Here is a 57,671-nt window from a genome sequence, read left to right on the forward strand (position 1 = left end):
GTCGAGCTCGCCGGCATCGACAACCTCGAACTGACCAAGCAGCGCAGTCAGGGCTTCGCGGACGCCCTGAAGAACTACTCCAACATCAAGCTGGTGGCCCGTCAGGCCGCCGATTTCACCGTGGAGTCGGGCCAGGCCAAGATGGCGCAACTCCTCCAGGCGCAGAAGCAGTTCGACGCCCTGTGGAACCACGACGACGACCAGGGCGTGGGCGCGCTGCGGGCCATCGAGCAGGCCGGCCGCGACGAGTTCATCATGGTCGGCGGTGCGGGGGCCAAGTCCGCCATGGACGCGATCAAGGCCGGTGACAGCGTCCTGAAGGCCACCGTCCTCTACCCGCCGACCATGGCGGCCTCCGCGATCGACCTGGCCCGCGCGCTCGGCCAGAGCAAGGGCGTCTCCGGTCTCGCCGAGATGGAGATCCCCACCTCCGTGACCCTGTACTCGGCCGTGGTCAGCAAGGACAACATCGACCAGTACCTGCCGACCGGCTTCAGCTGACCGGGCCCCACCGCCGCCACCGAACCACCGACGAGGAGGAAGTCCGCATGGCCCGTAGGGAAGAGACGGAGCAGGAGGCCGGGGTGTCGCCACCGGCACCCCGGCCGACGCCGGTGATCGGCGTCGGCATGGTCGGATACGCGTTCATGGGCGCCGCCCACTCACAGGGCTGGCGTACCGCGGGACACGTCTTCGACCTGCCGGTGAGACCGGCTCTCGCAGCGATCTGCGGACGCGACCGGAGCGCGGTCGAGGCCGCGGCCGCCCGCCACGGGTGGGCCGCGGCGGAGACCGACTGGCGTGCGCTGATCGCCCGGGACGACGTGGACCTGGTCGACATCTGCACCCCGGGCGACAGCCACGCGGAGATCGCCGTCGCCGCCCTGGAGGCGGGCAAGCACGTGCTGTGCGAGAAGCCGCTCGCCAACACCGTCGCCGAGGCGGAGGCCATGGCGGCGGCAGCCGAACGCGCGGCGGCCCGGGGGCAGGTGGCGATCGCGGGCTTCAACTACCGTAAGGTGCCCGCCCTCACCTACGCCCGTTCGCTGATCGCCGAGGGCCGGCTCGGCGCGCTGCGGCACGTGCGGGCCACCTACCTCCAGGACTGGCTCGTCGATCCGCTGTCGCCGCTGACCTGGCGGCTGAAGCGCGAGCACGCCGGATCGGGCGCGCTGGGCGACCTCGGGGCCCACATCGTGGACCTCGCCCAGTACCTCGCCGGTGAACCGCTGGTGGGGGTGTCCGCGGTCAGCGAGACGTTCGTACGGCAACGCCCCGTCCTCGCCGGTCCCGCGACCGGGCTCTCCGGGGCCTCGGACGGTGCCGCGCGGGGGGCGGTCACCGTCGACGACGCGGTCCTGTTCACGGGACGGCTGGCCTCCGGCGCGCTGGCCTCCTTCGAGGCGACCCGGATGGCCGCCGGCCGGAAGAACGCCCTGCGCCTGGAGATCAACGGGCAGCTCGGGTCGATCGCCTTCGACCTGGAACGGCTCAACGAGCTGTCCTTCCACGACCACACCGAGCCCGCGACCTCCGCCGGTTTCCGGCGGATCCTCGTCACCGAGCCCGAACACCCCTACCTGGAGGCGTGGTGGCCGCCGGGCCACGGGCTCGGCTACGAGCACACCTTCGTCCACCAGGCGCGCGACGTGGTGCGCACGATCAGCGAAGGGAGGCCCCCCGTACCGTCGTTCGCCGACGGGCTCCAGGTGCAACGGGTGCTGGCCGCCGTCGAGGAGAGCGCCGCCAAGAACTCCGTGCACACCCCGGTCCCCTTCTAGGAGGTTCGCAGCATGCCCCGTCCCTTCACGCTCTTCACCGGCCAGTGGGCCGACCTGCCCCTCGAAGAGGTCTGCCGGCTCGCCCGGGACTTCGGTTACGACGGCCTCGAACTCGCCTGCTGGGGTGACCACTTCGAGGTGGACAAGGCGCTCGCCGACCCGGCGTACCTCGACGGGCGGCGGCGGCTGCTCGACTCGTACGGCCTGAAGTGCTGGGCGGTCTCCAACCACCTGGTGGGCCAGGCGGTCTGCGACAGCCCGATCGACGAACGCCACCAGGGGATCCTGCCGGCCCGGATCTGGGGGGACGGGGAACCCGAGGGCGTACGCCGGCGGGCCGCCGAGGAGATGAAGGACACCGCGCGGGCCGCCGCCGCCTTCGGGGTGGACACGGTCATCGGCTTCACGGGGTCCTCGATCTGGCACCTCGTCGCCATGTTCCCACCGGTGCCCCCGCACATGATCGAACGCGGCTACCAGGACTTCGCCGACCGGTGGAACCCGATCCTGGACGTCTTCGACCAGGAGGGGGTGCGCTTCGCCCACGAGGTCCACCCCAGCGAGATCGCGTACGACTACTGGACGACGCACCGCGCCCTGGAGGCCGTCGGCCACCGGCCCGCGTTCGGCCTGAACTTCGACCCGAGCCACTTCGTGTGGCAGGACCTCGACCCGGTCTCCTTCCTGTACGACTTCCGGGAGCGGATCTACCACGTGGACTGCAAGGAGGCCCGCAAACGCCTCGACGGCCGCAACGGCCGGCTGGGCTCCCACCTGCCGTGGGGCGATCCGCGGCGCGGCTGGGACTTCGTCTCCGCCGGGCACGGGGACGTGCCCTGGGAGGACGTGTTCCGGATGCTGCGGTCCATCGGGTACGAGGGGCCGGTCTCGGTGGAGTGGGAGGACGCCGGAATGGACCGGCTCGCGGGCGCCCCGGAGGCACTGGCCTCCCTGAAGCGGTTCGACTTCGACCCGCCGAGCGCCTCGTTCGACGCGGCGTTCGGCGGCGGCTGACACGGATCCGGACGAAGTACACCGGACCGGGAGTGCCGTCCGCCGCACCGGAAGTGCCGTCCGCCGGACCGGAAGTGCCGTCCGCCGGATTCGGAGGACGTCCGCCGGGCCGGAGCGCCGCCCGCAGGGCCGGAGCGCCGCCCGCCGGACCGCCGGGGCCACACCGTCACGGGGTGGCACCGGCGGTCCGGCGGTACGCGGCGACGGGTCCGGTGGTGCCGACCCCGCCCCCGGAAGGGCGGGCCGCGGCAGCGCCCCCCGGGCACGGCCGACGGCACCCGAGCCCGCCGACGCGGGGCGCCTCGGCCTGCCCGCATCCGCTTTGTCCTGGCAAGGGAAAAAGGCTGACCCAACTCCTGCGCAAGCCCTTTCCGTCCCGGACGAACGAGGCTACCGTCCCTTCCATGTACACGACATGATCGTGTCCATGGCATAACTCGCGTAACCCGGGCCCCCTGGCGCCCCGGGCCACGAGCGCGGCAGTCCCCGCGCGCAACGGATACGGCTCCACCCGCCCGTACAACCGGCACTCTCCGGAGGACGCACGTGCACAGAAGCAGCAGACGGCTCCGCGCCCGTAAGACACTCGCACTCCTGACCGGCGGACTGCTCGCCGCCGCCACCCTCACCCTCGGCTCCCCGGCCGCCGCCGCCCCCGCCGGACCGGCCGACGCCACCCCGGCGGCCGACGCCGCCGAGGACTTCCAGCAGGTCACCCTCGCCAAGGGCGCGGCCGAGACCGGCGAACCCATGTCGCTGGCGGTACTCCCCGACCGCAGCGTGCTGCACACCGCGCGCAGCGGCGAGCTGCGCATCACCGACAGCGCCGGCAACACCCGGATATCCGGCACCCTCCCCGTCTACTCGCACGACGAGGAAGGACTCCAGGGCGTCGGCATCGACCCCGACTTCGCCGAGAACCGGGCGATCTACCTCTACTACGCGCCGCCGCTGGACACCCCGGGCGGAGACGCCCCGGAGAACGGCACCGCCGAGGACTTCGCGAAGTACGACGGCGTCAACCGGCTCTCCCGCTTCACGCTGCACGAGGACGGCACCCTCGACACCGCCAGCGAGAAGAAGGTCCTGGACATCCCCACCACCCGCGGCATGTGCTGCCACGTGGGCGGTGACATCGACTTCGACGCCGAGGGCAACCTCTACCTCTCCACGGGCGACGACTCCAACCCGTTCGCCTCCGACGGCTACTCGCCGCTGGACGACCGGGCGGACCGCAACCCGGCCTTCGACGCCCGCCGCACCTCCGGCAACACCAACGACCTCCGCGGCAAGATCCTGCGCATCAAGGTCGCCGACGACGGCTCGTACACCGTGCCCGAGGACAACCTGTTCGCGCCGGGTACGGACAAGACCCGCCCCGAGATCTACGCGATGGGCTTCCGCAACCCGTTCCGCTTCAGCGTGGACAAGAAGACCGGCATCCTCTACGTCGGTGACTACGGGCCCGACGCCGGCTCCGCCGACCCGAACCGGGGCCCGGCCGGCCAGGTCGAGTTCGCCCGCGTGACCAAGCCGGGCAACTTCGGCTGGCCGTACTGCACCGGCGACAACGACGCGTACAACCGCTACGACTTCGCCACCGGCACCTCCGGCGCGAAGTTCGACTGCGCCGCCCCGAAGAACGAGTCCCGGTACAACACCGGCCTGGTCGACCTGCCGCCGTCCGAGGCCGCGTGGATCCCGTACGACGGCCCCTCGCTGCCCGAGTTCGGCTCCGGCTCCGAGTCCCCGATGGGCGGCCCGGTCTACCGCTACGACGCGGACCTCGACTCGCCCGTGAAGTTCCCCGAGGAGTACGACGGGGACTTCTTCGCCGGGGAGTTCGGCCGGCAGTGGATCAAGCGCATCGAGCAGGACGACGACGGCACGGTCCGCTCGATCAACGACGTCCCGTGGACCGGCACCCAGATCATGGACATGGCCTTCGGCCCGGACGGCGCGCTCTACGTCCTGGACTACGGCCTGTCCTGGTTCGGCGGCGACGAGCACTCCGCGCTCTACCGCATCGAGAACGCCACCGGCGGCCGCTCGCCCATCGCCGAGGCCTCCTCGAACAAGACCTCCGGCGTCGCGCCCCTGAAGGTGAAGTTCTCCTCCGAGGGCACCACCGACGGCGACGGCGACCCCCTCACGTACGCCTGGGACTTCGGCGACGGCGGTACCTCGACGGCCGCCAACCCCACGTACACGTACAAGAAGAACGGCACCTACACCGCCACCGTCACCGCCGAGGACCCCACCGGCCGCACCGGTTCGGCCAGCGTGCACATCACGGTCGGCAACACCGCGCCCGTCGTCGAGATGCACTTCCCGTCCGACGGCCAGCTGTTCGAGTTCGGTGACGCGGTGCCCTTCAAGGTCACCGTCACCGACCCGGAGGACGGCGCCGTCGACTGCTCCAAGGTCGAGGTCAAGTTCACCCTGGGCCACGACAGCCACGGGCACGACATGACCTCCGAGCACGGCTGCGAAGGGACCATCAAGACCGCCATGGAGGGCGGCCACGACCCCAACGCCAACATCTACGGCGGCATCTCGGCCTCCTACACCGACGGCGGGGGCGGCGGCCAGGCCGCGCTGACCGGCAGTGACCAGGCCAAGCTCCAGCCGCGCCACCGGCAGGCCGAGCACTTCGACCGGTCCTCCGGCATCACCACCCCGAGCAAGACCAGCGCCCACGGCGGCCGGACCGTCGGGGACATCCACAACGACGACTGGATCTCGTTCACCCCGTACATCCTCGACGGCGCCACCAAGCTCACCGCCCGTACGTCCTCGGCCGGCGCGGGAGGCTTCCTGGAGGTACGGACCGGATCGCCCACCGGCAAGATCCTCGGCTCCGCGCCCGTCCCGGTGACCGGCAGCTGGGACACCTTCCAGGACATCGACGTGCCGCTGCGCGGAGCGCCCAAGAAGGCCACCGAACTCTTCCTGGTCTTCAAGGGCGGTGACGGGGCGCTCTACGACGTGGACGACTTCGAACTGTCCAACAGCCCCGTGGACAAGACCGCCAAGCGCGTCCTCGTCTTCTCCAAGACCGGCGGCTTCCGCCACGACTCGATCCCGGAGGGCATCGCCGCGCTGAAGGAGCTCGGCAAGGAGTCCAACATCACCGTCGACTCCACCGAGGAGGCGGGCCAGTTCACCACCAGCAACCTCGCCCGCTACGACGCCGTCGCCTTCCTGTCCACCACCGGTGACATCCTGAACGCCGACCAGAAGAAGGCGTTCGAGAACTTCGTCTCCACCGGCGGCGGTTACATGGGCATCCACGCGGCCGCCGACACCGAGTACGACTGGGAGTTCTACGGCGGACTCGTCGGCGCCTACTTCTCCTCCCACCCGCAGATCCAGTCCGCGACCGTCCGCGTGGAGAACCACGACCACCCGGCCACCGCCCACATGGACGACGCGTGGGAGCACACCGACGAGTGGTACAACTACCGCACCAACCCCCGGGACAAGGCCCAGATCCTGGCCACCGTGGACGAGACCACCTACGAGGGCGGCACCATGAAGGGCGATCACCCCATCGCCTGGTGCCAGACCTACCAGGGCGGCCGCTCCTTCTACACCGGCCTCGGCCACACCAAGGAGTCCTACGCCGAACCGGAGTTCCGCGGACACCTGCTGGGCGGACTGCGCTACGCCGCCGGACAGGTCAAGGCCAACTGCAAGCCCGACACCGGCTACCGGTCCATCTTCAACGGCAAGACGCTGGAAGGCTGGAAGCAGGCCGGCCCCGGGAAGTTCGACATCGTGGACGGCGAACTCCGCTCCGAGGGCGGCATGGGTCTGCTGACCTACCAGGCCAAGGAACTGTCGTCCTACTCGCTCACGCTCGACTGGAAGATGACGGGCGACGACAACTCCGGTGTCTTCGTCGGCTTCCCGATGTCGGACGACCCGTGGTCCGCGGTGGACAACGGGTACGAGGTCCAGATCGACGCCACCGACACGGCGGACCGCACCACCGGCGCGATCTACACCTTCAAGTCGGCGAACATCAAGGCCCGCGACCGGGTCCTGAGGCCGCCGGGCCAGTGGAACAGCTACGAGATCAAGGTCAAGGGTGAGCGGCTCCAGGTCTTCCTCAACGGGACGAAGATCAACGACTTCACCAACACCGACCCGGCCCGCAGCCTGAAGGACGGCTACATCGGCCTCCAGAACCACGGAGCCGACGACCATGTGTCCTTCCGCAACATCCAGTTGAAGGAACTGCCGGCCGGTTAGGTCGCCGGCTCCGCGGGCAGCCCCGCCGACGGCGGGCGAGGACGCCCGGTCTCCCCGCCCGCATGTCCGTTCCGTCCGTCGTCGGGCGGGGGGAAGCACCTTCCTCCCGCCCGACGACGGAGACGGGGAGCACCGCCGTCCCGCCCCCGTCACCACATCCCACCCCGTCCCACCCCTGGGAGGCCGCCCGTGTCCGCACAGGCCGTTCGTACCGGAATCTGGTTCATCGGAGCACGCGGCTCCGTCGCCACCACCGCCACCGCGGGATGCGCCGCCATCGCGGCGGGACTCCACCCGGCGACCGGCATGGTCACCGAGACCCCGCCCTTCGCCGGCACCGGACTGCCACCCCTGACCTCCCTCGTCTTCGGCGGCCACGACACCCTCGACTGCCCCCTGCCCAAACGCGCCGAGGCCCTGGAGGCCGGCGGAGTGCTCCCGCACGGACTGTCCGCCGCCGTCACCGCCGAACTCGCGGCCGCGGAGGCCGAGATACGCCCCGGCGGGCCCCTGCCCGGCGACAGCCGTACCGACGACGAACTGATCGCGGCCTTCGCCGCCGACCTCACCGGCTTCACCCGCCGCCACGCGCTCGCCCGCACCGTCGTCGTCAACGTGGCCTCCACCGAACCCGCCCCCGGCGAGGACGACACCCGCCTCCCCGCCAGCTCCCTCTACGCGGCCGCCGCGCTGCGGGCCGGCTGCCCGTACGTCAACTTCACCCCCTCCACCGGACTGCACAGCCCGCGCCTGCGGGAGGTCGCCGCCGCGGGCGGCCCGCCCCACGCCGGACGCGACGGCAAGACCGGCCAGACCCTGCTCCGCTCCGTGCTCGCGCCGATGTTCGTCCAGCGCGCCCTGCCGGTACGCGCCTGGTCGGGGACGAACCTGCTGGGCGGCGGCGACGGTGCGGCCCTCGCCGACCCGGCCGCCGCCGCCGCGAAGAACGCGGGCAAGGAACGCGTACTCGCCGACACGCTCGGCACCGCGCCCGAGGGCGAGGTCCACATCGACGACGTACCGGCGATGGGGGACTGGAAGACGGCCTGGGACCACATCGCGTTCGACGGCTTCCTCGGCTCGCGGATGATCCTCCAGACCATCTGGCAGGGTTGCGACTCCGCCCTGGCGGCCCCGCTGGTCCTGGACCTCGCCCGGCTGCTGGCCCGCGCCCACGAAGCGGGCCTGAGCGGACCCCGGCCCGAGCTGGGCTTCTACTTCAAGGACCCCGACGGAGGCCCCGCCGCGCTCGGCGAGCAGTACGCGGCCCTGCTGGACTTCGCCGGCCGGCTGCGGGCGGCCAAATGAGGCCGCCGCGTCTGCTCCTGGCGCTGACGGGCGCGGCGGCCGTCGGTCTGGTCGGCGTCCGCGCCGCCCGCTCGGCGGCGCCCTCGGTCCGCCTGTCCGGTGCGGGCGGGACTGCGCCCGCACCGGACAGGCCCCGCACCCGGCACACCCCGCGGGCCTGGGCGGAACTGCTCAGGGTCTCCGCGCTGTTCACCGTCCCGGGCGACGCGCTGGCCGGTGCCGCCGCCACGGGCCGGAACCCGGGCCGGGGCACGGCGCTCGCCGTCGGCGCCTCGCTGTGCCTGTACGAGGCGGGGATGGCGCTCAACGACTGGGCGGACCGCGACGAGGACGCCGTGGACCGCCCGCACCGCCCGATCCCCTCCGGTCGTATCGCCCCCGGGGCCGCCCTCGCGGCGGCGGGCGCGCTGACGGCGGCGGGCCTGGCCCTGGCGGCCCGCGCCGGACGGCCCGCCCTGACAGTGGCCACCGGGCTGGCGGCCACCGTCTGGGCGTACGACCTGCGCCTGAAACACACCCCGGCGGGCCCGGCGGCCATGGCCACCGCCCGCGCCCTGGACCTGCTGCTCGGCGCGGTGGCCACGGGGGACCAGTCGGCGCGCGGCGCGGTGGCGAGGGGGGACCGGCCGGCGCGCGGCGCGGTCCGGTGGTCCGCCGCCTTCTCCGCCGGTCGCGCTTCTGCCCCCACGCCCGGCTCCCGGCCCGTCGCCGTCTCCGGCTCCCGCTCTGTCGCCGTCTCCGGTTCCCGGCCCGTCGCCGTTTCCGGTTCGAGTGTCGCGCTCGGATCCGGTTCGGGTTCCGGTTCGGGTGTCGCGCTCGGTTCCGGTGCGCGCGGGCGGAGGGGCGTGGGTGCGGTCGCCTCCAGGAAACGGTCGGTCGCGGGGCACGGTTCGGCCGTCCCCGCCGCGCTGCTGCTCGGCGCGCACACCTACGCGGTCACCGCCGTCTCCCGCCACGAGGCGCAGGGCGGCTCCACCGCCGTGCCCCTCGCCTCCCTCGCGGCGACGGCGGCCCTCGGCGCCGCCGTCGTACGCGGACACGTGAGACCGCCCGGAGCACCGTCCGGACCGGGGGCGCGTGGGGCGGCGGACCCCCGCCGGGGGCTCGTCCTCACCGCGCTGACCGGCGCCTACCTGCGTACCGCCGGGCCACCGCTCCTGCACGCCGCCCTCAACCCGTCCCCGCCCCTCACCCAACGCGCCGTCGGCGGCGGCATCCGCGCCATGATCCCGCTCCAGGCGGCACTGGCGGCCAGGGCCGGAGCGCCGCTGACCGGGCTCGCCGTCATGGGTCTCGCCCCTCTCGCCCGCACCCTCGCACGGAAGGTGAGCCCGACATGACCCTGCGCCTCGGCTACGGCACCAACGGCCTGACCGACCTCCGACTGGACGACGCCCTCGGGCTCCTGGCCGACCTCGGGTACGACGGCGTGGGGCTGACGCTCGACCACATGCATCTGGACCCCCTCGCCCCGGACCTCGCCGCCCGCACCCGGCACGTGGCCCGCAGACTCGGCACGCTGGGCCTCGGGGTCACGGTGGAGACGGGCGCCCGTTACGTCCTCGACCCGCGCCGCAAGCACGGCCCCTCCCTCCTCGACCCGGACCCCGAAGCCCGTGCGGCCCGCACCGCCCTGCTCGTCCGGGCCGTGGACATCGCCGCCGAGCTGGGCGCACACGCCGTGCACTGCTTCAGCGGCATCGCCCCACCCGGCACCGGCCAAGGCCCGGACACCGGCGTGGGCTCGGGGGCGGCCGCACGCGCTGACGCGGCCACCGGCACCGCTGCCGCCGCGGCGACCGCCACCGCCACCGCCTGGCACCGGCTGACCGACGCCCTCGCTCCCGTCCTGGAGGCCGCCACCCGCGCCGGAATCCCCCTCGCCATCGAGCCGGAGCCCGGCCACCTTCTCGCCACACTCGCCGACTTCCACCATCTGCGCACCCTCCTCGGAGACCCGGACGCACTCGGGCTCACCCTCGACATCGGCCACTGCCAGTGCCTGGAACCCGCCCCGCCCACGACCTGCGTCGAGGAGGCCGCGCCCTGGCTGCGGCACGTCCAGATCGAGGACATGCGGCGCGGCGTCCACGAACACCTCCCCTTCGGTGACGGCGAGATCGACTTCCCGCCCGTCCTCGAAGCCCTCGCCGCCACCGGCTACGACGGCCTCACGGTCGTCGAGCTGCCCCGCCACTCCCACGCGGGCCCCGACCTCGCCCGCAGCTCCCTCGGCTTCCTGCGCGACGCCGCGGCCCGCACGACGCGGAGTGAGGTGACCGCCCCGTGCTGACCAGCCGCGAGGAACTCGACGGCCGCCTCCCCGGAGCGGCGAGAGCCTGGCTCGACGAGGCGCTCGCCGAAGCCGCGCACGCCGCCGACCGCGCCGACACCCGTGCCCCCGGCCGCCCAGACACCGCCACCGGGAACCCGCCCTGGGAGCTGCGGTTCGCCTCGGCAGGACGCCACTGCGGGCCGGAGCACGCCGACGCCGTACGCGCCCTGCTGCTCGTCGAGGCCCGGCCCGCGGCTCCCGACCTGGTTCGGCTCTACGCACAGGGCACCGCGGCCGAACGCCGGGCCGTCCTCCTCACCCTGCACCGGCTCGACCCCGGATCCGCCGCCCTCCCCCTGGTCGAGGACGCCCTGCGCACCAACGACACCCGGCTCGTGGCCGCCGCCGTCGGCCCGTACGCCGCCGCCCACCTCGACGCGCACGCCTGGCGGCACGCCGTCCTGAAGTGCCTCTTCACCGAGGTGCCCGTCGAGGCCGTCGCCGCGCTCGCCGACCGCGCCCGGGGCGACACCGAACTCGCCCGCATGCTGGAGGACTTCGCCGCCGAACGTACCGCCGCCGGCCGCCCCGTACCGGCCGACCTGCGCACCGTCCTCGCCCTCACGGCCACCCCGGCCGCCGCCCCCACGGAGGAGTCCTGATGCGCATCTTCGACCCCCACATCCACATGACCTCCCGCACCACGGACGACTACCAGGCGATGTACGACTCCGGGGTCCGCGCCCTCGTCGAACCCGCCTTCTGGCTCGGCCAGCCCCGTACCTCGCCCGCCAGCTTCTTCGACTACTTCGACGCGCTCCTCGGCTGGGAGCCCTTCCGCGCCTCCCAGTACGGCATCGCCCACCACTGCACGCTCGCCCTCAACCCCAAGGAGGCGAACGACCCCCGCTGCGCCCCCGTCCTCGACGCCCTGCCCCGCTATCTTGTTAAGGACTCCGTCGTCGCCGTCGGTGAGATCGGCTACGACTCCATGACCCCCGCCGAGGACACCGCCCTCGCGGCACAGCTCCAGCTCGCCGCCGACCACGGGCTGCCCGCGCTCGTCCACACCCCGCACCGCGACAAGCTCGCCGGTCTGCGCCGCACCATCGACGCCGTCCGCGCATCCGCCCTCGCCCCGGAACGCGTCCTGCTCGACCACCTCAACGAGACGACCGTGCGGGACGCCCTCGACAGCGGGTGCTGGGCCGGCTTCTCCATCTACCCGGACACCAAGATGGACGAGGACCGCATGGTGACGGTCCTGCGGAACCACGGCACCGACCGCGTCCTCGTCAACTCCGCCGCCGACTGGGGGAGAAGCGACCCGCTGAAGACCCGCAAGGTCGCGGACGCCATGCTGAAGGCGGGCTTCGACGAGGACGAGGTGGACAAGGTCCTCTGGCGCAACCCCGTCGCCTTCTACGGTCAGAGCGGCCGCCTCCAGCTCGACATCGCCGCCCCCGACCCCCTCCACGAGGGCAACTCCATCCTCCGCGGCGGGGAGTGAGCGATGCGCTTCCGCCACCCCGACGGCACCACCGTCCACCTGGCGTACTGCACCAACGTGCACCCCGCCGAAACCCTCGACGGCGTCCGCGCCCAACTCCGCGACCACTGCGAACCCGTACGCAAGCGGCTCGGCCGGGACCGCCTCGGTATCGGCCTCTGGCTCGCCAAGGAAGCCGCCCGCACCCTGGTCAACGACCCCTCCGCCCTCCGCGCGCTGCGTGCCGAACTCGACCACCGGGGCCTGGAGGTCGTCACCCTCAACGGCTTCCCGTACGAAGGGTTCGGCGCCGAGGAGGTCAAGTACCGCGTCTATCAACCGGACTGGACGCACCCCGAGCGGCTCGCGCACACCACCGACCTGGCCCGGCTGCTGGCCGCGCTCCTGCCCGAGGACGTGACCCACGGCAGCGTCTCCACCCTGCCGATCGCCTGGCGCACCCCGTACGCCACCGACCCCGCCGCGGCCGCCACCGCCCGCAAGGCCCTCACCGCCCTCGCCCAACGCCTCGACGCCCTCGCCGAGCTGACCGGCAAATCCGTCACGATCGGCCTCGAACCGGAACCCGGCTGCACCGTCGAGACCACCGCCGACGCCATCGCCCCGCTCACCGCCGTCGGCCACGACCGCATCGGCGTCTGCGTCGACACCTGCCACCTCGCCACCTCCTTCGAGGACCCCGACACCGCACTGGACGCCCTGCACACCGCGGGCATCCCCGTGGCCAAAGCACAGCTCTCCGCCGCCCTGCACGCCGAACACCCCCACCTGCCCGAGGTACGCGAAGCCCTGGCCGCCTTCGCCGAACCCCGCTTCCTGCACCAGACCCGCACCCTCACCGCCGCCGGACTGCGCGGCACCGACGACCTCGACGAAGCCCTCGCCGGGGTGTCGCTGCCCGACAGCACCCCGTGGCGCTCCCACTTCCACGTCCCCCTGCACGCCCCTCCCGCACCCCCACTCACCTCCACGCTCCCCGTACTGGAGAGCGTCCTGACCCGGCTGGTCGGCGGGCCCGCGCCCCTCACCCGGCACCTCGAAGTCGAGACGTACACCTGGCAGGCCCTCCCCGCCGAACTGCGCCCCCGCACCCGCGCCCAGCTCGCCGACGGCATCGCCGCCGAACTCACCCTCGCCCGCGACCTCCTGACCGACCTCGGACTCAAGGAACTGCCGTGACCGCCCCCGCGACCGGGCCCCGCCCCACCCCCCTCCTCGTCCTGGACGTCGTCGGCCTCACCCCCCAACTGCTCGCCCACATGCCGAACCTGCGGGCGATGGCCTCCACCGGAGCACAGGCCCCGCTCTCCACCGTCCTGCCCGCCGTCACCTGCGCCGCCCAGTCCACCTTCCTCACCGGCACCACCCCCGCAGAACACGGCATCGTCGCCAACGGCTGGTACTTCCGCGAACTCGGTGACGTCCTCCTGTGGCGCCAGCACAACGGCCTCGTCCAGGGCGACCGGCTCTGGGACGCCGCCCGCCGCGCCCACCCCGGCTACACCGTCGCCAACGTCTGCTGGTGGTACGCGATGGGCGCCGACACCGACTGGACCGTCACCCCCCGCCCCGTCTACTACGCCGACGGCCGCAAGGAGCCCGACTGCTACACCCGGCCCCCCGCCCTGCACGACGAACTCACCCAGAAACTCGGCACCTTCCCCCTCTTCCACTTCTGGGGCCCCGGCGCCGACCTCGTCTCCTCCCGGTGGATCATCGACGCGACCCGGCACCTCCTCGCCACCCGCACCCCGGACCTGGCCCTGTGCTACCTCCCGCACCTCGACTACGACCTCCAGCGCTACGGCCCCGACGACCCCCGCTCCCACCGCGCGGCCGCCGACCTGGACCGTGCCATGGCGCCCCTGATCGAGGACGCGCGCGCCGAGGGCCGCACCGTCGTCGCGCTGTCCGAGTACGGGATCACCCGTGTGGACCGGCCCGTCGACATCAACCGCGCCCTGCGCCGCGCGGGCCTGCTGGAGGTCCACACCCAGGACGGCATGGAGTACCTGGACACGATGGCCTCCCGGGCGTTCGCCGTAGCCGACCACCAGATCGCCCACGTCTACGTACGCCGACCCGAAGACCTCGACGCCACCCGGGAAGCCCTCGCGGACCTGCCCGGCATCGACCTGCTCCTGGACGACGAGGGCAAGAAGGCCCACCATCTGGACCACCCCCGCTCCGGCGAACTGGTCGCACTCGCCGAGAAGGACGCCTGGTTCACGTACTACTACTGGCTCGACGACGCCCGCGCCCCCGACTTCGCGCAACTCGTCGAGATCCACCGCAAACCCGGCTACGACCCGGTCGAACTCTTCATGGACCCCCAGGACCCCTACGTCCGGGTCAGGGCGGCCACGGCGGTCGCCCGCAAGAAGGTGGGCCTGCGCTACCGGATGGCGGTCGTCCCCCTGGACCCCTCACCTATTCGGGGCAGCCACGGCCGTCTCCCCACGAGCGACGACGAAGGTCCGCTCATCCTCTGCTCCACCCCCCGAGTGTTCGACGCGTACGACGGCCGAGTCCAGGCCACCGAAGTGAAGTCCCTGCTGCTCCAGCTTGCCGGACTGCACTGACAATTCCTCCCGCCCGCACACCCCTCAGGAGACACGTCACCATGAGCCGCTTCTCGAAGGACGCCGAACTCGCACGCAGACTGAACCGCCGCAACGTCCTGGGCGTCGCCGCCGGAGTCACCGCCGCCGGCCTCCTCGGCGCCTCGTCCGCCCAGGCCACCACCCACCCGGGCAAGGGCCACGACCAGGGCAAGGGACACGACCACGGCAAGGGCCCCGGACACGACCACGGGCACGGCAAGGGCCGCGCCGTCCTGCCCCCCGGCCGCCTCGGCATCCAGCTCTACAGCCTCCGCGACAAGATCTCCACCCTCGGCTTCGCCCCCGTCTTCGCCGAGCTGGAGAAGTACGGCTACGACGAGATCGAGTTCGCCGGCTACACCCAGGGGTCGGCGGGCGAGATCACCCTGGCCCAGCTCAAGAGGCTTGCCAGGAACCACGGGCTCAACCCCATAGGCAGCCACGTCAACTACTACGACGACAACAACCCCGGCGCCTACTCCTTCGCCCAGAACCTCACCAAGGTCCTGGACGACGCCGAAGCCCTCGGCCTGAAGCACATCGGCACCGCCTCCGGGCCCTTCCGCTACGGCTCCACCGTGGACGGCTGGAAGCGTGCCGCGGAGGACTTCAACAAGTACGGCGCCGCCGCGCGGAAGCGGGGCATGAAGTTCTACCAGCACAACCACGCGGAGGAGTTCTCCTTCGCGACCGACAAGCCGAAGGTCCGCCTCTACGACGTCCTGCTCGCCGAGACCGACCCCAATCTGGTCTACCTGGAGATGGACATCTACTGGGCGCTGGCCGGCCGGTTCCGCTTCGGCAAGCGCGCCGACGGCACCCCGGCCCCCTTCAACCCCATCGACTACGTACTCAAGCAGCCGGACCGCTACCCGCTCTTCCACGTCAAGGACGGCACCCGCAACGACGCCGCCCGCGACGGCTACGACATGACGGACGTCGGCGACGGGGACATCGACTACACGACCTTCCTGAACCGCGTCACCGAGCGCACCCAGCGAGGCCGCACCTACCACCACTGGCAGACCGAGCACGACAACCCGGTCGACTCCCTCGCCTTCGCCCGCAAGTCCAGCGCCCACCTGCACGGGCTCCGCCAGAGCCGCTGCGGCGACTGATCCGGCCCGGGGGAGGGCAGGCCGTCCCTACGAGCGGCCGCCCTCCCCAGGAGTCAACCACCGTGCGTGCGCGCTCAGCGACGCTTGGTGACACGTCCGCCGCGGGAATCCGCCGCACCCCGCCCGCACCGCACTGACCACCGGAAACGCGGGTGAAAGGCACCTCGAACCCCTGGTATTGTTTTCTCTGTCGCCACGGGGAACACCCCGGAACGGCAGACACCTTGTCCGGGTGGCGGAATGGCAGACGCGCTAGCTTGAGGTGCTAGTGCCCTTTATCGGGCGTGGGGGTTCAAGTCCCCCCTCGGACACCAGTAACCAGCAGAGACCCCAGTTGATCTGGGGTTTTTCTGTTTCTCGGGCTGTGGCGTGACCAGCCGTGTGAGCAACGGCCGGAGGGATCCCCAGGTCAGCCCGGGGTGACAGCCCGAGCCGACCCGCGTGAAGGCTGACGGACCAACTCAGTCCTCGTCCTCGTCCTCCGCCATGTTCTCGTACCCGGAGTGGAACAGCGCGGAGAAGCTGGGGTACTTCGTCGGGTCGCCGTACTTCGGTGCGAACTCGTAGGCGGCCCACTCGCCGTCCGGCCCGACGTCGGTCGGGTCGAGCAGCCAGAAGTCCTCTCCCCGGGCGATCTCGACGGACCGGCGAAACAACTGGACGTCGTCCTCGTTGCCGGGTATCGAGTCATAGGTCTCGGTCACGCGCCCGCCTGCCTCGCTGTCCCGCATCCACAGGACGCGGTCACAGGAATGGACACCGTCCACGTAGGCATCGAGGCGTGTCCACCCGTCGCTCGCCAGGAAGAATCCCCGCAGGCTGGGCGGGAACCGCACTCCGAGCCGCGCCTCGGACGCGACCAGAGCCTCCTCCCGGGCGGGGACTTCACCCAACCACAGTTCGACCCGCCCCCCTCGGTCCAGAACCTCCAGCTGATCGTCATCCAGCAGATCGACCAACTCCTCGCCGTCGGCACGGACCTTCATGTACAGCTCGCCGTATCGCTTCAGAAAGGCACGCCACTCCTCCGGCGTGGTCATGACGCCGGCAACTTCATTGCCCTCAGGCTCAGTTGTCTCACTCATGGCGATCATGGTGCCAGGTGGCCATGACAACGCCGACGGCTGCCGGTCGTACCGGGTGCGAGGCCTCGTGCGAGGGCGGGGGCCCTCCAGTCGGTCCAGCGCCGTCGTCCGGAGGCTGTGGAGTCAGGCCTGCTGCGAGGAGTCCGTGCCGGCGTCCCGGGTGTGGCACGACGGCGCCGTCAGTCCGGCGACGAGGAACGCGATCACCGTATCGGCGTGGGGGAAGGGCGAGGGTTCCGCGGGCATCTTGACCAGTGGGCGCCCGTAGGACTCCATCACCAGGCTGAAGGCGAGCCGGCAGCGCTCCGTGACCTCCTGCGGCGACAACTCGGGCAGCGCGCGCCCGAGGAGCACCTCGAAGGGGGCGGGTGCGAACAGCGGTGACACGTTGAGGACCTGCCCCGTGGGCAGGGCCGTGCGCGCCAGCAGATGGCAGAGCACCCGGCCGTCCCGGGTGGTGACGAGTTCGGCGAACGGCGTGACGAGGGCGGTCACCAGGTCGCGTACCTCGGTCCGGGTGCCGGGCGGTCCCGACAGGGCGTGCAGCCGCCCGCTCCACAGAGGTCGCAACTCCCGTTCCAGCAGAGCCGACACCAGTCCTTCGCGGGAGCCGAAGTGGTAGTGGACCGCTCCCGGGTTCAGGCCGGCCGCCGTGTTGACCGCGCGGAGGGAGACCTGATCGGCCCCCTTCTCCAGGAACAGCTGCTTGGCGGCGTCGAGGAGGCGTTCGCGGCTGGGGGCCTCGGGCTGGCTCATGCGGCCCATTCCATCACAGGCGGAGGTGCTACTGGCAGTGTTCAATCACTGATTGAATTACGATGGAACTCGATCGGATGGACACGGGCCGTCGCCGAGGCCCGTCGAAGGAGACTGTTATGGGTACGTATGTCGTCACCGGTTCCGCCTCGGGCATGGGCGCCGCGAGCGCCGACCGGCTGCGGGCGGCAGGGCACCGGGTCATCGGGGTGGACCTCCGGGACGCCGACGTGATCGCCGACCTCGGGACCGAGGCCGGCCGCCGTCACGCCGTCGAGGAGGTCCTCCGGCTCACCGACGGAACCCTCGACGGGGTGGCCGCCGTCGCCGGTGTGGGCCCGAACATGCGCGACGCCTCGGCGGTCGTGTCGATCAACTACCACGGACCGGTCGCCCTGCTGGAGGGGCTGCGCCCCGCGCTGGAACGCTCGGGGGCCGGACGGGCCGTCGTGATCAGCTCGAACTCGGCCTCGACCGTCCCGCTGACCGACGACGTCTTGCTGAGCCTGCTGCTGGACGGTGAGGAGTCCGCCGCCCGCGACCAGGCGGCGAAGGCGCAGAGCGCCCTGCCCGCAGCGCTCGTGCGGACGGCGCCCAGCATCTCGGCCTACGCGACGTCCAAGCTGGCCCTCGCCCGCTGGGTCCGGCGAACGGCGGTGACCCCACAGTGGGCGCGCCGTGGCGTCCTCCTCAACGCGATCGCGCCCGGCGCGGTGATCACCCCTCTGATGACCGGCTCCACCGATGTGACGGCCGCCCCGGACCCCGACTCCTTCCCCACGCCGATGCCGCTGGGCATCTTCGGGCAGCCCGAGGACATCGCGTTCTGGGTGGAACAGTTCCTGCGCCCGGAGGCCCGCTTCACGACCGGTTCGATCCTCTACGTCGACGGCGGCACCGACGCCGCGATGCGCACCGACGCGCAGCCCGCAGCCATGGGGCGGTGACCGCCCGAGGGTGGGTACGCGCAGTCCGGTCCGGCCTCCGGGGGCGAGGTCGTACGTCCGCACCGGGGTCGGGCCGAGGGACTCGCGGTGATCGACTCCAGGGCGGACGGCGCGCGACGGCCGGGTGCCGGTCGGCGTGCGAAGCCCTGGTCGGGGCAGGATCGTCCCATGAGTGAACCCGAGGGCCGTGACTGGGCGGCCATGACACCGGAGGACTTCGACCCGGACGCCCCGGCCGCCCCCGACACGGGGACCGGCTCCGCCGTGCCCGCGGAGCCGGACGAGTACGGAACGCCTCCGCTCTTCGGCGAAGAGGAACTCGCCCGCCCCTCCATGTGAACGGAGGGGCGGGCGCCCCGCTGGTGGGCCGCCCTCGCCCTCACCGGCCCGCTCGAATCCGCCCCCGGTACGCCGGTTGAGGCCCGGCCGCCACCCGGCAGGCCCCATGCGCGGTCCCTGGTGCTCCGCGCCGTGCCGGCCTCGGTCATCGGCCCGCGCTGCGGCCCCTGCGCTGTGCGCCGTCCCGGCCCCGGCCGTCTCCGCCGCGCACAGCCCTGGACCGCGCCCGGCGCCGGCTGGCCCATGACACCGTGCCGCAGCCGCAGCCGCAGCCGCAGCCGCAGCCGCAGCCGCAGCCGCAACGGGCGTGTGCGGCGGGACGCACGCATCACGATCCGGTCTCGGCCCTCGGCCAGGGGGTTGTTTTCCGCCATGTAATCGTTTCCAATCGTCCGTGTAATCGATTCCACGGCCTCCGCCCTCTGGTGTCGAGACGCACCCGAAACCACAAGGAGGTGGTCCGGAAATGGCGAGCATCAAGGATGTCGCGGCCCAGGCGGGAGTCTCTGTCGCCACGGTCTCCCGTGTGCTGAACAGTCATCCCTCCGTCAGCCCGGACGCGCGCGGACGCGTCCTCGCCGCCGTCGAGGTCCTCGGTTACCGGCCCAACGCGGTGGCCCGCTCGCTGCGCACGGACCAGACCCGCACGCTCGGCCTGGTCATCAGCGACGTACTCAACCCGTACTTCACCGCGCTGGCCCGCTCCGTGGAGGAGGAGGCGCGCGGGCTCGGCTACAGCGTGATCATCGGCAACGCCGACGAGCGGCCCGAGCAGCAGGACCACCATGTCCGCACGCTGCTGGACCGCAGGATCGACGGGCTTCTCCTCTCGCCCGCGGACGGCGACTCGCCCCTGCTGACGGATGTGGCCCGCTCCGGTACGCCGATGGTCTTCGTGGACCGCTGGGTGCCCGGACTGGACGTCCCCGTGGTACGCGCCGACGGCCACCGGGCCGTCCAGGACCTGGTCGCCCACCTCCACGCCCTCGGCCACCGCAGGCTCGCCATCATCGCCGGGCCCGCGGCCACCACCACCGGCAACGAGCGTGTCGAGGCCTTCCGCGACGCGATGCGCGTTCACGGGCTCGCCCTGCCCGACGCCTACATCGGCCAGGGAGACTTCCAGGCCGACAGCGGCCGGCGCGTCACCGAGCAGTTCCTCGCGCTGCCCGACCCCCCCGAGATCGTCTTCGCCGCCGACAACCTGATGGCGCTCGGCGCGCTCGACGCCGTCCGCGCCCGAGGACTGCGCGTCCCCGAGGACATCGGGATCGCCGCGTTCGACGACATCCCGTGGTTCGTGCACACCGCCCCGCCGATCACCGCCGTCGCCCAGCCGACGGGCGACCTCGGCCGCGCGGCCGTACGCGCCCTGATCGACATCGTCGAGGGCCGCGCCCCCCAGTCCGTCACCCTGCCCGCCCGCCTCGTCGTACGCAGCTCCTGCGGCGAGGACACCGTCACCCCGAGGAGCACCGCGTGAGCCAGTCAGTGGAGTTGCTGCGCGTCGAAGGCGTACGCAAGACCTTCCCCGGCGTCGTCGCCCTGGACCGGGTCGACTTCGACCTGCGCAGCGGTGAGGTGCACGTCCTGCTCGGTGAGAACGGGGCCGGCAAGAGCACCCTCATCAAGGTGCTCTCCGGCGCCTACCGCCCCGACAGCGGCACCCTCTTCGCCCGCGGGGAGGAGGTCCGGATCAACGGTGCCGAGGACGCCGAACGGCTCGGGATCGCCACGATCTACCAGGAGTTCAACCTGGTCCCCGATCTGACGGTCGCCGAGAACATCTTCCTCGGCCGCCAGCCGCGCCGCTTCGGGATGATCGACCGGCGCCGCATGGAGGCCGACGCCGAGGTGCTGCTGCACCGCGTCGGCCTGCACGTCTCCCCGCGCACCCGGGTACGCGAACTGGGCATCGCCCGCCTCCAGATGGTGGAGATCGCCAAGGCCCTCAGCCTGGACGCCCGTGTCCTGATCATGGACGAGCCGACCGCCGTGCTGACCTCCGAGGAGGTCGACAAACTGTTCCGCATCGTGCGGCAGTTGCGTGAGGACGGCGTCGGGATCGTCTTCATCACCCACCACCTCGACGAGATCGCCGCCCTCGGCGACCGCGTCACCGTCCTGCGCGACGGCCGCAGTATCGACCAGGTGCCGGCCTCCACACCCGAGGCGGAGCTGGTCCAGCTCATGGTGGGCCGCAGCATCGACCAGCAGTACCCCCGTGAACGCCCCGACGCGGGCGAGCCGTTGCTCTCGGTGCGCGGACTCACCCGGGACGGCCTGTTCCACGACATCAGCTTCGACGTCCACGCCGGAGAGGTCGTCGGCCTCGCCGGACTCGTCGGCGCCGGGCGCACCGAGGTGGCCCGTGCCGTGTTCGGCGCCGACCCGTACGACACGGGCACCGTCGACGTACGCGGCGAACGGCTCGGCAAGCACGACGTGACCGCAGCGATGGCCGCCGGCCTCGGGCTCGTCCCCGAGGACCGCAAGGGCCAGGGCCTCGTGCTCGACGCCTCCGTGCAGGAGAACCTCGGCCTGGTCACGCTGCGTTCGGCCAGCCGCTCCGGCCTGGTCGACCTCAAGGCGCAGCGCACCGCGGCGGCCCGGATCGCCGAGCAGCTCGGCGTACGGATGGCGGGTCTCGGCCAGCACGTCCGCACCCTGTCCGGCGGCAACCAGCAGAAGGTCGTCATCGGCAAGTGGCTGCTCGCCGACACCCGGGTGCTGATCCTGGACGAACCCACCCGGGGCATCGACGTCGGTGCCAAGGTCGAGATCTACCAGCTCGTCAACGAACTGACGGCCTCCGGGCACGCGGTCCTGATGATCTCCAGCGACCTGCCGGAAGTCCTCGGCATGAGCGACCGGGTCCTCGTCATGGCCCAGGGCCGTATCGCCGGGGAACTCCCCGCCGACGAGGCCACCCAGGACGCCGTCATGGCCCTCGCGGTCGGCGCCGCCCCCACCACCACCCCCACAGACGACGCGGACACCGCGGAGACCGGTAAGGAGGGCCCCCGTGGCCACTGACACGCATCCCGGCAAGACGGGCTCCGGCGGCGGCGCGGGACACACGGTCCGCCGCCTCCTGCTCGACAACGGCGCCCTGAGCGCCCTGGTCGTGCTCCTGGTGGCGATGTCGCTGCTCTCCGGCGACTTCCTCACCACCCAGAACCTCCTGAACGTTGGTGTGCAGGCCGCGGTCACCGCCATCCTCGCGTTCGGTGTCACCTTCGTCATCGTCTCCGCGGGCATCGACCTCTCGGTCGGTTCGGTCGCGGCGCTCTCCGCGACCGTGCTCGCCTGGTCCGCCACCTCGGCGGGCGTCCCCGTCTGGCTGGCGGTGATACTCGCCGTCGCGACCGGCATCGCGTGCGGTTTCGTGAACGGCGCGCTCGTCGCGTACGGGAAGCTGCCGTCGTTCATCGCGACGCTGGCCATGCTCTCGGTGGCCCGCGGCCTGTCCCTGGTGATCTCCCAGGGCAGCCCGATCGCCTTCCCCGACTCCGTCTCCGTACTCGGCGACACGCTCGGCGGCTGGCTGCCCGTCCCGGTCCTCGTCATGATCGGTATGGGGCTGCTGACCGCGCTCATCCTGGCCCGCACCTACATCGGCCGCTCCATGTACGCCATCGGCGGCAACGAGGAGGCCGCGCGGCTCTCCGGACTGCGCGTCAACAAGCAGAAGCTCGCCATCTACGCACTGTCCGGCCTCTTCGCCGCCGTCGCGGGCATCGTCCTGGCCTCCCGGCTCGTGTCCGCCCAGCCGCAGGCCGCGCAGGGATACGAACTCGACGCGATCGCCGCGGTGGTCATCGGCGGTGCCAGCCTCGCTGGCGGCGTAGGCAAGGCGTCCGGCACCCTGATCGGCGCGCTGATCCTCGCCGTGCTCCGCAACGGCCTCAACCTCATGTCGGTCTCCGCGTTCTGGCAGCAGGTCGTCATCGGCGTCGTCATCGCGCTCGCCGTGCTGCTGGACACCCTGCGCCGCAAGGCCGGTACGGGAGCGGCCGCCTCGACCGGTTCCGGCGCGCCCGGGGCGCCCGGGTCCGGCCGTAAGGGAGCCATGAAGGCCGGGATCGCGGTGGTCGTCGTGGCCGCGGTCGTCGCCGCCGTGTCCTTCTTCAACTCCCACTCCACCGGTACCACCACCAAGGTGGGCATGTCGCTCTCCACCTTGAACAACCCGTTCTTCGTCCAGATGAAGGCGGGCGCCCAGGCCGAGGCGGAGAAGGCGGGCATCGACCTGACGGTCACCGACGCCCAGAACGACGCCTCCCAGCAGGCCAACCAGCTCCAGAACTTCACCAGTTCGGGGGTGAACTCCATCATCGTCAACCCGGTGGACTCCGACGCGGTGGGCCCCGGGGTCCGCAGCGCCAACAAGGCCGGCATCCCGGTGGTCGCCGCCGACCGCGGTGTCAACAAGGCGGACACCGCCACGCTGGTGGCCTCGGACAACGTGGCGGGCGGCAAGCTCGCCGCCAAGGCACTCGCCGACAAGCTCGGCGGCAAGGGTTCCATCGTCGTCCTCCAGGGCACCCCGGGCACCTCCGCCAGCCGTGAGCGCGGAGCCGGATTCAGCGAAGGCATCAAGGCCTATCCGGGGATCAAGGTCGTCGCCACCCAGCCGGCCGACTTCGACCGCACCAAGGGCCTGGACGTCATGACCAACCTGCTCCAGGGCCGCCCCGGCATCACCGGCGTCTTCGCCGAGAACGACGAGATGGCGCTCGGCGCGGTCAAGGCGCTCGGGAGCAAGGCCGGGAAGTCCGTCTCGGTGGTCGGCTTCGACGGCACCCCGGACGGCCTGAAGGCGGTCGAGGCGGGCACCCTGTACGCCTCCGTGGCCCAGCAGCCCAAGGAACTGGGCAAGATCGCCGTACAGAACGCGGTGAAGGCCGCGGACGGCGAGAAGGTCGCCGGCACGGTCAAGGTCCCGGTCAAGGTCGTCACCCGGGAGAACGTCGCGGACTTCTCCTAGGCCGGGGCACAGGACGGCCGCCGGCAGGTCGCCCTCGCGTCCATCCACCCCGCCCCGCCACCGCCCCCGGACGGCGGGGCCCGGCCCCGCAAACCCGCCCCGCTCACGGAAGGCAGCACAGCCCATGTACGAGAACGAGGACCCCGCACTCTCCCCGTACGACCTCGTGGTCGTCGGCTCGGCCAACGCGGACATGGTCGTCGGCGTCGAGCGCCGCCCGGCGCCGGGCGAGACGGTGCTCGGCTCCGACCTCGTCGTCCACCCCGGCGGCAAGGGGGCCAACCAGGCCGTCGCCGCCGCGCGCCTCGGTGCCCGTACGGCTCTGCTGGCGCGGGTCGGGGACGACGCCCACGGCCGGCTGCTGCTCGGCTCGCAGCGGGAGGCGGGCGTCGACACCGGCCCGGTCCTCGTGGGCGGGGCGCCCACCGGGGTCGCCCTCATCACCGTGGACCCCTCGGGCGACAACAGCATCGTCGTCTCCCCAGGGGCGAACGCCCGGCTGACGCCCCAGGACATCCGGGCGGCGGCACCGCTGTTCGCCGCCGCCCGGGTGGTCTCCGTGCAGCTGGAGATCCCCCTGGACACCGTCGCCGAGACGGCCCGCGCCCTGACCCCGGGCACCCGGCTGGTCCTCAACCCGTCCCCGCCCGCCCCGCTCCCCGCCGACGTCCTGGCGGCCTGCGACCCGCTGGTGGTCAACGAGCACGAGGCGCGGTACATCCTGGGCATCCTGGGACAGGAGGCGGGCGACACCCCGGAGGAGTGGGCGGGGGCCCTGCTCGGCCACGGTCCGCGCTCGGTGGTGGTCACCCTGGGCGCGGAGGGCGCGCTGATCGCGGACAGCCGCGGGGGCGGACGCGTCCGCGTACCGAGTCCGAAGGTGGAGGCCGTGGACACCACGGGCGCGGGCGACGCCTTCACCGCCGCCCTGGCCTGGCGGCTGGGACGGGGCGAACCCCTGGAGGAGGCCGCCGCGTTCGCCGTCCGCGTGGGGGCGGCGGCCGTCACACGGGAGGGCGCGCAGGCGTCGTACCCCACCGCCGAGGAGGTCGGCGCGCCGTGAAGCGGTCGGGCATCCTCAACAGCCGCCTGGCCGGCGAGCTGGCCGCGCTGGGGCACGGTGACACGGTCCTGATCTGCGACGTGGGCATGCCCGTCCCGCCCGGCCCCCGTGTCGTGGACCTGGCCTTCCGGGCGGGTGTCCCGTCGTTCGCCGAGGTGCTCGACGGGCTGCTGGAGGAGCTGGTGGTGGAGGCGGCGACGGCGGCCGAGGAGGTGGGCGCGGCCAATCCGGAGGCCGCCGCCCTGCTCGCCGCCCGGCTTCCGGAGCTGTGCCACGTGCCGCACGAGGAGCTGAAGCGGCGGACGGTGGACGCCCGTCTGGTGGTGCGGACGGGGGAGGCGCGGCCGTACGCCAATGTGCTGCTGCGGTGCGGGGTCTTCTTCTGAGAACCCCGGTGAGTGGTTCACCCGGCGGTGGGTGTGCTGTACAGGGAATCCGTTCGGGCGCCGTCCGAGTGGTCTAGTCCTGTCTTGGTCCAGACCATTGACACGCTCCTGGCGAAGTCGATATTCCGTACCCAACACCCCTGCGCAGCACCGCCGTTCGCGGTCCTGTGCCCTAGAGCTGGGACAGACATGAGACGATCGAGATCCGTCCGCGCGCTGGTGACCGCGGCTGTCACCACGGTGGCGGCAGCAGGCATGGCCGTGCTGGGCTCCGGCACCGCGCAGGCGGCGACCCCGCTCCCGGACCACGTCTTCGCCCCCTACTTCGAGTCCTGGACCGGTGAGAGCCCGGCGGCGATGGCCGCCGAGTCCGGCGCGAAGCACCTCACCATGGCGTTCCTCCAGACCGTGACCCGGGGCTCCTGCACCCCGTACTGGAACGGCGACGGCGACCTGCCCATCGCGCAGTCCTCCTTCGGCGCCGACATCGACACGATCCAGGCCCGGGGCGGCGACGTCATCCCGTCGTTCGGCGGCTACACCGCGGACACCACCGGCACGGAGATCGCCGACAGCTGCACCGACGTCGACCAGATCGCCGCCGCGTACCAGAAGGTCGTCACGACCTACGACGTCTCGCGGCTCGACATGGACATCGAGGTCGACGCCCTCGACAACTCCGCCGGTGTGGACCGGCGGAACAAGGCCATCAAGAAGCTCCAGGACTGGGCGGCCGCGAACGGCCGCGACCTGCAGATCTCCTACACCCTGCCGACGACCACCCGGGGACTGGCCTCCAGCGGGCTCGCCGTGCTGCGGAACGCGGTCACCAACGGGGCGCGGGTGGACGTCGTCAACCTCATGACGTTCGACTACTACGACAACGCCGCGCACAACATGGCCAACGACACCGAGACCGCGGCCCAGGGCCTCCACGACCAGCTGGCGAAGCTCTACCCGGCCAAGACCGACGCCCAGCTGTGGGGCATGATCGGCGTCACCGAGATGCCGGGCGTCGACGACTTCGGCCCGGCCGAGACCTTCACCCTGGCCAACGCCACCCAGGTGTACGACTGGGCCGTGGCCAAGGGCATCAACACCCTCTCGTTCTGGGCGCTCCAGCGGGACAACGGTGGCTGCCCGGGTGGTCCGGCCGCCGACGACTGCTCCGGCATCCAGCAGAACACCTGGGACTTCACCCGGATCTTCGCGCCCTTCACCAGCGGGACCACGGTCCCGGACAACGACTTCTCGGTGTCGGCCACCCCGGCGTCCGGCACGGTGGCGGCGGGCACTTCGGCCACCGCCACGGTGAAGACCGCGGTGACCAAGGGGCAGGCGGAGCAGGTGAACCTCACCGTCAGCGGGGCCCCCGCCGGTGTCACCGCGTCCCTGAGCCCCGCCTCCGTGACGGCGGGCGGCTCCTCGACGCTCACCCTGTCCACCACCCAGGCCGCCGCCTCGGGCACGTACCGGATCAGCGTCACCGGTACGAGCCCGTCGGGCAGCCACGCGACCGCCTACACGCTGACCGTCACCGGCGGCAGCGGCAGCCAGTGCACGAAGGCCGCGTGGGCGAGCGGGACGATCTACACCGGCGGCCAGGAGGTCTCGTACAAGGGGCACAACTGGAAGGCCAAGTGGTGGACGACCGGCGAGGAGCCCGGCACCACGGGTGAGTGGGGCGTCTGGCAGGACCTCGGCGCCTGCTGACACGGGCCCGCGCCCGTGCCGGTGTCGACCGGCCCCGTTGCCGGGCGGAGCGTCGTCGACCGGTCCCGCCGTGGACCGAAGCGCTCTGGATGGGCCGCTGTTGACCGGCCCTCGCTGACCGACCCGTCCGGATGACGGCGGCGGGACACCGAGGGTGAGAGCGGGACGAGGGGGCCCGGACCGGACGGTCCGGGACCCCTCGGCGTCCCCCGGCCCTCACTCCGGGGACGATGCCCGACGCCGCGGCGTCCGGCGGGAGTTCACCGGGCGGCGCCGTCCGGCACCGACGGCAGGTACCTCGGTGCCCGCCAGGCGTCCAGCCGGTGCTCCACCGCCGCCCCCAGCGACAGCAGCGCCGCGTCCTGCCGGTCACCCGCCATCAGCAGCAGTCCGACCGGCAGTTCGCCCACGGACCCGGCGGGCACGGACAGCGACGGATAGCCGGCCACGGCCGCCGGGGTGGACGACGGGATCACGTCGTTGTCGCCCCGGGCGCAGTCCGTCGTCCAGGCCGCCGGGTTGGCGGGGGAGGCGAGGGCGTCCAGGTCATGGGCGGCCATCGTCTCGTCGATGGACCGCCGGGCGAGGTCGCTCAACTCGGCCCGCATCGCCCGGTATCCGGGGTCGTCGGTCGACGGAGCGGCGAGCGCCGCCTCGAACAGCTCCTGACCGGCGAAGCAGGTCTGTTCATCGGGATGGGCACGGTTGAACTCGATCAGTCCGGCGAGGTCTCCCGGCCCGTCCTCGCGGGTGGCGAGGTAGGCGTCGATGTCCCGGTGGAACTCGCTCAGGAGCGCCGGGAACTCCAGCTCGGCCAGCCGCTCCTGGTACGGCGGGGTCACCTCCACGACCTTGGCCCCGGCGTCGCGCAGCCTCGTCGCCGTACGGGTCATCAGCGCGTCCACCCCGGCGCCGAGCGAGGGCAGCCGCCACAGGCCGATCCGCTTGCCGCGCAGCCCGCCGATCCGCTCGCCGCGCGGTCCGCCGGGGCGCGCGAGCGGGTCCGCCTGGCCGGGCCCGCCGTTCGCCGCCGACCGTACGTCCGTCAGGAGACCACCGTCCGCCATGAGTCCGGTGTCCGCCGCGATCCCGCTGTCCGGGGCCAGCACCGCCAGGGTGAGGGCGGTGTCGGTCACATTGCGTGCCATGGGGCCCGCCGTGTCCTGTTCGGCGGAGATCGGGACCACCCCGGACCGGCTGACCAGCCCGAGGCTCGGCTTGTGGCCCACCACTCCGTTCATCCCGGCCGGGCACACGATGGAGCCGTCCGTCTCCGTGCCGATCGCCACCTGCGCCAGCGACGCGGCGAGCGCGGCGGCGGAACCGGACGAGGAGCCGCACGGATTGCGGTCCAGTACGTACGGGTTGTGCGTCTGCCCGCCCACCGCCGACCACCCCGAAGTGGGCTTCTCGGCACGGAAGTTGGCCCACTCGGACATGTTCGCCTTGCCGAGGACCACCGCGCCCGCCTCGCGCAGCCGGGTCACCAGGGCGGCGTCCGTGGCAGGCGGCTTCCCCGCCAGCGCCAGCGATCCGGCCGTGGTCGGCATGTCACGGGTGTTCACGTTGTCCTTGAGCAACACGGGAATGCCGTCGAGCGGTCCCCGTACCGTGCCACGGCGGTGCCGGGCGTCACTGGCGGCGGCCTGGAGCCGGGCGGTCGGGCTGACGCGCAGCACCGCGTGGATCTTCGGGTCCACGTCCCTGATCCGCCGCAGGTACGCCTCGGTCAGCGCCGACGAGGTCAGGGAGCCCCGCTTCATCCGCGCCTGTAACTCGGGGATGGTCACCGTGTCGAGGTCCACGCCCAGGGTCCGGTGCGAACCGGTCGGGTGCGACAGCCGGCCGCCACCGGGTTCGTCGGCCTCCGCGCTCTGGTGGGGCGCGGCCGCCAGGAGGGGTGCCACGGTCAGGGCCGCTGCCAGTGCCGCGATGCGTCGTCTGTTCATGGGGGCCAGCGCACTACAGGACCGCCGCCGGGCGCAAGGACGCCACCGGGTGTGTCACACGGCTCCGGCGAACGACGTCTGCGTGATTCCCGGACGAATCGCCGGGGCGGCGAGGCCGGTTCATGGAGGCGGTTCGTGGACGCGGCTCGTGGAGGGCAACTTTCCTCCCCGCGTTGCGTGAACGACGCGGATTGGCCGGAACGCCCACCAAATCCGGCCGATCAGGCGGTCTAGACCAATTGCGGCCGAGGCTTCTATCGTCGGACCCGTGATCGCGCAGTTCGGCCGGGCCCCTCCCACACGGCCGGCGGCGGTCTCGCCCCGGCCGAACCCTTGCCTTGCCTCGTCATGTCTTGCCACGCCATGCCTTGCCTGCTGATGGGACCCGCTTGTGATCGACATCGTGGTGGTGCTCAGGGCCGAGGACGCCGTCCTCGACTTCCTCTCCGTGCTCACCCCGCCCACCGCACCACCCGCCACCACCGAATCGGCCCACCGCGAGGTGCACGTGCTGCTCGCCGACTCGGGTGAACACCTCGCCCTGCCCCCCGACCTCACCCTGTCCGGGCGGCTGGCCCTGCTCGCCACGCGGGTGCGGGAGGCCGACGAGTCCGCCGCCTCACCCGGAACCGAAGCGCTCGCCACCGCCCTCTCGCGGGTCGCGGAAGGGCGGCCCCTGTGCGTGTGGACGCACTCGCCCGCCGACAACCGACGCAGCAGAGGACGCCTCGGGCACGATGTCGCCGAGGCCCTGGACGCGGGGGAGGCGGCGGAGGGCACCACGGTCCGGCATGCCGTCGGATACTCGCCGTTCCTCCAGTTCGTCAGCGAACTGGACCACCCCCTCGGCCGCGAACTCGTCGCCGTCAAGCTCGACTTCGTCAACCGTCACGCCCGGCACCTGCTCGACAGCGAGTCCCCGCAGCACATGCTCTACACCGGCCGCGTGCCCGCAGCCGAGCGGTACTTCACCGCCGGACCCGACGAACGGCGACGCCTGTTCGCCCTGCTCGCGAGTCTGGACGAGGAGGCCGCGTCCGTACCCGACCCGTGGGAGTTCGCCACCTCTCCGTACGAGACGGAACGGCTGGACGCCACCACCGCGTGGATCGCCCGCACCTGCGACCCCGACACGGGCCCCCTGATCGAGGTCGGCGCCTGTGAGGGCGCCCTCACGGACCGGCTCGCCGGCAAGGGCTACCGCGTCGAGGCCACCGAGCCCAACCCCGTCTTCCGCGCCCGTCTCACCGCGGGACCCGGCGCCGGTGACGCCGTTCACGTACACCCGGACGGGCTCGAACCCCTCGCCGGGACACGGCGGTTGCCCGGCGAGGCGTACCTGCTGATCGAGATGCTCTACTACGGGCAGGACCTGGACCTGCTCACCGCGCTTCCCACCGGCCTCCTCTTCGTCGCCCTCGAACCCGAAGTGCTCGACACCTTGCTGCGCCCCTGGCTCACCGCGTCCCCGGACTGGGAGCAGATCGACGAGGTCGTTCTCGTCCGCCCCGCCCTGGAGACCGTCTGCGGCGGCCGGGCGCATCTGCGCAAGCGCGGCAGCACCGGTGTCCTCCTGCGGCGCCGCCCCACCCTCGACCAAAGGCCGGCCTTCTCGTGAGCACTGTCGTTTCCCTGGTCAACGCCTGCCTGATGGCCTCCTACGAAGGCCGCGTGCCACCCCCCTGGATCCGCCGCGCCGTGGAGAACGGTCTGGCCGGCGTCGGTGTGTTCGGCACCAACCTCGCCCCGCCCGACCCCGCGGCGCCGGGCGCCGCGCCCTACGGCACCCTCCGCGACGACATCGCCGCCCCGCTCCGCGCCGTGCGCCCCGACGTCCTGATCGCCCTCGACGAGGAGGGCGGCGACGTGACCCGCCTCGACTACCACCGCGGCAGCCCGTACCCCGGCAACCACGCCCTCGGAGCCGTCGACGACCTCGGTCTCACCCGGGAGGTCGCGCGGGCGATCGGCGCCGATCTGGCCGACGCCGGGATCAACCTGTGCCTGGGACCGTGCGCCGACGTCAACTCCCGGCCGAACAACCCGATCATCGGCGTACGGTCCTTCGGCGCCGACCCCCAGCGCGTCGCCCGGCACACCGAGGCGTTCGTCCGGGGACTCCAGGACAGGCGTGTCGCCGCCACGCTGAAGCACTTCCCCGGGCACGGTGACACGGGCACCGACTCCCATACCGCGCTCCCCGACATCGACCGCGACCTGCCCGCCGTGCGCGCCCTGGACCTGCCGCCGTTCGCCGCGGGCATCGCCGCCGGAGCCAAGGCCGTCATGACCGGCCACATCCGCCTGCCCCACCTGGCCGAACCGCCCGCCACACTCAGTCCGCGCATCGTCACCGGGCTGCTGCGCGAGGAACTCGGCTACGACGGCGTGGTCGTCAGCGACGCCCTGGAGATGGCCCCGGTCCTGGACCGGTGGGGCTTCGGCGGAGCCGCCGTGCTCGCCTGGTCCGCGGGCGTGGACCTCGTCCTGCTCGGAGCCAGCGGGGTGGAACACACCCTGCCCCAGGTGTACGAAGCCGTCGAGAGCGCCCTGAAGAAGGGTGAACTCACCGTCGAGCGACTGGAGGAGGCCGCCGCCCGTATCGCGGCGCTACGCGCCTGGGCCGACCCTGTCCCCACCGGCACCGGCCGCTCCGGCATCGGCCTCGTCGCCGCGCGGCGCGCCCTGGTGGCCGTCGGCGTGCCATCCCCCGGCCCGTCCGGTCCCGTCCACTGCGTACGGCTGTCGAGCGAGGCCAACATGGCGGTGGGCGTGGCCCCTTGGGGACTCGACGGCGCGCTGACCGGCCTCGGCCTCCTGGCCTCGACCCTCGACGTGGACCCCGGCACCGACCCGGCGGACATCCCGCTGCCCGCCGCCGGGCCCCTTGTCGTCGTCGTACGCGATGCCGTGCGCGACCCCTGGCAGCACGCCACCCTCGACGCGCTGCGCACCCGCCGGCCCGATCTCGTCACCGTGGACATGGGCCTCGAACCGGCTCCCGGCCGACTCGCCGCACCCCTTCTCCTGACGCGCGGAGCAGGTCTGGCCAACGCGGTCGCGGCCGCCGAACTCCTCACCGGCCGCACCTGGCCGGGCTTGCCCAGCGGCGGGTGAGCCGGCGCCGCCGTAACGGTTCCGGGCGGTAGCCGTCCCGAGCCGTTCCGGTCCTGAGCCGTTCCGGTCCCGAGCCGTTCCGGTCCCGAGCGGTTCCGGGTCTGAGCCGTTCCGGTCCGTAGCGGCCGGGCCGTGCACGGCCCGATCACCGCTTCGGCGTGCCCGGACGACCGGGCCCGGGACGGGGGAGGCGGGGACGCGGCCGTTCCCGGACCGGGGACCGGCCCCGTGACGGGCGCAGGACGGCCCCCGACCGGTCCGGAGGTCCCGCCCCGCCCCCGCCCTGGCCCCGGTCCCGCCTCGGCGCCCCGTTGACCACATCGCACGCCGCCGCCGTTCCCTCCCGTACCGCCCCCGACCGGACGACGTGCCCGGCCGCCGACCCTCGATGTGTCCCACCCGCACGCGACTGGAGCGACACGTGTACGACCTCTGTGTCGGACTCGGCTACCACTGCGAGTCGACCCATCAGATCCGCCGGATCACCGGCGAGACCCGCGCCCACTTCTTCGACTGGCTCGACCTCGAACTCGCCTCCGTCATCGAGGCGGTCGATGCCGACTTCCGCAACGTCCTGCGCCCCGGCCGGAGCGAACCGTTCGACAACGGCACCTGCGTACTCGACCGGGGCTCCGACATCCGCTTCTTCCACGAGTTCCGGGCCGAGGTCACCCCCGGGCCCCTCACGCAGACCGACATCGACAGCCAACTGGGCCAGGTCCGGGCCAAGTTCTCCCACCTCGCCGAACGGTGGCGCACCATGGTGGCCTCCGACGCCCATGTGCTGTACGTCCACCACGACGCCTTCGACGAAGCGGACGCCGACGACCTGCGCCGCCTGCGGGCGACCCTCGCCGGTCAGCGTCCGGGGCACCGCTTCGACATCCTGTGGCTGCGCCGTACCCCGCCGCCCGCGCGGGCGGCGGGTTCTCTGCCGGACAGCGTCATGTGGGACACCGTGCCGCTGCTCCCGGACCGCTGGCAGGGCGACGACGACGCCTGGGACCGCGCGCTCGCCCCTCGGCTCGCCCGCCGGAGACAGGCCGGTGAGCCCCTGGCCCGCCGAGGGTGATCCCCTCCGCCGAGCCCGGTCCCGGCCCGCCGCAAGGACACCGGACACCGACCGAGCCGCCGCGAGGCCCCCGTACCTCCGGCCGCCTCTTCCCTCCCCTTCCCTTCCCTTCCCTTCCCTTCCCTCCTCCCTCCGACCCGAAGGACCGAACGACCATGGCGTCCCGTCCCGGCTCCCACCCTGCCTCCCGTACGCCCTCGCGCACCGTCGTCCTCTCTCCGCACTTCGACGACGCCGCCCTCTCGCTCGCCGGGTTCCTGCCCACCGTGACCGGCCCCGTCGATGTCGTCACCGTCCACGGCGGCGCGCCCGCCCCCGACGCCCCGGTCTCCTGGTGGGACACCCAGTGCGGCTTCTCCTCCGCGGCCGAGGCACACCGCGCGCGGCTCGCGGAGGACGCGGCCGCCTGTGCGCTGCTGGGCGTCGGGCAGATCGTCCTCGACCACGCGGACGGCCCGTACGCCCCCGAGGACGCGACCCTCCACCACCTCGAAGCCCTGCTGCGCGACCTGCCGCTGGACACCCGGATCCTGGTGCCGCTCGGCAGCAACCAGCCCGACCACGAGGCCGTCCGCCGCCTGGCCATGAGCGTCCTCGCCGAGCGGGAGGCGCCCCTGCCGTGGGTGTACGCCGACCTCCCCTACACCGGACACCTCCCCGAATGGGGTCGGCCGGAGGCGAGCGAGGCCCTCGCCCGCAGTCCGATGTGCGGACTCGCCTACCAGGACCTGCTGACCACCCACCGCACCACCGTGCGGCACGCGTTGACCCTCGACGACGAGCGATGGGCCGCCAAACGTGCCGCCGTGCTCTGCCACGGCTCCCAACTCGCCCCGCTCGCCGCGGACCACGGTGGCTTCCTCGCCCGCACCGGCCCCCTGCGCGCCGAACTGATCTGGTCCTTGGAAGCACGGGACACCGCCCCCGCCACCCCCGCCCCGGCGAAGGCCGCCACATGCTGACCCCCGGCGCCGCACCCGCGCCCCGCCCCGTCGTCCTCGCCGCACGGGGCCTGGTCAAGGAGTACCGCAGAGGACGTGCCGTGGACGCCATCGACCTCAGCCTGCACGCGGGCGAACGCCTCGGACTCCTCGGCCCGAACGGCGCCGGTAAGACCACGACCCTGCTCATGTGCCTGGGCGCCGTCGAACCGGACGCGGGCAGCGTCGAGATCCTCGGCCACCGCCTGCCCCGCCGCCGCGCCGAGGCCATGCGGGGCCTCGGATTCGTCGCCGGCTACCTGCCCCTGCCCGACCGGGTCAGGGTGCGAGAGTACCTGCGCCTGTACGCCGATCTGTACGGGCTGCGCGACGCACGCGCCGCTGTCGACGCGGCCCTCGCCCGCTTCGGCATCGAACACCTGGCGATGGCCATCGGTACCGAACTCTCCAGCGGCCAGCGGACGTTGGTCGGCATCGCCAAAGCCGCCCTGCACCGGCCCCGGCTGATGATCCTCGACGAGCCCACCGCCTCCCTGGACCCGGACATCGCCCTGCGCGTCCGCACCGCCCTGCTCGCCCTGTGCGCGGAACAGGGCACGGCCCTCCTGGTCACCAGCCACGACATGGTGGAGGTGGAGCGGCTGTGCGAACGTGTCGTCTTCCTCCACGCCGGACGGATCGCCGCCGACGGCACCCCCGGCGACGTCGTGGAACGCTTCGGGCGGCAGGACCTCGAAGGCGTCTTCCTGCACCTCGCCGAGGAACGCGACCGTGAAAGGGCCGCCGCGGCATGAGCTTCCCCGACAGCGGTCCCCAGAGCCCCGACGCCCCTCGCCAGAGCACCGACAGCTCGAGCACCGCCGCTGCCGCCGGCACCCGCGCTGCCGCCGGCCCGCCCGACACCCATGACACGAGCGGTGCCCCCGCCGCCTCCGTGCTGCTGGTCCCGCCCGAGGGCCCCGCCCTCCGTCCCCCCGTCCAGGCGTCCCTGCACCGGACGCTCGCCGTCGCCCGCCGCCACTGGCTCGTCCTCAAACGCAGTCCGCACCGCTTCTTCGACGTCCTGGTCTGGCCACTGGTCGACACCCTGCTCTACGGCTCCATCGGACTGTTCGCCGCCAAGGCCGCCGAGGCGGCGGGCGGTGCGCCGGGCACCACGGCCACCGTCACCCTCTATCTGCTCGGCGGGACCGTCCTGTGGCACCTCGTGCACCAGACGCAGATCTCCCTGGCCACCGGATTCCTGGAGGAGACGTGGTCCCGTAACATCCTGGGGCTCCTCGCCACCCCGATGCGCGACTGGGAGTACCTCGCGGGCGTCGGGCTGTTCGCCCTCGCGCGCACCGCCGCCAGCACCCTCGCCGTCGCCGTACTCGCCTATGCCGCCTACGCCTTCGACGTCACCACCCTCGGCATCGGACTCATCCCGGTGGCCGCCCTGCTGCTCGCCTGCGGCTGGGCGGTGGCGCTGCTGGTCGTCGGGCTGGTACTGCGCTACGGAAGCGGCGCCGAGGCCCTCGTCTGGGGTGCGCTGTCCGTGGTGATGCCGCTGTCCGGCGTCTTCTACCCGGTCTCCACCCTGCCGGCCGCGCTACGGCCCGTCGCCGAAGTGCTGCCCACCACCCATGTGTTCGCGGTGGGACGGGAGTTGGCCGCGGGCAACGGCATCCCCTGGCGGGACCTCGGTGTCGCCACCGCCGGCACGGCGGTGCTCATCGCCCTCAGCCTCTTCGCCCTCTCCCGCATGCTGCGAACCTTCCGCCGCAGAGGTCTGGTCACCCGCTACTCGTAGCCTTGAGTCTCCAGTGGGTGGAGACCGCAGAGTGGGGGACATGGACGGTACGATCCTCTACTCGATCGGGGAACTCTCCCGGCGCACCGGTGTGCCGGTGCGGACCATCCGGTTCTACTCCGACACCGGAGTGGTCGCACCGACCGGCCGAAGTCCCGCCGGCTACCGGCTCTACGACCTCGACGCACTCCTCCGCCTGGAGCTCGCCCGCACACTGCGCGAGCTGGGGATGGACCTCGCCACGGTACGGCGTGTGCTGGACCGCACGCTCCGCCTGGCGTACGCCGCCGCCGTGCACGCGGAGGCCGTGGACGTCCAGATCCGGACGCTGAGGCTGCGCCGGAGCGTCCTGCGAGCGGTGGCCGAACGCGGGTCCACTCCTGAGGAGACCACACTCATGCACAGGCTCACCCAGCTCTCCGGCGAGGAACGCCGCCGCCTGGTCGACGACTTCGTCGAGGGCGCGTTCAGCGGGAACGGTACGGACCCGGCGGCACGGGACATGGTCCGCGCCGCCGCCCCCGAACTGCCGGACAACCCCACGACCGACCAGATCGCCGCATGGGTGGAGCTCGCCGAACTGCTCGGCAACGAAGACGCCCGCGCCCGCATGGGGCGCACCCCCGCCCGCCGGGCCGACGGGATCCCGCTCGCCATCGAGACCGAGGCAGGCGCCGAACTGACCGAGTACACCCGTCAGATGGTCACCGAGGCCCGGGAGGCCGGCATCGCCCCGGACGCCGAGGAGGCGGCGCCGCTCGTGCACGACCTGGTCCGGCGGTACGCCCGGACACTCGCCCGGGACCCGGACCCGGAGTTCCGGGAGTGGCTGACCCGGCAGTTCGAGGCGGGTGTCCCGGATCCGTGCGTGGAGCGCTACTGGCGGCTGGTGTGGCGCGTCAACGGCTGGCAGGTGCTGCCGAACCAGGTCCCGGTGTACCCGTGGCTGGTACGGGCGTTGCGGGGGAGGGGGACGCCGGATCGGGACTGAGCGCACGTCGGCACAGCGACGGCGCGCCCCGCCGTCGCGGGCGGTGCGTTCAGGCAGGGTGTCCTCTGTCATGTTTCACCCCCAACTGTCCCCTTGCTCGTGCTGAGGAGCGGTCATGTTCGCGAACACGGCGTCCCGTCCGGCACCGCCCGCCGCGCCGGCCCGGCCGGACGGCCCCGCGCACCGGCCGCTGCCGTGGCTCGCCGCAGTCGCCGTCGTCTTCGTCGCTGTCCAACTGGTCGTCGTCGTACCGGGATCGGGGCCGTCCTGGGACGAAACCGTCTACCTCAGCCAGGCCGGTGGCAGCGCCCCGCCCGCGTTCTTCAGCGCGCCACGCGCCCGGGGAACCTCCTACCTGGTCGCCCCGGTCACCGCCCTCACCGCGTCCGTCACCTTCCTGCGGCTCTACCTCGCGGTCCTGTCCGCCACCGCGCTCGTCGGCGTCCTGTGGGTATGGCGCAGGCTGTTGCCCACCCCCGTCCTCGTCTGTGCGGGCGCGTTCTTCGCGGGGCTCTGGCCGACCCTGTTCTACGGCTCGATGGCGATGCCCAACCTGTGGTGTGCCCTCGGGGCGTTGGCCGCCGCCGGGTGGGTCGCGCGCGCCGTGCTCGGGGAGACCGGGCGCGCGGCACCGATCGGGGCGGGTGCCGCCGTCGCCGCCGTCACACTGATGCGGCCCGCCGACGGAATGTGGCTGGCGCTCCCTTTGCTCCTGGTGGCCGTGCGCAGGCCGACGATGCTGGTGGCGCTGGCGGCCGGGCTGCTGGCCGGGTGTGCGCCGTGGATCGTCGAGGCGTTCGCGTACCACGGGGGACCGGTGGCCCGGTTGCACCGTGCCAGTGAGATCCAGGGCGGGCTGGGCTGGAACATCGCCGTCGACGACCAGGCCAAGGCGCTGGAGGGGCGCACCCTGTGCCGGCCCTGCGACATCCCCTGGAAGAGGCCGGGAACCACCGTGTGGTGGGCGGCGTTGCCGTTCCTCACCGCGGGCGGGGCACTCGTCGCACGCCGGGCGGGCCGAGGCACGGCCGCATGCGTGACGACCGTGACCGCAGGATTCCTGGCGGTGCCCTATTTGTTCCTGATCGGGTACGCGGCACCCCGCTTCCTGCTCCCGGCGTACGCCGTGCTCGCCGTGCCGGTGGCCGAATGCGTGGTGTACCTGTTCACCCGGGCGCGGCGTGCCGGACGGCCGGTCGGGCTCGCCGCCCTCGCCCTCCTCGTGGTCGGACACCTCACCGTCCAACTCCAGGTCCTCAGCCGGGTGTCGGCGAGCAGTCACTCCACCGGCGCCGAGTACGCGGCCGTTGCCGACGCCCTGCACCGGGCGGGGGTGCGGCCGCCCTGCGTGCTCAGCGGGGACCAGGCCGTGCCGATCGCGTACTACGCCGGCTGCTCCTCGCGCCAGACCACCGGGCACGACGCCAGCGCCACTCCCGCCGAAGTCCGGGCGGGCGCACGGCGGGTGGCGACGGCCGTGCTCGTGGCGGGCGAGGGGCAGCCACCGCCGTACGCGAGCGCCTGGCCCCGGGTGGTCCTGGCGGACACCCGGGGCGCGGGGACGTACACCGGCTATCTCGCCGTGCCGGCCACGGCCATACCGTCGCGGCCCTGAGGCGTACCGGCCGATGGACTGTCAGATGCGATGAGGTGTGGCTGGTGCTGCGACCGGAAACGTTCAGGGTGTCACCGAAGTCCTGTTCCAGGGGGCGCAGGCCGTTGGGAACGGGGCGGCGTGAAGCGGTCGACGACGAGAGATCGCTCCGCCGGAGCAAGTCGACGGGGAAGGGCACCGTACAGTCGGTCAGGAGGCCGTAGGCGCCCATCCACCAGCTTCACGAGGTCGCGTGCGGCATCGAGTGGGTTACCCGCCACAACCCCTCACTTCCGCCCTCGATGACGTCGTCCTGGTGACGCCCCCCGAACGGTGCCACCGGCCGCACCGACGCGGAATACGGCGCCGGAACATGCCATCCGCAGGACAAGGGAAGCATGAGGGCAACGGCGCGTGGCCGCACGGGAGCCACTACTGAGGGGAAGGGCCACGACATGCAGGGATGGCCGATTTACCTGGGTCTGCTTCTGGTCATCTCCCTGTGGGCAGGCCGCCAGTGGCTGGAGCGGCGACAGGTGCGTCAGCTCATCGGAGAGGTGACCGCTGAGCCTCCCGTTCCCACACCTGACCGGCCTGAGCCGGTGCTGCGCGCAGCGGCGTCACGGGGGGAGGCACGGGCCATGCTCGAACTTGGCGACCTGGGCCTGCTCGGGCGAGACGCGCCCCAGGCGCTGTCATGGTGGACGAAGGCACTGGAGGCGGGCGACGATCTGGCGGCCTACCGCCTTGCCGATCTCCACCAGATACTCGGTGACACAGAGAAGGCCTCGCTCCACTTCCGGCGCGCCGTCGAGGCCGGAGTGCCCGGAGCCGCCAACGACTACGCCATGTTCCTGATCGGTCAGGGCGACGGCGCCGGCCATGGACAACTGCTGCGCGCCGCGGAGGAAGGCGACGCGTTGGCCATGTACAACCTCGCCCACCTGGCGGCCGAACGCGGCGACCTGACCGAGAGCGAGCGATGGAGTCGAGCCAGTGCCGAGGCCGGACATCCCGGCGGAGCGTTCTCCCTGGGCCTCCTCGCCCACGAGCGTGGTGACCTGGAGGTGGCGGAGACCTGGTACCGCAGAGCAGCCGGGGCACAGCACTCGGATGCCATGTTCAACCTCGGAAACCTTCTGCGCGAGCGGGGAGACCTCGACGGCGCGAAGCACTGGTACGGTCGGGCCGCTGCGGCGGGCGTTGCGGAAGCCGCCGAAAACCTCGTCCGCCTTCGCCGCACCAGCGGCTGATCGCACAGTGGCACCGGGGTCCGCGCGTAGCCGAGAGCGGCGCGGCCCCGTCGTCGTCCCGCCTCACCGGGAGATCTCGACGATGCCGATCAGTCCCGGCCCGTGAAGGAGCCGGCAGGGATCTGGTTGTATTGATCACGAGCGTTGTTGACACGGGGGTCTTGATCAAAGGCGAAGACCTCCGGTGTGGTGGAGCTGTCTAGGAACGCACCACACCGGAGGTCTTCGTGTCCCACCGTAATGCGCGGCGGCAGGCCACCACCGACCTTCGCAAGAACTGCAAACCGGTGATCGGCTACAGCTACACCACTCCGCCGTCGACGACCACTCCCGCCTCGCCTACAGCGAGATCCTGCCCGACGAACGCCAGCACACCGCGATCGGGTTCTGGCAACGCGCCCACGCCTTCTTCGCGGGACACGGAGTCACCGTCGAACGCGTCCTGACGACAATGGCTCCTAGCCCTGTTGGGTATGCGGCCGGTGCGGGCAGGCCGGTCTCCCCGGCCGCGCGGTGACGGGTCAGCTCAGCTTCGCGTACACGATCAGGTTGTCCACCGGGTGGCCGTCGGTGTCGAACTCCCCGTCGCAGGTGATCAGCCGGAGTGCCCGGTCCCCGGTCGGTCCGTAGACCTTCTCGGTGGGGAAGGACCCCTTGGCCACGGTCTCCTTTCCGGTGACCGTGAAGTGCTTTGCCGTGCCCGCTCCGTCGACCACCGTGATTTCGGCTCCCTCGGCGATCTTGTGCAGGTCATGGAAGACGGCCTTGCCGAACCGTGTGTCGTTGTGGCCGATGAGCACCGCGGGGCCCGGTTCGCCCGGGACGGCCCCGCCCGCGTACCAGCCGGCCGTCATGCCCTTCTCCGCGGGCGGAACCTCCACGCTGCCGTCCTCGTTGAGTCCGAGCCGCATCAGCGTGCTGTCGATCCCGAGCGAGGGGACCGTGACCTGCGTCGGGGCCGGTGCCTTCGGCGATTCCTGGGAGTGGGACGACTGAGGGGGCGATGACGAGCGGGTGTGCGAGGGGGTCCCGGCGGACGCCTCGGGGGCATCCGCCGTACCGCAGCCGGTGAGCGGGACGAGCAGCAGACCGGCGACCGCCGCGAACACGGCGATCCGCGACGAGACGTGCGGTGTGAGGGACATGGGAACTCCGGTGCGACGAGCGGACAAGGGGAGGGGAGGCGAGGGGAGGCGATAGAGGGGAACGGGAACGGCGAATGGCGCCGCCCGTCTCCGGGCGGCGCCACCGAGGTGGATCAGCTGTCGCGCTGAGCTGCGGACCTGCGGCGCAGCACGAGCGTGCCCGCACCCGCCAGCAGGACCGCTCCCGCGGCCGAGCCGTAGAGCGCCGTCGCGCCGGTCTGCTCGGCCGGACGCTCCCCGGCGTCCACGCCGCCGCGCGGCATCGTGCCCGCCGGCACCGCTTCGGCCGGAACCGGGGTCGCGGTGTCCCCGCGCTCGGCGGCGGGGGCCGGAGTGGCGGACTCGGCGACGACGCTCGGCTGCGTGGGCGAACTGTCGGCGACGGCGGTGGTGGCGGGGAGCAGGACCGCGCCCATGGCTACGGCGGCGAGGGCCGCGGTACGCAGGGTCGGACGAAGGGACATGGATGACTCCGATTCCAGCCCGGCGTCGATGCAACCGAAGCGCGGACGCGCGTCGGGGCCGGGCATGCCCCTACCCTGGAACGGAGTTGTGAGAAACCTGTCAGGACGCCATGTCCATCGCGTCAGCCTCGGCCGACGTCCGTCGCGTCAGGGCCGGCCGACGTCCTGCTCCACCGGGCCCGCCACCGGCAGCCGCAGGGTGAAGACCGAGCCCTCGCCCACCGTGCTGAGCACACCGGTCCTCCCGTCGTGGGCCTCGACCAGCTTGCGCACGATCGCCAACCCCAGCCCGCTTCCCCCGGTGCGGCGGCTCCGGGACTTCTCGGCACGCCAGAACCGGTCGAAGACGTACGGCAGGTCCTCCGGGGCGATACCGCTGCCCGTGTCGGCGACCTCCACCACGATCTCTTCGCGTCCCCCCTTCTCTTCCCCGTCCCCGGCGCCGTAAGCGCGCAGTGTCACCCGCCCGCCCGCCGGTGTGTGGCGTACGGCGTTGGACACCAGATTGCCGACCGCCTGCCGCAGCCGTACCGGGTCGGCGGTGATCTCGGGCACCGGCCCCCGCCCGTCCGCCTCGGCCACCGTCAGGCTCACCTCCGCGGCCTCGGCCTGCGCCTGGTGCGCGGCGGCGACATGGGCGAGCAGGTCCTCGATCCGCACCGGTTCGGGGTGCAGCCGCAGCGCGCCCGCGTCGGCCGCCGCCAGGTCCTGGAGGTCGTCGATGATGTGCTGCAACTGCATCGCCTCCTCCAGGAGCGAGGAGACGAACCTCGCGTCCGGGTCGGCGATCCCGTCCTGCGAACCCTCCAGCCAGCCCCGGATGTTGCTCAACGGGGTACGCAGCTCGTGCGCGACGTCGCTGACCATCACCTTGCGCTGCTGCTCCAGCCGGGCCCGGTGCTCCGCCATGTCGTTGAAGGCGGTGGCCAGCCGGCCGACCTCGTTGTCCGTGGTGACCAGCACGGGCGCCGAGTCCTGGCCGTCGCGCATCCGCTGGGCGGCCCCCGTGAGCGCGTGCAGCGGCTGTACGAGCCGGATCCCGGCGAGCACCGAGGCGCCGACGGTGAGCGCGAGGACGAGTGCCGCCACTCCGACGATCTTCGCCGTGTTGGCGGGGGACAGGTCGAAGCCGGGGACGGTGCCGCCGCCCGGGTCGCTGATGAACAGCAGCGCGGGGGAGGCGACGTAGGAACTCAGCTGTTCCTGACGGGCGATGCCGACGCACGAGGCGATGTCCCGGTCGTTCTCGCTGTCCCGTGCCATGCGCTCGGGAACGGGGCCCGGCATGCGCTCCTCCGGCACGGCGAGCGCGGGCGTGGGCTCCGCGTCGTCCGAGGCCGGAGCGTATGCGTCGTCCGACTCCCAGGAGAGATCGAGATCGAGCCGCACGGCCTCTCGCCCCTGCCGTTCCAGACACGCGTCCACGAGCTCGTTGAGCGAGGCCAGCGCCTTCGCCTCGGTCGCGGTGGGGATGTCCAGCCTGTCCGTCGAACACCGGCTGCCCCGCACCCGGTCCGGGTCGTTGCCCACGACCTGGATACGGGGCCGGCCGCTCGGGCTCTCGACGATGTCCGCGGCGATCCCGAACCCGCCGAGGCACTGCGCGGCGTCTTCGGCGGTGCGCCTGAGCGACGTACGCTCGGCCTCCGGCAGCCGGAACGGACCGGCGGCCCGGGGGTCGATCCGGTCGTTCGCGGCCTGGGTCACCGCGAGCTGTCCGGATGTGCCGGACGTCGCCGGAGTGGGGCCGGGAACCTCCGCCACCTCGGGGACGGTCGCCGCTCCGGAGGCCACCGGCCGGTCCGGAGCGCCGTCCGCCGTGGTGGCGGGACCGCCCGCGTCGGGGTCGCCGCCCGCGTCGGCGCCCGTGTCGCCGTCGGCGCTCGTGCGGGTGCCGGCGCCGTCTTCCTCGTCGGGCGTGCCGACCTTCACGGGCGCGGCTCCGACCGACCCGGATCCGGACGTGGTGGTGGCCACGGACAGCGGATCCACGACGGCCGACGCCTGAGGGGGCAGAGCGGGCGGGGGAGGGGAGGACCCGGCGGAGTCGGCGAGGATCTGCCTGCTCTGCGTCGTCAGAGTGATCCGCCGGTCCGAGGTGTCGGCCAGCTCGCGCACGGTCTCACCGACACCGTCCCAGGTGGCGTGCTCCGCCGCGTAACCGAGCAGGGTGTCCAGGACCCGGGTGTCGGCGGCGAGGTTGCGGCCCTGCTCCTGCTCGATCGCCCCGGAGGTGGTCTGTACGGCGAGCCAGGCGGTCGCGGCGACCGAACAGGAGGCGACCAGCGCCGACACGGCCAGCAGCCGGCCCAGCAGACTCCTGCGCAACGGCAGCCGGCGCCCGCCGCCGTACTCGGCGCGCCGACGCGACTCAGCGCGCCGACGCACGCGAGGTCCCCTTCGCGGGGTCCACCAGTTTGTAGCCGACCCCGAAGACGGTGAGCAGCCGGGCCGGGCGACGAGGAGCGCGCTCGATCTTCTTGCGGAGGTTCATGATGTGCACGTCCACCGTCCGGCTGCTGATGTACCGGTCGAACCCGTGGAGTTCCGCGAGCAGTTGCCCACGGGTGAAGACGCGTCCGGGCTCGGCCGCCATCGCGGACAGCAGCCGGAACTCACCCGGCGTACACGTGACCCGTACGTCGTCCACCGCCACTTCGTGCCGCCGCGCGTCGACGGCCAGCGCGCCCACCCGCACCACGGGGTCGTCCCCGCGGTCCGCGTCCGAGTCCCGGCGGGTACGCCGCAGGAGGGTGCGCACTCGTGCCATCAGCTCCCGGGGGCTGTACGGCTTGGTCATGTAGTCGTCGGCGCCCAGGTCGAGTCCGAGCAGCAGATCGTCCTCCGTCGACCGGGCGGTCAGCATGAGGACCGGCAACTCCCGCCCCTCGGCGCGCAGTACGCGGACCACGTCCAGTCCGTCGGCCCGGGGCATCATCACGTCGAGGACGAGCAGGTCCGGCGTACCCTGCCGGGCCCGCTCCAGTGCCGCGAGGCCGTCGCCCACCACGGTGACCGCGTGACCCTCGCGTTCGAGGTAGCGGCGTACCAGCTCGGCCTGTTTGGCATCGTCTTCCGCGACTATCACATGTGCGCACACGCGGACGATCGTAGAGGAGCCCGGAACCCCGCCTCCGACAGCACGGTCCGGCCGGCCGGGAGCGAGGGGCGCCGGCCGGGACCCGCGTCCCTTCGACGCGGCCTCGGGCCGTCACACCCACCGCGTACAGGCGCGGTGCGGCGGCGTGACCGGAAAGCGTCCGGTGCCGCACACGTACGGCGTGAAAGGTTGGACGTGTTGAACGGACACCCTGAGGAGTGAGCACCGCATGAGCGGGACCGGCACCGATTCCACCGCCTCCACGGCCCCTGCGGCCTCCACCGTCCACCGTATCGACACCACCAGGCCCCACCCGGCCCGCATGTACGACTGGTTTCTCGGCGGAAAGGACAACTACCCGGTCGACGAGGAACTCGGGCGCCAGCTCCTCCGACTCCAGCCCGAGATCAAGCAGTTCGCCCGCCACAACCGGGAGTTCATGCGGCGCGCGGTGCGCCACCTCGCCGACCAGGGCATCCGGCAGTTCCTGGACATCGGCTCGGGCATTCCGACCGAACCCAATCTGCACCAGATCGCCCAGGCCGCCGCTCCCGACGCACGCGTCGTCTACGTGGACAACGACCCGATCGTGCTGGCGCACTCCGGCGCGCTGCTGCGGGGCACGCCCGAGGGGGTGACGCGGTACATCGACGCCGATGTGCGCGAGCCGGACGCGCTTCTCGAACTGGCTGCCGAGACACTGGACTTCACCCGTCCCGTGGCCCTCTCGCTCGTCGCCCTGACGCACTTCCTGCCCGACGCCGACCGGGTACACGAACTGGTGGGACGCTACGTCCGCGCGCTGGCCCCCGGCAGCCACCTCGTGCTGTCCCAGGCCACCGGCGACTTCGACCCCGAGACGGTCGCCGAAGGGGTGGCGGCCTACGCGGCACGCGGAGCCACGTTCGTCCCGCGTACGCATGCCGAGGTCGCCCGGTTCTTCGAGGGCCTGGAGCTGCTCGACCCGGGAGTGGTACCGCTGGGGGACTGGCGACCGGACCCCGGGGCGGCCCCCGTGCCCGCCGGAGCGGGCCCGGTCCCGATCTACGCGGGCGTCGCCCGGAAGCCCTGACGCGTCCCACGGGCGCCCCCGCACCCCCACGGTTCCGCCATGCGGCCCATCCGTACCACCGGCCCCACCGGCACCGTTGGACGGACCTGAATCAGCCAAAGCCCGTGCGGGGGCTCCGCGACGCCGCACGGGCAGGCGGTCAGGGAGAGCGGCGGCGGGAAGTGCCGGCCCTCAAGGCAGGGCCGGCAGAACGCTCCGGCCCCCAAGCACAGGGCCGGCCCCCAAGGACAAGGCCGGCCGCCAAGAACCGAGTCAGTCGGCCCAGACCTCCGCGTCGTCGGCCGGGACGGTGGTGGCGAGCTTGAGTTCCTTGCGGGCGGCGACGGTCTTGTTCGGGTCGATGCCGGTGAAGGCGAGGTCGTAGGCGACGTAGAAGGCGTCCGTGTCCTTGGCCGAGGCGGCCTTCTTCCACGCTTCGGCGGCGTTCTCCAACTGCGTGCGCAGCTTGACGGTCTCCGGCTGCTGGATGCCCTTCAGCGCCGTGAGGTGCATGTCGAGCGCGATGCCGACGGACTTGGCCTGCTTCTTGTAACCGTCGAAGTCGTCCTCGACCTGCTCCGCCTCGGGCTGGTTCGCCCACAGCGCTTCGTAGAGGGCGTTCGAACCCTTCAGGTAGGCCAGTTGGTCCGCGTCGAGGTCGCCGCTCTTCAGCGAACCGGTGAACGTGCCCTTGTCCTTGGCGTACGTGCAGCTCACGGCACGGTCGCCGGTCTTCCAGCTCTCACTGGTGGGGAAGTAGTAGAAGAGGTCCACGCCCTCGGGAACGGTCCAGGTGTCGGCGATGAACTCCTGTGCCACGGCCGGGCACCGCTCGTCCGCGATCTGGGTGGTGCCGTCCTCGCCCGGGTACTCCTTCTCTCCCCCGATCTTGAACTCGCCCACGACCTGGCCCTCATGGGCCTCCGTGCACGGCACGACCTCGACACTGAACTCCTCGGTGTCGGTCACCCCGCTGTTCGGGTTGTAGCAGTCGCCGGTGGTGAGCGAGAAGACCGACCGCTGGCGGACCGCCTTCTTGGCGCCCGCTTTGGCGCCCTCCACGACATCGGCACATCCTGTGGCCCCGACCGCCAGAAGAACGACGACAGCGGCTATACCACGCAGAGACCGGGACTTGGCACCGATAGACATGATTTGAGCATCCTCAGACGAAGCAATTGCGAACAGGTGTGCGCATCGTATGGCACGTCTGTGACAACCATGTGTGCGGGCACCTCCGGCGAACCGGCCGTCGTACGGGAGGGGCCGGGACGGACCGGGACGGCGGAACAGATCGTCGTCACGTTCCAGGGAGGGCGAGGTCAACGGCCCCTCCGCGCAGGGCGGGTGCTCGCCGCCTCTCTCGTGCGGTCACGGGGTGAACGTCACGTATCGTGAACCGCTCATGTCCTGGGGGGTTTGTATGCGAGTGACAGCGACGCGCGGTGTGGCGACGGCCGTGGTCTGCCTGGCGGCGGGAGCGGTCCTGTCCGGTTGCGCCGGCGGCGGAGGTGGGGAGGCGGAACTGACCGACCAGCAGTTGCTGGAGAAGGCGCACAAGACGATGGGCGCGCTCAAGACGGTGACGATCGAGGCGTCGACCACGGCGACGGCCGGCAGCGGCTTCTCCAGCCGGCAGACGACCGACCTCAAGGGGACGTGCGCCTACAAAATCACCCTGGACAAGGGCGGCTCCCTCGAACAGATCCGGATCGGTGACACGGACTACGTACGCCCGGACCGCGCCTACCTGGAGCAGTGGTCGGGGAAGAAGCAGGCGGGGGCCGGGGCCCAGGCACGGTGGATCAAGGCCCCTGTCGACACGTCCGGGCCCGGCGACGGGCTGGTCGACTGCACCTGGCCGTTCAGCCCCTTCGGGACCGCGGTCAAGGGCAAGCCGACCGAGATCGACGGCCGTCCGGCGGTTCCGCTGAAGGTGACCGACGAAGAGGACGACAAGGGCGTCTACACCTTCTACGTCGCCGCGGAGGGCGAGCCGTATCTCCTCCGGGTCGCCTACAAGGGCCCCGACTACCGCAGCACCACCACGTTCAGCAAGTTCGACGAGCCGTTGGACGTGCGGCCTCCGGCCGACGCCGACGTGCTGGACACGAGCGACGCCAGCCGGTGAGGCCCCGGGGCGTGTGGGTGAGCCGCCGTCAGGCCTTGCGGGCCACGGCGCACCACATGGGCAGGGAGTCGTCCGAGGCGTCCGTCGGTCCGGGACGCCAGCGGGTCAGGGTGACCACGCCCGGATCCAGGATCTCCAGGCCGTCGCAGAACCGCTCCACCTCTTCGCGGGTGCGCGGGGTGGCGGACGCGTGGCTGGCCGCCCGCTCGTTGTAGATCCGCATGGACTCGGCCACCTCGGTGGAGGTGACGTCGGCGGCCGGGTGGGACAGGACGAGGTGACTGCCCGGGGCCAGCCGGTCCAGCAGCCGGCGGGTGATGTCCCAGGGGTCCTCGGCATCCTTGATGTACTGGAGGATCGCCACCAGCATCAGGCCGACCGGCTGTTCGAAGTCCAGGGTGCGGGAGGCCGCGTCGAGGATCGTGTCCACGTCCCGCGCGTCGGCCTGTACGTAGTCGGTCTGCCCCTGGGGCCCGCTGACCAGCAGCGCCCGTGCGTGCGAGAGGACGATGGGGTCGTTGTCCACGTAGACGACACGCGATTCGGGTACGGCGCGCTGGGCCACCTCATGGGTGTTGTCGGCGGCGGGAATGCCCGTACCGATGTCGAGGAACTGCCGCACCCCGGACGCCGCGAGGTGACGTACGGCGCGACCGAGGAACGCCCGGTTGGCGCGGACCGACGGCACGATCGTCGGATTGGCCTGGGCGGCCAGTTCGGCCGCCTCCTGGTCCACCAGATAGTGGTCCTTGCCGCCCAGCCAGACGTTGTAGACGCGAGCGGGGTGCGCGTTCGTCGGATGGGGAGTGGGAGCGGACTGCGCGTAATCGTTCATCGTTCGTCACCTCGTGCGCGAAAAACGGCCAGGTTGGGCTCAGATTCGATCACGGTACCCTCGTTCCCCGCCGATCATCGCCATCGGTGGGGAACGGGGACCGGTCAGTCGCCCACACCGGTCGGGAAGGGGCACGGAGGCTACGGGGGCGCGGGCGGCCACGCCCCCGCCCGTCCCCGGGCCGGACCGGTGGTCAGCCCTTCAACTGGGTGAACCGGATGCTGTTGCCGAAGGGGTCGCGCAGACCGCAGTCGATTCCGTACGGGCGGTCGGTGGGCTCGTCGGTGAACTTCACGCCCCGGCCGAGCAGCGTCTCGTACGTCGTGCGGCAGTCGTCCGTGGTCAGGATGAGCGAGCCACCCATCGCCCCCTTGGTCACCAGATCGCGGACCTGTCGGGCCGTCTCCTCCGACATCGCCGGCGGGCCCGGCTTCTCCAGGAGGATCTGGCGTTCGGGCTGACCGGGGACACCGACCGTGAGCCAGCGCATGAATCCCATGTCGACGTCGGCGTTGACCTCCAGCCCCAGCTTGCCGACGTAGAAGTCGAGTGCCTGGTCCTGGTCGAGGACGTAGATCTGTGAGTGTGTGATCGCGTTGAACATGTGGACCACGCTAATCGGCGGGGACGCCGAAGACTTATCCGAAACTGCTCGATCGGAAGCCGGCCCGGAAGGGCCTAACCGCCGGTCAGGCGGTCGGCCGGGTCCACGCCTTGGTGAAGCAGGTGGGCACGTGTGTGACGGCGGCCGCTTGTTCACGGTACGTCCTCGGCGAACTCCCGACGATGTCGCGGAACGTGCGGCTGAATGTGCCGAGGCTCCCGAAGCCGACCTCGTAACAGATGTCCGTGACGCTGCGGTCCGACTCCCGCAGGAGGAACATGGCCCGCTCGACGCGGCGGCGTTGCAGGTAGCGGTGTGGAGTCTCCCCGAACGTGGCGCGGAAGGTGCGGGCGAAGTGTGCCGGAGACACATGGGCGATCCGGGCCAAAGCAGCAACGTCCAGCGGCCGCGCGTACGCACGGTCCATGGTGTCCCGGGCCCTGAGCATGCGGCGGTTGGTCTCTTCGACGGTGCGGCTCACGGGGCCATCTCATCACGGTGTCCCCGCCCGCACCGATCCCAAGAGGGGCGCGGTGGTTCGGCCCCAGGGCCGCGTTCAGACCGGTTCCCTTGAACTGTGAACTCCCCCTGGGAGACATGCAGCCCGGTCGCCAGTACCTGGAACAGGACGAGACCGGGCGTGGCCGCCGGTGCGAGGGCTGGGGCGCCGCCGGCCCCGGCCGCACCCACCCGCCTCCGGCGGGTGCGGTTCAGCCGGCCGGGGACAGCCGCTTCGCCGTGTTGCAGTGCTTCGTCCGTGCGTGCCGCCGCAGTTGCACCGCGGTCAGGGTGAGGAGCGCGGCGAACACCACCAGGAAGACCGCCGAGAACACCGTCTGCCGGACGCCCGCCGCCGTGTCGTCGTAGGAGAGCAGGCCGAGTGCGGACAGCAGTATCCCCGCGACGTACACGGAGCGGACGCGCCGCAACTGCCGCAACGCGCGAGGAGCAAGAGCAACACGCTTCACCGATGCCATGCCCCCTCCCTACCCCTGTCCCCGGAGTTGAGACGTCCCGCACGAGGGGAAACGGCGGCCGTGTGCGGCGGGGCGTCGTCCGTGCCGGGCGTCGTCCGTCCGTGCCGGGCGTCGTCCGCTCCGTCCCTGGGGCCGGTTCCGGCGGGACACGGTCCGGTGCGGCCGGTGCGTGGGGGCACCGGCCGCGGAGGTCAGGTGGTCGTCGAGGACTCCCCGGTCGTGGACGGCCTCGCGCGCAAGGCGTCGACGACCCCGCGTTCCAGGACCGCCGATGTGTTGATCAGGGTGCCCTTCTTGCCCATGGAGGTGTCCCTGATGAGGTAGCCCCGTTCACCCAGGTACTCCAGGGTGGCCGCGTCGAAGATCCAGGCGGTGCGCCAGCCGGCCCGGGTGTCGTCGCGGGCCACGCCGATGCCGTGCCGGCCGGCCGCGTCCACCGCGTCGGAGTCCAGGGTCACGCCGGGGATCTTCGCCGCGGCCTTGTAGAGGGCGGCCGCGGTCTTCGGTGGCATCAGGGTCTCCCGCAGCAGTTCACCGATGGCGTCGAAGGCGTCCCGGTCCGGGTCACGGTCCTCGGCCGGGGTGTCGCGCGTGTCCTGGTCCCGGGTGATCTCGGTGGTGAGCCGCCGGAGCAGGGCGTCGGGATCCGTGGGCAGCGAGGCGAGCCACGTGTACGTGGGCCGGTTCAGGCCCGCCGGGTAGCCGACGGGGGTCTCGCCGTCCGGGACCCCGACGGTGATCGGGATGTACGAGCCGTCCTGGTGGATCAGGCCCTCGTCGATCACCGGCCCCGCCTTCTGCGAGATCCAGACCTCACGTTCGTCGGGCTCGGTCAGCTTCACCGGGCCGCCGAATTCGCCCTCGTTCCCGGACGACAGCGACTTGACGTACACGAACTGGTCGCCGGTGACCGTCTGTCCGCCGCTCTTCTCGGCGACCGAGGCGATCCGGTCGAGCAGTACGGCCGCGCCGCGCGGCGCCGCGGCCTGGGAAGCGGTCCCCGCGCCGGACGGTGCCGGAGCGCCGTCCTGGCCGGTCACCGCGAGTGTGGTGAGCAGTACCCCGCCCAGGGCCAGTCCGGCGGCGGGCAGCAGGACGGCGGGGCGCGGGAAGCGCGAGCGGGCGGCACGGGCGCCGTCCGGGGCGTCGGGGGAGTGGGTGGTGTCCCGGGCGGCGGCCGGGGTGCCGTCCTGGTCGATCAGGCGCATCAGGGTGTCCTTGTGGTGGAGATGACGGCCAGGCGGCAGGTCCCGTTCGGCCGGGGCCGGCGACAGCCGGGCCAGTTCCTCGCGTTCGGCCCGGTCGGGGCCGGAGGTGCGGTCGTTCATCGGGCTTCCTCCTGGATGGGCAGGGCCACGAACGCGGCCCTGCTCTCTACCTCTCCGCGGCCGGACCGCGGTTCCCCACCGGATGCGCCGGGTGCCCGGCCGAGCTGCTCATCGGTGAGCCGGCGCAGCCGCGTACGCGCACGCGACAGCCGCGACCGTACGGTGCCCACCGGGACGCCCAGGGCCTCGGCCGCCTGGGCGTAGTCGAGCCCGGACCAGACGCAGAGCGCGAGCACCTCGCGTTCCTGGCGGCGCAACCGGCCGAGCACCTGCTGGACGGCGGCGAGCCGCCGTGCGTCGTCGATCCGCCCGGCCGTCGTGTCCGCGATGTCCGCGACCGGTTCGGGGGCGGGGCGGCGGGCCAGGAAGGCCAGACGACGCCCGGTGCCGCGGTTCGCGTTGCGCGCCTTGTTCGTGGCGATCCCGAGCAGCCACGGCCGCAGCGAGTCACCCTCGGGCTCCACCTGGTGGCGGGTGCGCCAGGCCGCCAGAAAGGTGTCGGACATGACTTCCTCGGCCGCCGACCAGTCGCCCGTCAGCCGGAAGGCATGGTTGTAGACCGTCCGCGCGTACTCCTCGTAGAGCGCGGCGAACGCCTCGCGGTCGCCCGCCCTGATCCGTGCACGCATGCGCTCCCGATCTCCGTGTTCGTTACACCTCACACCACGTACCTCTCCGGGCCGGCCGAGGGGTTCCCGTGAGCCACGCCACAGGGCTGCCAGGGCGGGGATCCCGGTTGCCGTGACCGCCGGGCAACCGTCCGGGGTGCGGCGGCGACCGACACCCGACCGGTTCCATCTCCCGACCGGCTCCATCTCCCGACCGGGCTCCCCCTCCCGACCGGGCTCCCCCTCCCGACCGGCTCCTCCCTCCCGTACGGCCCCGCCCTCCTGTACGCCCCGCCCTCCCGTACGGTCCTGGCCGCCCCCGCGCGGCCCGGTCCGGAGCCGACCCCGGGCCGGTGCGTGGGAACGGTCGGCTGGACACCGGAGGCCGACTGGGCCACCGTGGGCGGCGGTGGCGCGGTCAGGGCAGGTCGAAGCGCTTCGACTCCGGCCCTGGACAGTGCAGGTGAGCGAGTCTAGGCTCCCGGTGTCTGTGCATGTCAGGATGGAGAACAGGGCGGATCCAAGCGTTGTCGAAGCGCTTCACCGGCTCTCTCGTCCGCCCCACCAAGGGAGAGCTGAATGGTCACGCTTGCCGAGGTCGCCCAGCACGCCGGAGTCTCCGCGAGCACGGTGAGCTATGTCCTCAGCGGGAAGCGGTCGATCTCCGCCTCCACCCGGGAGCGGGTGGAGCGCAGCATCCAGCAGCTCGGCTACCACCCCAACGCCGGGGCGCGGGCGCTGGCCAGCAGCCGGTCCAACATCATCGCGCTCATGGTGCCGCTGCGCACCGACATGTACGTGCCGGTGATGATGGAGATCGCCATCGCGGTCGCCACCACCGCGCGTACACACGGGTACGACGTCCTCCTGCTCACCGGCGAGGAGGGCCCCGCCGCCGTCCGGCGGATCGCCGGGAGTTCGCTGGCGGACGCGATGATCCTGATGGACGTCGAACTGCACGACGAACGGCTGCCGTTGCTCCGGGAGTCGGGCCGCACCGCCGTCCTCATCGGGCTGCCCGCCGACACCACCGGCCTGACCTGCGTGGACCTCGACTTCGAGGCGACCGGCGCACTGTGTGTGGAGCACCTCGCCGAGCTGGGGCACCGGGAGATCGCCGTGATCGGCGAGGCGCCCGCCGTCTACGAGCGGCACACGGGCTTCGCCGAACGGACCGTGGACGGCATCCGGGCCAAGGCCAGGCAGAGCGGCGCGCGGATCCTGCACCGGCCCTGCGAGGGCGGGTACGCGGCGATGGGTACCACCCTGTCCCGGATCTTCGACGAACGGCCGGGCACGACCGGCTTCATCGTGCAGAACGAGGCGGCCGTCGAACCGCTGCTCAACCTGCTCCGGCAGCAGGGACGCGCCGTCCCGGAGGACGTGTCCGTCGTGGCCATCTGCCCGGAGCAGGTCGCCACCGGCGCCTCCGTGCGGCTCACGTCCGTCGCCATTCCCGCGCAGGAGATGGGGCGCCGCTCCGTGGAGCAGGTGGTGGCGAAGCTCGCGGGCCGCGACACGGAGCAGGTCGAGCTGCTGGCGCCGGAGCTGACGGTCCGGGAGAGCACGGGACCCGCCCCGGCGTGACCCGTCGGCCCCCGCGCGGCCACGACCGGCGAAGTCCCCACGCGCGGCGCACGTCCGGCAAGAGCCCCAGGCACGCACAACGGGACCGATGGACGCAGGACCGGCCGACCCCCGGCCCGGCCCCGCCACGTACGGCCGAACGGGGCGTCACCCGATGGGGTGAAACAGCCTTCCGGGGCCCCTGGTACGCGTGGGCCCGGCGGCGGTGTAGAGGCCAACGGCCCCGGGAATGAGCCTGGTTGCCGAAGATCCGACATGATAACTTCGCGATCGTTCATGCGGGGTGAACCGGCTCGTTGGGGGATGGTCGGTGGTGACACAGGTGCCACAAGGGCTCGGTGAGGGCGACGCGTATCTGATCGCGGGACTCGTCGACGAACTCTGCGCCCTGCCCTGTGTACGCGACCCCGACCAGTGCGTCCATCTCGTGGAACTCGTCGGCGCGCATCTCGGGGCGGAGCTCACCTACATGCGGAGGAACCCGCGTGTGGACATGGCGGCCCTCGTGATGGACGTGATGAAGCGTGCCGGGGGCCTTGAGGCGCTGGTCTTCGCGGTGCAGGTGCTGGCCGGTCCCGAGGACTCGGCCGGGCTGGCGCGGCTGGCCGGCGGCGGCCTGCCCGGCGAGGCGGTCACGGAGCTGGAGCCGGAGTTCGACGACGAGGCGGTCCAGGAGGCCCGGCGGATGCTCGCCGAGATCCCCGCGCACGACGACAGCCGGCTGTACGCCCGGCTCCACCACGAACTGGCGGTGGACCTCCCGCACGGTCAGTCCCCCTCGCAGCGCTTCGACTACCTGTGCGAGGTCAGCACCCAGGCGGACGGCCTGCCGCCCGCCCTGGTGTTCCTGGAGATCCTGGCCGCCGACCGGCCCCCGGCGCTCCGCGAGAGGCTCCGTGAGTGGTCCGACCGGTGGGCCCGTGAGGCCGGTACGGACGCCGTGGCCGCCCTGGACGTACGCCGGCGGGCGATCGCGGCGTTACCCAGGGCCGACCCGGGGGTGCCACGCTGCCTCGTCGTGATGGCGGAGCCCGCGGACGACGGTTCGGCCGATGTCTACGTACGCCATTGGGTCAACGCGGCGCCGGGCTACTGGGAACCGGTGGCCGGCGACGTGGAGCGGACCACCCCGGACACCCTGCCGGCGGCCATCGAGCGGGCCGTCGGCCGCGGCGAGGCACGCTGGGCGGATGTGGAGGAGGCGGACGACGAGCCGCCCGTGCAGGTCGAGTTCGTCCTGCCCTTCCAGTACCTCAACCACGACATGGCCAGGATCGAACTGGGTACGCGCACCCGTGACCCGGTGCCCATCGGGCTTCGCTACCATATCCACCTGCGGAGCCTGGACCGCATGAGAAGCCGCGACCCCGGACAGCTGAGGCGCTGGCGTGCCCGCTGGAGACGACTCGGACAGACCGGTGCGGCCGAGACCTTCCGCTGGCACGGTGAAGCGGGCGGACAACTCGGCCGCTGGCGTGCCACGCTGGCGTCGGAGCCCCGGCTGACCGCGGTCATACTCGACGTTCCCGCACTGCCCGGCAGCGGCCTGGAAGCGCTCGTCGCCGCCATCGACGAGGGAGTGGGCCTTGCAGCCTGGGACCGCAGACCGCAGAGCCCCGACCTGGCGGGCGAGGTGCTGACGTTGCTGCTGGGGCACCCGCAGGCCCAGCTGCCTTCAAAAGTAAGTCAGTTACGTAAAGAAGCCGAGGGGAGGGGTCGAGGCGGACTGTTCGTGGGTAGACATTTGGCGTTTTTCTGGGACGATCCCAACCGCCTGGTCGACTGTGAGGAGTTGACGGCATGACCGAGCAGGACGCGGTAGTGCAGCCCGTCGCGCCGCCTTCCTGGCGGGTCTTCCACGCGACGGGGCGGCCTCCCGAGGGCGAACCGCCCCGCCTGCCCTCGCCTCCGCCCTGGCGTGTCTTCTCCGGAAGCCCCCTCCAGCAGCCTCCGCCCGAGGACACGCCGTCGGCGCGACGCAGGCTCGGTGTCGTGCAGGACGGGGCCCAGTTACGCGACGAGGAGATCGACGCGGTCAACGCGGCCCTCCTGTTGCGCCGGCCCCTGCTGATCACGGGTCCGCCCGGGGTCGGCAAGTCCACCCTCGCCTATCTGATCTCCCAGGAGCTGCGCCTGGGCCGCGTCCTGCCCTGGAGCGTCGTCAGCCGCACCACCCTCGGCGGCGGCCTCTACGACTACGACGCCATCGGCCGGGCCCAGGCCATCGCCGCCTGGCGCGCCGGCGCGGACGGGGCGGAAGGCGGTACCGGCCCCGCCCCCGACCTGGGTGACTTCCTCACCCTCGGGCCGCTCGGGACGGCTCTGCTCGCCTACGAACGCCCCCGGGTCCTCCTCGTCGACGAGCTGGACAAGAGCGACATCGACCTGCCCAACGACCTCCTCCACGTCCTGGAGAACGGCAGCTACGAGATCCCCGAACTGGTGCGCGCGGGAGCGGCCGAGGTCTCCGTCCTCACCGACGACCCGCACGGACGGGCCGTCATCGAGGGCGGCAGGGTCGAGTGCGCGGAGTTCCCCGTCGTGGTGATCACCAGCAACGGCGAGCGCGAGTTCCCGGCCGCCTTCCGGCGCCGCTGCCTCCCCCTGGAGATGCGTCCGCCCAGCCGTGAGCAGCTCGTCTCCATCGTGGTCAGTCATCTGCGGGAGAATCCGGAAGGCGCCGAGGACCTGGTGGACGACTTCGTCCGGCGGCTGGACGGCGGGGGCACCCAGTCGGTCGACCAGCTGCTCAACGCCGTGCAACTCACCACGGCCCATGGATTCCGGGCCGACGGCGACGGGCGTAAGCTCATCGAGATGCTTCTCCGCGACCTCTCGAAAGGCCGCTGATGAACGGCTCGCCACGGGAACGCGCTCCGGACCCGACGGTCGCGTCCGGAGGCACCGCCACGCACGAGGCCGACGGTGACGCGAGCTGGCAGGACCTCGGCGACGCCCTGTGGCTGGCGGCCGCGTGGCACCGTGCGGGCCACACCTCGTCCAGCGGTACGGAGAGCGGCCCCGAGCGGACACCCGGTGGGGGCTCCGACATGCCCGCCGACGTCCCGGCGGCCCCCGTGGAGCAGGGCGTGCCGGAGACCGTGCCCGCCGCGAGCACCCAGCCCGGCGTGGACGTCCGTGACCTCGCCCTGCGCGCCGTGGAGACCGTGACGACCGGCCGGCCCGACACGGTCGTCCCGTACGGGCCGCGCACGCGCCGTGTGCTCCCGCTGAGCCTGGCCAAGGCCCTGCGGGGCCTGGGCAGGCGCGTCCCCTCCTGCCACGGGGACCGGCTCGACGAACCCCGCACCGCGGAGAACGGGCTGATCGACGGGTTGTGGATCCCCTACGTCGAGCCGGCCCAGGAACGCGCCTTCGACCTGATGCTGCTCGTGGACGACGCGCCCACCATGCCGGTGTGGGCCGGCACGGTCGGGCGCCTGGCCGACGAGGCGGTGCACAGCGGCGCCTTCCGCAACGTGCGCACCGTGGACATCGCGCTGCCCGAAGGGGCGTCACCCGTGCTGCGCTGGCCCGGCAACCGCGAGGCCGACCCGGCCGAACTGCTCGACGGACGCGGGGCCCGGCTCTTCCTGGTCGTCACCGACGGCCTCGCCCCCGGCTGGGCGGAGCGCGGGGCCGACGAACTGCTGGGCCGCCTCTCGGCCGCCGGGCCCACCGCGCTGGTCCACCTGCTGCCCCCGTACCTGCGCCACCGTTCCTCGGTCTACCCCTTCCGGGCCCGGCTGGACGCCGCGGGCTTCGGCGCGCTCAACCGCCATCTGCACTGTCATCCCCCACACGGGGTACCCGAACACGCGCGCGCCTTACCCGATTCGGGTGACGGCTCGGTGGCGGTCCCCGTCCTCAGTCTGCGCCCTGGTTCCTTCCGCGCCTGGGTGGACCTGGTGACCGGCGAACGCGGCGTGCGCAGGGCGCTTCCGGTGGTGCTCGCCGGGGCGATGGCCAAGGGCGTCTCCACACCGG

49 protein-coding genes, 1 tRNA gene and 1 pseudogene (2 of these 51 running past the window's edge) are annotated in these 57,671 nt (G+C 72.3%); 37 read left to right on the plus strand and 14 right to left on the minus strand.

Annotated elements, in window-relative coordinates; translation table 11 throughout:
- The 13 genes from B9S64_RS29225 to B9S64_RS29285 all read left to right on the plus strand — a co-directional run.
- Positions 1-501: the final stretch of a substrate-binding domain-containing protein gene (locus B9S64_RS29225; protein ID WP_028442437.1), read on the plus strand. The gene continues 537 nt to the left of window position 1, outside the view; 501 of the gene's 1,038 nt are visible here — the last part of the coding sequence; its start codon lies beyond the left edge, outside the window; the stop codon is at positions 499-501.
- 47 nt (positions 502-548) lie between these two features.
- Positions 549-1,781 (plus strand): Gfo/Idh/MocA family protein, encoded by a 1,233-nt coding sequence (locus tag B9S64_RS29230; RefSeq protein WP_103490483.1) that lies wholly within the window; start codon positions 549-551, stop codon positions 1,779-1,781.
- 12 nt (positions 1,782-1,793) lie between these two features.
- Positions 1,794-2,795, plus strand: coding sequence for a sugar phosphate isomerase/epimerase (locus B9S64_RS29235; RefSeq protein WP_030630907.1), 1,002 nt, complete (start codon positions 1,794-1,796; stop codon positions 2,793-2,795).
- Between the two features lie 546 nt (positions 2,796-3,341).
- Positions 3,342-7,052, plus strand: a complete 3,711-nt coding sequence (locus B9S64_RS29240) for a ThuA domain-containing protein (protein WP_103490043.1) — start codon at positions 3,342-3,344, stop codon at positions 7,050-7,052.
- 189 nt (positions 7,053-7,241) lie between these two features.
- Positions 7,242-8,360, plus strand: a complete 1,119-nt coding sequence (locus B9S64_RS29245; RefSeq protein ID WP_103490042.1) for an inositol-3-phosphate synthase — start codon at positions 7,242-7,244, stop codon at positions 8,358-8,360.
- Complete coding sequence (locus B9S64_RS29250; protein WP_109492167.1) at positions 8,357-9,700, plus strand: UbiA family prenyltransferase; 1,344 nt, start codon at positions 8,357-8,359, stop codon at positions 9,698-9,700. The genes B9S64_RS29245 and B9S64_RS29250 overlap by 4 nt, the downstream gene beginning before the upstream one ends.
- Positions 9,697-10,653: a sugar phosphate isomerase/epimerase gene (locus tag B9S64_RS29255; RefSeq protein ID WP_103490823.1), complete on the plus strand. Its 957-nt coding sequence runs from the start codon at positions 9,697-9,699 to the stop codon at positions 10,651-10,653. The genes B9S64_RS29250 and B9S64_RS29255 overlap by 4 nt, the downstream gene beginning before the upstream one ends.
- Positions 10,647-11,297, plus strand: coding sequence for an EboA domain-containing protein (locus B9S64_RS29260; protein ID WP_103490824.1), 651 nt, complete (start codon positions 10,647-10,649; stop codon positions 11,295-11,297). The genes B9S64_RS29255 and B9S64_RS29260 overlap by 7 nt, the downstream gene beginning before the upstream one ends.
- Complete coding sequence (locus tag B9S64_RS29265) at positions 11,297-12,145, plus strand: TatD family hydrolase (RefSeq protein WP_103490825.1); 849 nt, start codon at positions 11,297-11,299, stop codon at positions 12,143-12,145. Before B9S64_RS29260 ends, B9S64_RS29265 begins: the two co-directional genes overlap by 1 nt.
- A gap of 3 nt (positions 12,146-12,148) precedes the next feature.
- Positions 12,149-13,324: a metabolite traffic protein EboE gene (gene eboE / locus B9S64_RS29270; RefSeq protein ID WP_103490826.1), complete on the plus strand. Its 1,176-nt coding sequence runs from the start codon at positions 12,149-12,151 to the stop codon at positions 13,322-13,324.
- On the plus strand, positions 13,321-14,727 hold the full coding sequence (locus B9S64_RS29275; RefSeq protein WP_103490827.1) for a nucleotide pyrophosphatase/phosphodiesterase family protein: 1,407 nt from the start codon (positions 13,321-13,323) through the stop codon (positions 14,725-14,727). Before eboE ends, B9S64_RS29275 begins: the two co-directional genes overlap by 4 nt.
- Positions 14,728-14,768: 41 nt before the next feature.
- Complete coding sequence (locus tag B9S64_RS29280; protein ID WP_103490828.1) at positions 14,769-15,866, plus strand: sugar phosphate isomerase/epimerase; 1,098 nt, start codon at positions 14,769-14,771, stop codon at positions 15,864-15,866.
- A 226-nt stretch (positions 15,867-16,092) separates the two neighbouring features.
- Positions 16,093-16,180 (plus strand) — tRNA-Leu (locus B9S64_RS29285).
- A 147-nt stretch (positions 16,181-16,327) separates the two neighbouring features.
- Here the strand turns inward: B9S64_RS29285 and B9S64_RS29290 are convergent.
- Both B9S64_RS29290 and B9S64_RS29295 read right to left on the minus strand, forming a co-directional pair.
- Positions 16,328-16,960 carry an SMI1/KNR4 family protein gene (locus tag B9S64_RS29290; protein WP_103490829.1) on the minus strand — a complete coding sequence of 211 codons (633 nt, stop codon included), beginning with the start codon at positions 16,958-16,960 and terminating at the stop codon, positions 16,328-16,330.
- Between the two features lie 114 nt (positions 16,961-17,074).
- Positions 17,075-17,707: a TetR/AcrR family transcriptional regulator gene (locus B9S64_RS29295; protein WP_103490830.1), complete on the minus strand. Its 633-nt coding sequence runs from the start codon at positions 17,705-17,707 to the stop codon at positions 17,075-17,077.
- Positions 17,708-17,826: 119 nt separating this feature from the next.
- On the opposite strand from B9S64_RS29295, the gene B9S64_RS29300 reads away from it, so the two are divergent.
- The 8 genes from B9S64_RS29300 to B9S64_RS29330 all read left to right on the plus strand — a co-directional run bounded on the left by B9S64_RS29300 (position 17,827) and on the right by B9S64_RS29330 (position 27,145).
- A complete protein-coding gene (locus B9S64_RS29300) occupies positions 17,827-18,654 on the plus strand; it encodes an SDR family oxidoreductase (RefSeq protein WP_103490831.1) in 828 nt (275 codons plus the stop codon).
- Between the two features lie 168 nt (positions 18,655-18,822).
- Complete coding sequence (locus tag B9S64_RS34645; protein WP_181012254.1) at positions 18,823-18,993, plus strand: hypothetical protein; 171 nt, start codon at positions 18,823-18,825, stop codon at positions 18,991-18,993.
- Positions 18,994-19,459: 466 nt separating this feature from the next.
- Positions 19,460-20,476: a LacI family DNA-binding transcriptional regulator gene (locus tag B9S64_RS29305; protein WP_103489304.1), complete on the plus strand. Its 1,017-nt coding sequence runs from the start codon at positions 19,460-19,462 to the stop codon at positions 20,474-20,476.
- On the plus strand, positions 20,473-22,029 hold the full coding sequence (locus B9S64_RS29310; RefSeq protein WP_103489303.1) for a sugar ABC transporter ATP-binding protein: 1,557 nt from the start codon (positions 20,473-20,475) through the stop codon (positions 22,027-22,029). Before B9S64_RS29305 ends, B9S64_RS29310 begins: the two co-directional genes overlap by 4 nt.
- Positions 22,019-23,983 carry a substrate-binding domain-containing protein gene (locus B9S64_RS29315; RefSeq protein WP_103489302.1) on the plus strand — a complete coding sequence of 655 codons (1,965 nt, stop codon included), beginning with the start codon at positions 22,019-22,021 and terminating at the stop codon, positions 23,981-23,983. The genes B9S64_RS29310 and B9S64_RS29315 overlap by 11 nt, the downstream gene beginning before the upstream one ends.
- Positions 23,984-24,107: 124 nt before the next feature.
- Positions 24,108-25,046: a ribokinase gene (locus tag B9S64_RS29320; protein ID WP_103489301.1), complete on the plus strand. Its 939-nt coding sequence runs from the start codon at positions 24,108-24,110 to the stop codon at positions 25,044-25,046.
- Complete coding sequence (gene rbsD / locus B9S64_RS29325; RefSeq protein ID WP_103489300.1) at positions 25,043-25,432, plus strand: D-ribose pyranase; 390 nt, start codon at positions 25,043-25,045, stop codon at positions 25,430-25,432. Before B9S64_RS29320 ends, rbsD begins: the two co-directional genes overlap by 4 nt.
- A 189-nt stretch (positions 25,433-25,621) precedes the next feature.
- A complete protein-coding gene (locus B9S64_RS29330) occupies positions 25,622-27,145 on the plus strand; it encodes a glycosyl hydrolase family 18 protein (RefSeq protein ID WP_103489299.1) in 1,524 nt (507 codons plus the stop codon).
- Positions 27,146-27,405: 260 nt separating this feature from the next.
- On the opposite strand, the gene B9S64_RS29335 is transcribed toward B9S64_RS29330, so the two are convergent.
- Positions 27,406-29,094, minus strand: coding sequence for an amidase family protein (locus B9S64_RS29335; protein WP_109492168.1), 1,689 nt, complete (start codon positions 29,092-29,094; stop codon positions 27,406-27,408).
- Between the two features lie 391 nt (positions 29,095-29,485).
- Here B9S64_RS29335 and B9S64_RS29340 point away from each other — a divergent pair, with 391 nt between their 5' ends.
- The 10 genes and pseudogenes from B9S64_RS29340 to B9S64_RS29385 all read left to right on the plus strand — a co-directional run.
- Positions 29,486-30,712: an SAM-dependent methyltransferase gene (locus B9S64_RS29340; protein ID WP_103489919.1), complete on the plus strand. Its 1,227-nt coding sequence runs from the start codon at positions 29,486-29,488 to the stop codon at positions 30,710-30,712.
- Positions 30,709-32,211, plus strand: coding sequence for a glycoside hydrolase family 3 protein (locus tag B9S64_RS29345; RefSeq protein WP_103489918.1), 1,503 nt, complete (start codon positions 30,709-30,711; stop codon positions 32,209-32,211). The genes B9S64_RS29340 and B9S64_RS29345 overlap by 4 nt, the downstream gene beginning before the upstream one ends.
- Before the next feature lie 421 nt (positions 32,212-32,632).
- Positions 32,633-33,283, plus strand: a complete 651-nt coding sequence (locus tag B9S64_RS29350; protein WP_258037751.1) for a DUF1796 family putative cysteine peptidase — start codon at positions 32,633-32,635, stop codon at positions 33,281-33,283.
- Between the two features lie 155 nt (positions 33,284-33,438).
- Positions 33,439-34,245, plus strand: a complete 807-nt coding sequence (locus B9S64_RS29355; RefSeq protein WP_103489915.1) for a PIG-L deacetylase family protein — start codon at positions 33,439-33,441, stop codon at positions 34,243-34,245.
- Positions 34,239-35,018: an ABC transporter ATP-binding protein gene (locus B9S64_RS29360; RefSeq protein ID WP_103489913.1), complete on the plus strand. Its 780-nt coding sequence runs from the start codon at positions 34,239-34,241 to the stop codon at positions 35,016-35,018. Before B9S64_RS29355 ends, B9S64_RS29360 begins: the two co-directional genes overlap by 7 nt.
- A complete protein-coding gene (locus B9S64_RS29365) occupies positions 35,015-36,016 on the plus strand; it encodes an ABC transporter permease (RefSeq protein WP_103489911.1) in 1,002 nt (333 codons plus the stop codon). The genes B9S64_RS29360 and B9S64_RS29365 overlap by 4 nt, the downstream gene beginning before the upstream one ends.
- A gap of 40 nt (positions 36,017-36,056) precedes the next feature.
- Entirely contained in the window at positions 36,057-37,007 is a 951-nt protein-coding gene (locus B9S64_RS29370; protein ID WP_103489929.1) for a MerR family transcriptional regulator, read from the plus strand.
- Positions 37,008-37,122: 115 nt separating this feature from the next.
- Entirely contained in the window at positions 37,123-38,622 is a 1,500-nt protein-coding gene (locus tag B9S64_RS29375) for a hypothetical protein (RefSeq protein ID WP_103489910.1), read from the plus strand.
- 620 nt (positions 38,623-39,242) lie between these two features.
- The gene (locus B9S64_RS29380; protein ID WP_103489908.1) at positions 39,243-39,854 is read left to right on the plus strand and encodes a tetratricopeptide repeat protein; all 612 of its coding nucleotides are present in this window, start codon (positions 39,243-39,245) and stop codon (positions 39,852-39,854) included.
- Positions 39,855-40,161: 307 nt separating this feature from the next.
- A pseudogene (locus tag B9S64_RS29385) lies at positions 40,162-40,302 on the plus strand (IS481 family transposase); the annotation flags it as partial.
- A gap of 73 nt (positions 40,303-40,375) precedes the next feature.
- Here B9S64_RS29385 and B9S64_RS29390 read toward each other — a convergent pair.
- The 4 genes from B9S64_RS29390 to B9S64_RS29405 all read right to left on the minus strand — a co-directional run bounded on the left by B9S64_RS29390 (position 40,376) and on the right by B9S64_RS29405 (position 44,563).
- Positions 40,376-40,999 carry a class F sortase gene (locus B9S64_RS29390; protein WP_103489907.1) on the minus strand — a complete coding sequence of 208 codons (624 nt, stop codon included), beginning with the start codon at positions 40,997-40,999 and terminating at the stop codon, positions 40,376-40,378.
- Positions 41,000-41,112: 113 nt separating this feature from the next.
- Positions 41,113-41,463 (minus strand): LPXTG cell wall anchor domain-containing protein, encoded by a 351-nt coding sequence (locus B9S64_RS29395; RefSeq protein WP_103489928.1) that lies wholly within the window; start codon positions 41,461-41,463, stop codon positions 41,113-41,115.
- Positions 41,464-41,610: 147 nt separating this feature from the next.
- A complete protein-coding gene (locus B9S64_RS29400; RefSeq protein ID WP_258037750.1) occupies positions 41,611-43,851 on the minus strand; it encodes a cell wall metabolism sensor histidine kinase WalK in 2,241 nt (746 codons plus the stop codon).
- Positions 43,835-44,563 carry a response regulator transcription factor gene (locus tag B9S64_RS29405; RefSeq protein WP_181012197.1) on the minus strand — a complete coding sequence of 243 codons (729 nt, stop codon included), beginning with the start codon at positions 44,561-44,563 and terminating at the stop codon, positions 43,835-43,837. Before B9S64_RS29405 ends, B9S64_RS29400 begins: the two co-directional genes overlap by 17 nt.
- A 229-nt stretch (positions 44,564-44,792) precedes the next feature.
- Here B9S64_RS29405 and B9S64_RS29410 point away from each other — a divergent pair, with 229 nt between their 5' ends.
- On the plus strand, positions 44,793-45,635 hold the full coding sequence (locus B9S64_RS29410; RefSeq protein ID WP_103489906.1) for an SAM-dependent methyltransferase: 843 nt from the start codon (positions 44,793-44,795) through the stop codon (positions 45,633-45,635).
- Positions 45,636-45,887: 252 nt separating this feature from the next.
- Here B9S64_RS29410 and B9S64_RS29415 read toward each other — a convergent pair whose 3' ends face one another.
- Positions 45,888-46,766, minus strand: a complete 879-nt coding sequence (locus B9S64_RS29415) for a septum formation family protein (RefSeq protein ID WP_103489904.1) — start codon at positions 46,764-46,766, stop codon at positions 45,888-45,890.
- A gap of 271 nt (positions 46,767-47,037) precedes the next feature.
- Between B9S64_RS29415 and B9S64_RS29420 the strand changes: the two genes are divergently transcribed.
- Entirely contained in the window at positions 47,038-47,745 is a 708-nt protein-coding gene (locus tag B9S64_RS29420; protein ID WP_258037749.1) for a hypothetical protein, read from the plus strand.
- Positions 47,746-47,773: 28 nt separating this feature from the next.
- Here B9S64_RS29420 and B9S64_RS29425 read toward each other — a convergent pair whose 3' ends face one another.
- From B9S64_RS29425 to B9S64_RS29450, 6 genes are all read right to left on the minus strand, one after another.
- Positions 47,774-48,580: an SAM-dependent methyltransferase gene (locus B9S64_RS29425; RefSeq protein WP_030632543.1), complete on the minus strand. Its 807-nt coding sequence runs from the start codon at positions 48,578-48,580 to the stop codon at positions 47,774-47,776.
- Between the two features lie 193 nt (positions 48,581-48,773).
- On the minus strand, positions 48,774-49,184 hold the full coding sequence (locus tag B9S64_RS29430; protein WP_103489923.1) for a VOC family protein: 411 nt from the start codon (positions 49,182-49,184) through the stop codon (positions 48,774-48,776).
- An 85-nt stretch (positions 49,185-49,269) separates the two neighbouring features.
- On the minus strand, positions 49,270-49,665 hold the full coding sequence (locus B9S64_RS29435) for a helix-turn-helix domain-containing protein (RefSeq protein WP_258037748.1): 396 nt from the start codon (positions 49,663-49,665) through the stop codon (positions 49,270-49,272).
- 229 nt (positions 49,666-49,894) lie between these two features.
- Positions 49,895-50,161, minus strand: coding sequence for a hypothetical protein (locus B9S64_RS29440; RefSeq protein ID WP_103489901.1), 267 nt, complete (start codon positions 50,159-50,161; stop codon positions 49,895-49,897).
- Positions 50,162-50,352: 191 nt separating this feature from the next.
- Positions 50,353-51,489 (minus strand): CU044_5270 family protein, encoded by a 1,137-nt coding sequence (locus B9S64_RS29445; protein WP_103489899.1) that lies wholly within the window; start codon positions 51,487-51,489, stop codon positions 50,353-50,355.
- A complete protein-coding gene (locus B9S64_RS29450) occupies positions 51,486-52,118 on the minus strand; it encodes an RNA polymerase sigma factor (RefSeq protein ID WP_103489897.1) in 633 nt (210 codons plus the stop codon). Before B9S64_RS29450 ends, B9S64_RS29445 begins: the two co-directional genes overlap by 4 nt.
- A 558-nt stretch (positions 52,119-52,676) precedes the next feature.
- Here B9S64_RS29450 and B9S64_RS29455 point away from each other — a divergent pair.
- The 4 genes from B9S64_RS29455 to fxsT all read left to right on the plus strand — a co-directional run.
- Entirely contained in the window at positions 52,677-53,684 is a 1,008-nt protein-coding gene (locus B9S64_RS29455; RefSeq protein WP_103489895.1) for a LacI family DNA-binding transcriptional regulator, read from the plus strand.
- Positions 53,685-53,997: 313 nt separating this feature from the next.
- Positions 53,998-55,488: a hypothetical protein gene (locus tag B9S64_RS29460; RefSeq protein WP_258037747.1), complete on the plus strand. Its 1,491-nt coding sequence runs from the start codon at positions 53,998-54,000 to the stop codon at positions 55,486-55,488.
- Positions 55,485-56,534 carry a MoxR family ATPase gene (locus tag B9S64_RS29465; RefSeq protein WP_103489892.1) on the plus strand — a complete coding sequence of 350 codons (1,050 nt, stop codon included), beginning with the start codon at positions 55,485-55,487 and terminating at the stop codon, positions 56,532-56,534. The genes B9S64_RS29460 and B9S64_RS29465 overlap by 4 nt, the downstream gene beginning before the upstream one ends.
- Positions 56,534-57,671 carry the 5' portion of an FxSxx-COOH system tetratricopeptide repeat protein gene (gene fxsT, locus B9S64_RS29470; protein WP_103489890.1) on the plus strand. The gene runs 3,233 nt beyond the window's last position, so the window shows 1,138 of its 4,371 coding nt (coding positions 1-1,138); the start codon lies at positions 56,534-56,536; its stop codon lies off the right edge, out of view. The genes B9S64_RS29465 and fxsT overlap by 1 nt, the downstream gene beginning before the upstream one ends.

This window comes from Streptomyces sp. SM18 (assembly GCF_002910775.2).
GTDB classification, from domain to species: domain Bacteria; phylum Actinomycetota; class Actinomycetes; order Streptomycetales; family Streptomycetaceae; genus Streptomyces; species Streptomyces halstedii.

Bases quoted from the DNA above. Each gene is read 5' to 3' on its own strand.
- B9S64_RS29230 (WP_103490483.1), top strand. From the start codon at position 549: ATGGCCCGTAGGGAAGAGACGGAGCAGGAGGCCGGGGTGTCGCCACCG.
- B9S64_RS29235 (WP_030630907.1), top strand. From the start codon at position 1,794: ATGCCCCGTCCCTTCACGCTCTTCACCGGCCAGTGGGCCGACCTGCCC.
- B9S64_RS29250 (WP_109492167.1), top strand. From the start codon at position 8,357: ATGAGGCCGCCGCGTCTGCTCCTGGCGCTGACGGGCGCGGCGGCCGTC.
- B9S64_RS29255 (WP_103490823.1), top strand. From the start codon at position 9,697: ATGACCCTGCGCCTCGGCTACGGCACCAACGGCCTGACCGACCTCCGA.
- B9S64_RS29265 (WP_103490825.1), top strand. From the start codon at position 11,297: ATGCGCATCTTCGACCCCCACATCCACATGACCTCCCGCACCACGGAC.
- eboE (WP_103490826.1), top strand. From the start codon at position 12,149: ATGCGCTTCCGCCACCCCGACGGCACCACCGTCCACCTGGCGTACTGC.
- B9S64_RS29280 (WP_103490828.1), top strand. From the start codon at position 14,769: ATGAGCCGCTTCTCGAAGGACGCCGAACTCGCACGCAGACTGAACCGC.
- B9S64_RS29290 (WP_103490829.1), bottom strand. From the start codon at position 16,960: ATGATCGCCATGAGTGAGACAACTGAGCCTGAGGGCAATGAAGTTGCC.
- B9S64_RS29295 (WP_103490830.1), bottom strand. From the start codon at position 17,707: ATGAGCCAGCCCGAGGCCCCCAGCCGCGAACGCCTCCTCGACGCCGCC.
- B9S64_RS29300 (WP_103490831.1), top strand. From the start codon at position 17,827: ATGGGTACGTATGTCGTCACCGGTTCCGCCTCGGGCATGGGCGCCGCG.
- B9S64_RS34645 (WP_181012254.1), top strand. From the start codon at position 18,823: ATGAGTGAACCCGAGGGCCGTGACTGGGCGGCCATGACACCGGAGGAC.
- B9S64_RS29305 (WP_103489304.1), top strand. From the start codon at position 19,460: ATGGCGAGCATCAAGGATGTCGCGGCCCAGGCGGGAGTCTCTGTCGCC.
- B9S64_RS29320 (WP_103489301.1), top strand. From the start codon at position 24,108: ATGTACGAGAACGAGGACCCCGCACTCTCCCCGTACGACCTCGTGGTC.
- B9S64_RS29330 (WP_103489299.1), top strand. From the start codon at position 25,622: ATGAGACGATCGAGATCCGTCCGCGCGCTGGTGACCGCGGCTGTCACC.
- B9S64_RS29335 (WP_109492168.1), bottom strand. From the start codon at position 29,094: ATGAACAGACGACGCATCGCGGCACTGGCAGCGGCCCTGACCGTGGCA.
- B9S64_RS29355 (WP_103489915.1), top strand. From the start codon at position 33,439: ATGGCGTCCCGTCCCGGCTCCCACCCTGCCTCCCGTACGCCCTCGCGC.
- B9S64_RS29360 (WP_103489913.1), top strand. From the start codon at position 34,239: ATGCTGACCCCCGGCGCCGCACCCGCGCCCCGCCCCGTCGTCCTCGCC.
- B9S64_RS29365 (WP_103489911.1), top strand. From the start codon at position 35,015: ATGAGCTTCCCCGACAGCGGTCCCCAGAGCCCCGACGCCCCTCGCCAG.
- B9S64_RS29370 (WP_103489929.1), top strand. From the start codon at position 36,057: ATGGACGGTACGATCCTCTACTCGATCGGGGAACTCTCCCGGCGCACC.
- B9S64_RS29375 (WP_103489910.1), top strand. From the start codon at position 37,123: ATGTTCGCGAACACGGCGTCCCGTCCGGCACCGCCCGCCGCGCCGGCC.
- B9S64_RS29380 (WP_103489908.1), top strand. From the start codon at position 39,243: ATGCTCGAACTTGGCGACCTGGGCCTGCTCGGGCGAGACGCGCCCCAG.
- B9S64_RS29390 (WP_103489907.1), bottom strand. From the start codon at position 40,999: ATGTCCCTCACACCGCACGTCTCGTCGCGGATCGCCGTGTTCGCGGCG.
- B9S64_RS29395 (WP_103489928.1), bottom strand. From the start codon at position 41,463: ATGTCCCTTCGTCCGACCCTGCGTACCGCGGCCCTCGCCGCCGTAGCC.
- B9S64_RS29410 (WP_103489906.1), top strand. From the start codon at position 44,793: ATGAGCGGGACCGGCACCGATTCCACCGCCTCCACGGCCCCTGCGGCC.
- B9S64_RS29415 (WP_103489904.1), bottom strand. From the start codon at position 46,766: ATGTCTATCGGTGCCAAGTCCCGGTCTCTGCGTGGTATAGCCGCTGTC.
- B9S64_RS29420 (WP_258037749.1), top strand. From the start codon at position 47,038: ATGCGAGTGACAGCGACGCGCGGTGTGGCGACGGCCGTGGTCTGCCTG.
- B9S64_RS29425 (WP_030632543.1), bottom strand. From the start codon at position 48,580: ATGAACGATTACGCGCAGTCCGCTCCCACTCCCCATCCGACGAACGCG.
- B9S64_RS29430 (WP_103489923.1), bottom strand. From the start codon at position 49,184: ATGTTCAACGCGATCACACACTCACAGATCTACGTCCTCGACCAGGAC.
- B9S64_RS29440 (WP_103489901.1), bottom strand. From the start codon at position 50,161: ATGGCATCGGTGAAGCGTGTTGCTCTTGCTCCTCGCGCGTTGCGGCAG.
- B9S64_RS29445 (WP_103489899.1), bottom strand. From the start codon at position 51,489: ATGAACGACCGCACCTCCGGCCCCGACCGGGCCGAACGCGAGGAACTG.
- B9S64_RS29450 (WP_103489897.1), bottom strand. From the start codon at position 52,118: ATGCGTGCACGGATCAGGGCGGGCGACCGCGAGGCGTTCGCCGCGCTC.
- B9S64_RS29455 (WP_103489895.1), top strand. From the start codon at position 52,677: ATGGTCACGCTTGCCGAGGTCGCCCAGCACGCCGGAGTCTCCGCGAGC.
- B9S64_RS29465 (WP_103489892.1), top strand. From the start codon at position 55,485: ATGACCGAGCAGGACGCGGTAGTGCAGCCCGTCGCGCCGCCTTCCTGG.